Below are 51,831 nucleotides of genomic sequence, written 5' to 3'. Positions count from 1 at the left end.
GCAGCAGGGCCAGGAGGATGACGGAGCCGACGTAGAACACCGCGATGCGGAAGACCACGGAGTTGATGGCTTTGGGCATGATTTTTTCGGGGTTTTCGGTTTCGCCGGCCGCGGTGCCGACGAGTTCGATGGAGGCGTAGGCGAACAGGACGCCTTGCATGAGGATGATCATGGGCAGCAGGCCGTTGGGGAAGATCCCGCCGTTATCGGACAGGAGGCTGAGGCCGACTTGCTGGCCGTCGACGGGGGTTCCGAAGATGACGAAGTAGGTGCCGACGATGAGGAAGATGACCAGGGCGGCGACTTTGATCAGGGCGAACCAGAATTCCATTTCGCCGAAGACTTTGACGGAGACCAGGTTCAGGGCCAGGACGACCAGGAGGGCGGTCAGGGCCCAGGCCCATTGCGGGACGTTGGCCATCCAGGGGATGTAGTTGCCGAAGAAGTGCATGTAGAGGGCGGCGGCGGTGATGTCCATGATGGTGGTGGTGGCCCAGTTGATCCAGTAGAACCAGCCGGAGACGAACGCGGCTTTTTCGCCGAAGAATTCCCTGGCGTAGGAGACGAACGAGCCTGAGGAGGGCCGGTGCAGGACCAGTTCGCCCAGGGCGCGCAGGATCAGGAACGCGAAGAACCCGCAGACGGCGTAGGCGATGACCAGGGACGGGCCGGCCGCGTTGAGGCGGCCGCCGGCACCGAGGAACAGGCCGGTGCCGATCGCACCGCCGATCGCGATCATCTGGATCTGCCGGGGCTTCAAATTCTTGTGGTAGCCCTTGTCCTCGGCATGCAGGGCACTCTCAGAGGCATGCGCATGCCCACCGTCAATCTCGTGTGCTGCAACCTCGTCATTGGGGTTGTTGGGCATGGGGGATCCTTTCGATCTGGGGAGATCTAACTGGGTTGGGGGAAGATTTGTGGATTCTTCGGCAGCGGCAGCGTTAGAAGACCGACCAGCCGGTGCGGTCGGAAAGATCGGCGAGGGCAGCAGTCCCGGCAAGGGAATTGCCCTTGGCGTCCAGCCGGGGACTCCAGACGCAAATGGCGCACTCACCCGGAACAATGACCAGGATCCCGCCGCCCACACCGCTTTTGCCGGGAAGGCCCACCCGGTAGGCGAACTCGCCGGCGGCGTCGTACATCCCGCACGTCAGCATGATGGAGCCCACGCGTTTGGCGTCACTTGGCGACAAAACCGGCCCCAGCCTTCCCTGGCCTTCCCGGGCGAGGAAGAGTCCGGCTTTGGCGAGCTCGACGCAGCTCATCATGATGGAGCATTGGCGGACATAGTTCTCCACCACCGATTCCGCCGTCCGCTTCAGGTTGCCGAAATCCTTCAGGAAGTGCGCCAGGGCCAGGTTCCGGCTGCTGCCGGAAAGCTCGCTGGACGCTGCCGCCTCATCGATGAACGGCCCAACGCTGCCAGCTTCTGCGGTGAGGAACCGCAGAAGCTGCGTGGCGGCGTCGGACGTTTCCTCCATCAGGTGGTCCGTGACCACCAGCGCACCGGCGTTGATGAAGGGGTTGCGGGGGATCCCGTGTTCCACTTCGAGCTGGACCAGCGAGTTGAATGCGGTTCCGGAAGGTTCGCGCAGGACGCGGGTCCACAGCGTTCCCGTGGTGTCGCCCCGGAGCGCCATGGCCAGGGTGAAGACTTTGGAGATGCTCTGGATGGAGAAGGGGACGTCCGCGTCGCCCGAGCTGAAAACCTGGCCCGAGGTGGTGGCGATGGCCATCCCGAACGAGTTATAGGGGACTTTTGCCAGGAAAGGGATGTTCGCCGGGACGGAGCCGGTCTCGTGCCGCGGCCGGTGGCTGAGGACAAGGTCGTCAAGGAGGGGGCCGAGCGGCGGTGCCTCGAGTGCGGTGGTCATTTCCTGCCTTGATGTTCTGTGGAGGTTGCGGTTCTTTCCTGGATATGGAGCAAGGCCACCAGCGAATCGCGGGGGTTGCCGAAGTCCAGGCCGGTCACCCTGGAGGCCTTGCTGATCCGGTAGTAGACCGTGTTCTTGTGCAGCTTCATCCGCTGGGCGCATTCGGCGACATCAAGGGACGATTCGAAGTAGACCCGGAGGGTTTCCGCGAGTTCAACGTCCTCCCGCAGGAGGGCTGAGAGGCTTCGGTGGCGGAAGCCCGAGGACGCGAAATTCTGCACGGCTTCGCGGAAAAGGATCTCTCCCTCGAAGTCGTCCACGGTGGCAACGGACGGTTGCGCAGACCTGGCCACGCAGCTCAGGAGTGCCTCCGCGATGCGGGTGACGGAATGGATGGACAACAGGTCGGAGACGACGGGTCCTACTGCCGCGAACGGAGTGATCCCGAGGTGTTTGCGCGCATCCCGCACGATGGACTCGGCGAGGGCCCGGAGCCCCGGTTCCGCTGCTGCGGAGGACTGCAGGCCGGGGACGATCACGGCGGTGTCCCCCTTGAACTGCCCCACGATGGCCGAGGCCTTGTAGGCAGCCGCGTGGATGGACGCCAGGTTGGCAAGCTCGCCGTGCTTGAGGGCAGCGTCATCAGTCTGGGCTTCCGCATCCGATATTCCGATCAGGATCAGGGCGGCCGGGCGTTCTGCGGGGATCTTCTCGCTGTGGGCGCTGGCTGCTGCCTCCGCCGGGCCTGAGAGGATCCGCGCAATCCGGTCTTCGCGCATATGTACCGACTGTTGGTTGCGGTAGCGGATCAGCTCGGCGGAGGTCCGGGCGGCGGAGCCTTTCAGCACATGGTCGACGTCGGGGCCGAAGCCGCCGCCGGTTTCCTGCAGCCAGATGTAGCCCATGATCCGGTCCCCGGCGAAGAGGGTGATGGCCACCCGCTCGCGCAGCCCGTCCTGGGGCCTCGCCGGTACGCGCACCGGGAGCCGTGTTCCGTGCAGTTCCCGGTAGGCGCCGAGGTCTTTGAGCAGCAGCTCGTATTTCCGGGGACCCCGGCGTGCCAGGATGGAGGCTTTCCGAAGCTCATCGATGTCGTTGGAGACGGTGGAATATGCCAGCACCTTGTTGGCGGCATCCTCGATCACCACATGGCTTGAGGTGAGCCTGGCCGTGGTCTGGGCGATGGCAAACAGGTCTTCTTCCAGGAGCGTCAGAACTTCGCTCTGGTAACTGCGCGGCTGGATCCGGTCCTTGGCGATGGAGAGCAGGCGGTCCCAGTCGGCGGCAGGGTTCACGAGGAGCAAGCCGGTGCCTGCGTCACGGAGCAGTTCCTCAGCCTCGGAGAGCTCTTCACGGCTTCCCTTGACGGCGACCACCGGGGGCGGGTTCTGAAGGAGCCGCCGCAACGCGGGCAAAGCCGACCGCCCGCGCACCCCAATCAACAGGACAAAGGCGCCGGCGCCGTCGGGTATCTCGTCCTCGGCGTCCGCGATCAGGAAACGTTCGATCGCGGAACCGTTCGCCGGGCGGAGGATGAGGCTTGCGAACCCCAGGGGGAGATCCGAGAGGATGTCGTCCACCGTAACCGCGGCCATGGGTTCCTTCTGCGTAGATCGGTCCGGACGGCTCTGTCCGGTCAGCCCATGGTATCCAGCCATGGTCCCCCGCAATTTGTGAGGGAACCCCAATTCAGTGGCCCTTTTTCGGTTCGTTGTCCAAGCCGAGACGCTTGCTCTTCCCAACGCGCCATCAGCTCCTGCCGCTTCTTGCCCATCGCGCCATCACTTCCTGAGGCTTTCCGGTCAACGCCCCATCACTCTTGGAAGTTGGCCGGTAGCAGGGGGCTAGGGCGTGTCTCTCAAATACCTGGCGGCTGACTGGAAAACTTGAGCGCGTGTCTCGTTTCCAGGTTTTTACGGATGAACAGTGGGCCCGCGTTGAGCCGTTGCTGCCCAGCTCCGACGGACAACGCGGGCGTCCGTTCCGGAACCACCGTCAGGTCGTGGAGGGCATCGCGTACCGGTATCGGTGCGGGATCGCCTGGCGGGACCTTCCGGAGCAGTTCCGTCCATGGCAGACGGTGTGGAAACGCCACCGCCGTTTTGCCGCGGACGGGATTTGGGACCGGATCCACGCCGTCCTGCTGTCCGAGGCTAACGCCGCCGGTGAGATCGACTGGACGGTGTCGGTGGACTCGACGATCAACCGCGCCCACCAGCACGGGACGAACCTTCCCCGCAGCACAGGGGGACGTCCCGAATTACAAGAAACTCTGGGTCGAACCTGAGGATCACGCCGTCGGACGGTCCCGGGGCGGACTGGGCACCAAGATCCACCACGCGTGCGACGGGAAAGGCCGGCCGCTGGCCTTCATCATTGGACCAGGTCAAGGTTCAGACTCACGAATGTTCCCACACGTCATGGACGCAATAAAGGTTCCACGCCCCGGCATGGGACGGGCAAGGACTCGCCCCGACGCGGTGATGGGTGACAAGGCCTACTCCTCCAAAGCCAACCGCTCACTCTTGCGGGCCCGGAAAATTAAGGCAGTCATACCCGAACCTCGGGATCAGATTGCCAACCGCAAACGCAAAGGCGCCCGCGGCGGCCGGCCGGTGGACTTCGACAGCGAGGCCTACAAAGGCCGCTCCGTCGTCGAGCAGTCCTTCAACATTTTCAAGCAATGGCGCAGCATCGCCACCCGATACGACAAACTCGCCATCACCTACCGCTCCGGGGTCGCCCTCTACTCGGTCCTGATCTGGCTACGCCAATAAGGAGACACGCCCTAACCCCGGTAGCAGGTACAGCAAAGGCCCTGCTTCCCCTTGTTTACAAGGGGAAGCAGGGCCTTCTCATTTGGCGGTGACGGTGGGATTTGAACCCACGTTGGCTTTTACACCAAACAACATTTCGAGTGTTGCACCTTCGGCCGCTCGGACACGTCACCAACCTCAATAGGGTACCGGAGCGAGGCGCCCAACCCCAAAACGGGCGGACGGGGTAGGCCCTTGCCCCTTATTCGTCTCGCTCGATCGCCTTCTCTACTGCTTGAAAAGAGCCTCCAACCTGGGTGAACCATCCATGCTTGAGAATGTTGGCGGTAATGGCTTACGGCGCTAAATGTCGCCCTGCTGGTTCGTGAGTGCTCGTGACCGCCTGTAGTAGGTTGCCCGGGACATTCCGAAGTCGCGGGCGACCTGCGCCGCCGGTTCACCGCCTTCGACCAGGCGGACTGCGTTTCGAATCTGGCTGTCAGTGACGCTGAGGGGTCGGCCGCCAAGGTCCTTTCCAGCTTCTCTGCGTTTGGTGATCGAATCCGTGATGCGTTCGCGTTTGATCTCGTGTTCCATCTGCGCAAGGGCGGCCATGATGGTGAACAGCAGGGACCCCATGGGTGTCGTTGTGTCGACGTCACCTCCGCCGAGATTCAGGACACGAAGGCCAGCACCCCTGCTGCGGAGTTCATCGGCAAAAGTAAGCATGTTTTGAGTGGATCGCCCGAGCCGGTCCAAAGTCGTGATGACGAGGGTGTCACCCTCCATGAGCGCGTCAAGTGCTTGATCGAACTGGGGTCGTGAAGAGCGTCCGCCGGAGACTCCGTGGTCAATGTAGAGGTCATCGCGTCGAACGCCGGCGGCAAGTAGGTCCACCCGCTGCCGGTCGGCGGACTGCTGCCGGGTCGAAACTCGTGCATATCCAATCAGTTTCGTCATGGTTATCTCCGATGTCTTATAACTAATGGTTGGTACGGCAATTTGACCAGCAACTTTCGAGACGTAGTTGTGAGAATGACCGCGGGCGGAGAAAGTCGTCTGGTTGCACTGGAACCAAGGTCTTGACCGCGCGCCTGTTTGTTCGCCGGATGAGAGGTCTCGTTTACCAAGAGTTATGAGACGGGGACGGGCGCCAAAGCCGGCACCTCCGGGCGCACGGCGTTCAATAGGGACCGCATCGAACTAGTCAGCATGCTGATCTTTTATTAGGGTTGGACTTGAACTGTCCGGACGAGACCGGAGGCAGGCCTTATTTCACAATCAGCATGCGGGAGAACGAGCGTCACCGTGCAGGCGGTGGTGCGGGCCGTCCTGAGCCTTTCGCTGCTGGTGGCTTTCACCACATCTGCCGCGGCTGCCCTGTGCCTGCAGATGGACCACCACCGAACCGTGGCCATGGGCGTCTCCCAAGCGGTGCCGATTGCGGCCAAGCACACCAACCCCGCCGGGGCAATCGCGGCCGTGGACGATCCCGCAGGATCACCGTCCCGGCATGCCTGCTGCTGGCAGCAGAAGAGCACACCCGAGGCCATCACCCCGGCCCAGCGGACGTATCCCAAACCTGCCTCTGCCGCCTCTGCGCAGGCGAAACTAGCGCCTCCCCTTAACGGTTACGTGCCGCTTGGTTGGTTGGATCCCGCGCTGGAAAAGAGGGATCATCTCACCCCGTCGTTGACGGCCCTGTCCATCAGCCGGACGTAAACCAGCACTTTGGTGCTGCAGCCTGCCTGACGCGCAGCGGCTTTCTGAACGGTCGTCGAACCGGCCGTTTGGCCCGACGAGGGCCAGAACAACAACGAAGCGAATGACCATTCAGCGGCGAACCATCGGGTTGGCCGTCCCCTGTAGGAGGAGAAACCAATGACCCATCATGTAATGTCCATGCTCGATACCTATCCGAAGGATCTTGGCGGCGTAGACAAGGAAAAGCTCGCCCAGTGCATCCAGGCCTGCTTCGAGTGCGCGCAGACCTGCACCGCGTGCGCCGACGCGTGCCTGAGCGAAGACATGGTCGCTGACCTGACCAAGTGCATCCGCACCAACCTCGACTGCGCCGACATCTGCGTAACAACCGGCAACATCCTGTCCCGGCATACCGGCTATGACGCCAACCTCACCCGCGCCGTTCTGGAGGCCTGTCGTACTGCCTGCAAAACATGTGGTGACGAGTGCGAACGGCACGCCGGAATGCACGATCACTGCCGGGTCTGCGCCGAGGCCTGCCGCCGCTGCGAAACGGCCTGCCAGGAACTTCTGTCCACGCTCGGATAAATCACTCCAGAACACAGCCGACGGCGGGACCGGGACCTTTCATCCCGGTGCCGCAAAATCCCCGTTCAGACCCCCATTCCGATCAATGCACCACGCAGGCGGGGAGGGGGATCTGCGGGTTTGAAAGGAGTTCCCCTTCATGAGCGCAGCAAGTAATTCCGGAAGCCGCCCCGGAACCGGTGGGCACCGGCAACAGCAAGCAGGGCAGCACCAACATGACGATCCGGCCGCCAACGAGAGCAAGGGCTCGGACCACGGCACCAGCGGGCACGGCTCAGCCCGAATGTACGTGAAATTCGGTGTCATCTTGTTGGTCAGCCTGGGGCTGATGTGGGTGTTGTCGATGTCAATGGTCCGCTCGATCGATCACTTCTACTTCAACCTGAGCAACTTTTGGATGGCACTGCTGATGGTCTCGGCGATGGCCATCGTCATGATCATCGGCATGTGGTCGATGTTCAAAAACAAGAAAGCGAACATCGCCCTGCTGGTCGGGTTCGCTGTGCTCTTTGCCGGCGTGTTCGCGCTGGGAAGGACGGAAACGTTCGTGGGCAATGAGCAGTTCCTCAAATCCATGATCCCGCACCACTCCCGCGCAATCCTGGTCTGCCAGGAATCGGACATCACCGACCCGGAAATCATCGAGCTGTGCGATTCGATCGTGAAGTCCCAACAAGAAGAAATCACCCAAATGCAATCCATCCTGAACCGGTACGGATCCAGCTAAGAATCAGTCAACGCGAACGCTGGCGGGCAGATAATTGCACGCCGGACGAGCACTGGCCTTCCAAAGCACAGGTCGCGGGGGCGACGACAGCCAGCACTGCTCGGATTCGCGTCTTGCGCCGTGAGGTTGCCCAACGGGTGACATGCAACGGCTTCCGCTGGCAGGTCTCTGTCTTTCGCCGGCGATCGTGAATAGAAACAAAAACATCAGGAGACCGAAATGAAATCTGCACCCTCACCTGTCCGCCCAGCCTTTGCCTGCCTGACCATCGCGGCGACCGTGCTCGTGGGCGCGCCTGCCGCCTCGGCAGTCCTGCCTGTATCAGGAACTTCTGCACAAATTCAGGTCCAGAAGCAGGGCGACATCCAGCCTGAGGCTACATCACCACTTTCCTACCGCTTCGGCCAAATCCTGGCCGCGCTTGAAGGCAAGGAACTGGAAACCACCTTCCTCGCGGCGATCATTCCACACCACCAAGCGGCGATCGACATGGCCGAAATGGAGCTTGAGCGCGGCGCCGATAACCATATCCGCAGTCATGCCCGGGACATTATCAAAGGGCAGCAGGAGCAGATCGAATTGTTCACCCGCTGGCTTGAACAGTGGTACGGGCTGACTCCGGAACAAGCAGCCGCCCAAGCCTCCCCCGAAGCCCGGGAGGTAATGGCAGCCATGGACCAAGAGATGCAGGCTCAGATGAAGCAGTTGGCCGAAGTCGCGGACGGCGAGGCATTCGATGTCGAATTTGTCAGGCTGATGATCCCGCACCACACCGGGGGCATCATCGAATTCCTTGAACCCCAATCACGTGCCGTCCATGCCAAGTTGCGGGACGAATCCTCCTCCGGGATCGCAACCCAAGAAAAGGAAATCGTCGACTTCCGCCAATGGCTGACAGACAACGCCGGACGCAACTAAAACCTCACTCCGAACCCCTTCCGGGGTGGCAGTATCCGGAAGGGGTTCGGGAGTCGGGTGGCCGTTCAGCTCCGCGCCTCACAGGTAATGTTCAGGCGTCGGCGCCTTTAACCGACCGGATCTGACTCTGCTGCCTGTCGAGGACTTTCTGTCCGTGGCGGGTCAGCCCTCGAGGTTTATAAACAGATAGGACACTTGTCACGAGCAACGCCAGGATGGCGGCGCCGGCGTCGAAGACCAGTTGGACCCTCATCCCGTTCATGTCCGACGGGCCCAGGTCAGCTGCCAAGGCCATGTTGGCCATGGCAGTGACCGGCTGCAGATGCACCAATAACAGCAGTGTGGCCACGGCGGTGATGATGAGCTTGATCAGAACCCAGTAGTGCCGGAACACTCCCCACACGGTGCCGAGGCCCTGGATGATCCCGGAGAGCAGCGAAGCCAGGCTCAAGGGCAAGATGATCGCCCACCCGACCAGATTCATGCCCACATACACCGCGCGGACCAGCTGCGCATCGGCGGACGTTAGACCGGTGACAGCCAGCACCAGGAACGCGGCGACAGCGCCGAGCCAGCCCACAGACGAGATGATGTGGAGCGTCAGGGCCGCCTTGCGTACCGCGGGGGGCATGACTTTCATGGCGTGTGGTTCATGACCATACCGCCGCCGGTGAGGTGCATGACAGCAAAGGCCACCACGATCACAGCCGCAGCGACCAGGAATCCCTTCACCCACAGCGGTGTCTTATGCCGGGTCTCCTTACTGTCGGCGGAGCGGCCGTCGGGGGTGGAGCCGGAGTTCGTCATCATGATCCTTCACGTGGTTTTGTAAACAGTATGTATCGCAATCGGCACTATGTCTATCCTGCGTCAGGTTGTAGCATTCGGGTATGCCCAAGCTCTGGAACGAGACGATCGAAACCCACCGGGATACTGTGCGGGGTGCGGTTCTTGACGCCACCGCTGGCCTTTTGGCGGGCCAGGGCGCCTCGGGGGTGACGATGTCGGGGATCGCCCAGGCTGCAGGCATCGGCCGGGCAACGCTGTACAAGTACTTCCCGGATGTTGAGTCCATCATCTTGGCTTGGCACGAGCGCCAGATCCAGGCCCATCTGAACGAGCTGGTCGACGTCAAAGGACAGAACGCCGGAGCCCGGCAGCAGCTTGAAGCCGTTTTGCACGCCTATGCTTTCCTGTCACGCTCGGGCCACGACGAAACAGACGCGGCGCGTCTGCACCAGGGAGCCCACGCGGGGCGGGCTCACCAGCACCTCACGGATTTCATCGCAGAGATCATTGCCGAGGGCGCGGACGCGAAAATTTTCCGCGTCGATGTTGCCCCGGACGTTCTGGCTGCCTTCTGCCTTCATGCCCTTGGCGCTGCGGCCGGACTGGCGTCACATGAGGCCGTGACCCGGCTGGTCGGAGTCACTTTGGACGCCCTGCAGGCGCCGGGTACCCCGGCGTCTGCAGGGCGGGCTCCAGTCAGCCCAGAGAGGTAAGCAGTTCGTTGCAGGCTTGCTCGCAGCGCCGGCACGCTTCGGCGCAGATCCGGCAGTGCTCGTGCATTCCGGCGTGCTGTTCGCATTCATCTCCGCAGGCCTTGCAGGCGGTGGCGCAGGCCTGGAGTACGGCGCGGGTGATGTTGGCGTCGTAGCCGGTGTGGCGGGAGAGGATGTTGCCCGTCGTGGTGCAGATGTCGGCGCAGTCCAGGTCGGTGCGGATGCATTTGGTCAGCTCGGCCACCATGTCCTCGCTCAAACATGCATCAGCGCAGGCAGTGCAGGCTTGGGCGCAGTCGAAACAGGCCGCGATGCATTCGGCCAGCTTGTGCGTGTCGATGCCACCAAGGTCCTTGGGGTAGGCATCAAGCAGTTTGTGTGTGGTCCCGTGGGTCATTGTGCACTCTCTCTTTCCAAGGTTTGAGTAGCTGAAAAATGTTCCGGGCACCGCCTGGATTGTGTTTGTGGCGCCCGGGCCTGTGTTCCCGTCCGCCTCCTTCCTCCTTGCGCCAGTATGGCTGTCCTCGTGCTGGTAAGTAACGGCCCTTTTAGTCCGGGAGCCGGCTTTGCCGGTTTACCTTCCTGGCCCGTTCCCTTGCTCTGTAGGAGGTCAGTGCTGCGCGGGGACGTCCGGCAGCTTTGAACAGGTCAGCCGCCCACTCGAACTCGGCCGCGGCCGCGAGGTAAAGACCCTCGTCAAAAAGCCGCCGCCCGATCTGATGGCGGACCTGAGCTTCCCTGAACGTCGTGCGGGCAGCACGAAGGGCCCGTTCCTGCACCTGGGCGGCGTCCCGCCAGCGATACAGCCGCTGATAGGCATAGGCGAGAACGAGCAGGGCACGGAACGGGTCCGTGGAGGCGGCCAGCAGCTGTTGGGCTTCGTTGACTGCTTCGTCACCCCGTCCCAGAAGGGATAAAACCCAGACGCGCTCCAGGTCCGTGCAGTCGCCCAACCGGGCTTCCATTGCCTCCCGGTCCACGACTACGTCCCGCAGCGTGGCGGGGTCCACGAACCAGATCCTCTCCTGATGCTCCATCAGCGAGCCACCTACACTGCCACGATCAGGCAACGAACCCGGCGGTGCTCATCAGGCACCGGGAGGGGTACGGAAGAGATTGCCGCCGTCGGTGGATACGACGAGCCCTTCGGTGGTGGCGGCCCAGATTGTTGGTTTCCCGTCTGGCTTTTTCACAGCGGTGATCGCCTGGACCTGTCCTTTGATTGAGCCCGTTTGGGTCCAGGTGCTTCCCGCGTCTGTTGAATGGTGGACGGCACCGTCGGGTTCGACGCCGAAGACTTCGGTGCCGCTGGCGTACGCAACGAATTGAATGATGGGGGCTGCGGTGTTCAGCGCCCAGGTTTTTCCGCCGTCGGTGGAGCGCTGGAGCCCCTCGCGGGTGGTGGCCAGAACGGTGTCGGTTTCGGGGTTGCCGGCGAGAACGGCCGGCACGAACCCGGCGGTGGCCGTCGTCCAGGTTTTCCCGTCAGGGCTGGTCTGAAGCGTTCCGTCGTAGGCGACGATCCCGGACTTGGCGGTGGCGAGGGCATGGAAGTCTGATTCGCCTTGGCGGGACAGTTGCTCCCACGTTTTTCCGCCGTCCGCGGAGCGGATCAAGCCCATGGGGTTGGGCAGGTCCGAGCCGGGGCCGGGGTGCCCGGAGGCATAGAACACGCCCTGGTCAGCGGCTGCCGTGAAGCCCATCAGGTCGTTGGTGTCACCGATCTGGGTGGCGGGCGACTTGGGCTGCTTGGTGACGTCAAAGAGGCCTTCATGGGTGGCCAGCAGGACCTGATCCGTTTGGGGGTTCACGCTCAGGCCGTGGACGTGGGAGCTGGGAAGACCGGCGGCCGCAGTGGACGGTGCGGTCGCAGCCGGTGAGCCGGAGGAACAGGCGGACAGGGTCAGCAAGAGGGCGGCCGCGGAGAATCCGGCGGCGGAACGTCCTCGGGTCATAAAGCGCAGGGGCACGGGAACTCCAAAGGTGGTCCGGGAAATGTGTGAGGGCGCCGGCCCCTGGGGGGCGGGGCCGGCGCCTTTCTGGTGTGCTGGCTACAGGGTGGCCAGCAGGTCTTTCATTTCCTGGATTTCGGCTTCCTGGGAGCTGACGATGTCCTTGCTGAGCTGGACCGCGTCGGCGTTCTTACCGTCGGTGGTTTCGGTCTTGGCCATCATGACGGCGCCTTCATGGTGGGCGATCATCTGGGTCAGGAACAGCTTGGCGGCCTCGGTGCCCTGCGCGCCCTCGAGCTTTGCCATGTCGTCCTCGCCCATCATGCCCTCCATGCTGTGTGCCGAGGGCATTTCGGTGGGCTGACCCCAGCTTTGAAGCCAGCCGGTCATCTTCTCGATCTCCGGGCCTTGGGCTGCCTTGATCTTGGTGGCCAGGTCGGTCACCGCGGCGGGGATGCCTTCCTTCTTGAGCATGATGTCGCTCATGGCCACGGCCTGGGTGTGGTGCGGGATCATCATCTGCGCGAACATGGTGTCCGCATCGTTGAAGTCCGCCGAGGCTGCGGCCGACGTTGCCGGGGCTGAGGTCGATGGCATCGCCGAGCCGCCGTGGTTCATGCCGGGCATGCTGGTCGCCGAACTTCCGGTATCAGAGCCGGCGGAGCAGCCGGCCAGGGCGATTGCTGCGGCGATCGCGGCAGCGGAAATGGTCAGGGTCTTTTTCATGAAAATCAGGGTCCTCAAAAGTATCAGCGGCGCGCAGGCGCGCCTTTTGGACTGCATGTGGTGACTGCCCCCGAAAGGGCCTGTCGTGATGCGTGCCGACATGGCTGGACGGTGCGCCGGGCAGGGCACGGCGCCGTCGGTGCTGGTTTACGTCCGGCTGATAGAGAGGTCACCGGGGGAGGGGCTGGCCGGTGAATAGGAATAGTTGATGCTGGCCGCGGCCGCCGCACCGAAGTCCGGTAAGGCGTAGGGCACCATGCCGGGGTCAGGGGCGGCCAGTGTTGTGTTTCCCGGGGCCAGCACGCACGCATTGCCCCCGGCAGACATTTCCGGGCAGGAACCTGCAGGGCCGCAGGACGACGAGGAGCCAGTTGTTGCCTGGGAAACTGTCGTTCCGTCCGGCGACGCGCCCATTCCGTGGGAGTGGCTGGCGGGAAGGCTTTCCAGGTACACGGTGGACTGGGCCGTTGCTGCCGGCATGGTGTGCGCGGCGCTCACGTGGTGGGCGCCGGTCATGATGTGCATGCCGAAGATGCCGGCGATGATGGCCAGGGCAGCCGTCAGGAAGCCTGCACGAAGGAGGAACGCGGTGAAGCCTTCACGCGATGGTGCGCTCACAACGGGTCCTCCCTTCCGTGCAGGTTGTTCAGGTTCTTAAGCCTACCGGCAGGAGTCTTTCCTGCCGGTCACGACCTCTTTGTTCAACGCACCTGGGAGGGATTGAGTTTCACCCTCCGCAGCAGCTGGGCGTTCAGGGCCACCACAATGGTGGACACGGACATCAGCACTGCCCCTGCTGCCGGGGACAACACGACCCCGGCGAAGGCCAGGACACCGGCTGCCAGCGGCACGGACAGGACGTTGTATCCGGTGGCCCAGATCAGGTTCTGCCACATCTTCCGGTAACTGGCCCGGGACAGATCAACCATCGACAGCACAGCCCGGGGATCATTGCCCGCCAGCACCACTCCTGCGGATTCCATCGCGACGTCCGTGCCGGCGCCGATCGCGATGCCGACCTCGGCCCGGGCCAAGGCCGGGGAGTCGTTCACCCCGTCACCGACCATGGCGACCTTCAGGCCGCGGGCCTGGAGCTCGGCGACCTTTTTGTCCTTGTCAGCGGGCAGGACTTCGGCGAACACCTCATCGATGTGCAGGTCCTCGGCCACTGCCTGGGCGACCTGGCGGGCGTCGCCGGTGACCATGGCGACCTTCACGCCGCGGTTCTGCAACGCTGCGACGGCCTGCCGTGACTCGGGACGGATGCTGTCCTCCAGGCTGACCGCCCCGAGAACGTGGTGTCCGTCGATAACGTGCAGCACCGCCGCTCCGCGGCCCATCCAGGTGCTGGTGGATCCGGCCAGATCTTCCGGTTCGGTGGCACCGACTTCGCGCAGCAGCGCCGGCCCGCCGACGTGGACAGTCCGGCCATTGACGGTAGCGCGGACACCGCGCCCGGTCAGGGAGCTGAAGCCAGTGGCCTGCGGGATGCTCAGGTTCCGTTCCCTGGCCGCCCGGACGATGGCCCGTGCCACGGGGTGCTCGCTGTCGGCCTCCACGGCCGCGGCAAGGGCCAGCAGCGCGTCGGCGTCTTCACCGGGGACGGTCGCGATGTCTTTGAGGTCCGGCTCGCCCGTGGTGAGGGTGCCGGTCTTGTCGAACAGGACAACGCCGATGGTGCGCATGCGCTCCAGCGCCATCCGGTTCTTGATCAGCACCCCGGCCCGGGCTGCCTGCTCGGTGGAGATGGCGATGACCAGCGGAATGGCTAGGCCCAGTGCGTGCGGGCAGGCGATCACCAGGACGGTGACGGTGCGGGTGACAGCTTCCGGGACGCTCCCGAGCAGCGTCCAGATGATGAAGGTGATGACCCCTGCACCGGCGGCGAAGTAGAACAGGAAAGCCGCGGCCCGGTCGGCCAAAGCCTGGGCCCGGGAGGAGGACGCCTGCGCTTCGGCGACAAGGCGTTGGATGCCCGCCAGGGCAGTGTTATCCCCGACGGCCGTAACCTGGACCCGGACGCTGTTATCCGTCGCCACCGTTCCCGCCACGACAGCGTCTCCGGGTCCCCTGGGGACCGTTTTGGATTCACCGGTGATCATCGACTCGTCGAACTCGGCCTGCCCGTCCACGACCGTTCCGTCGGCGGGCATCCGCGCGCCGGAGCGGACCAGAACGATGTCGCCTTCCCGGAGTTCAGAGACCGGGACGGTTTCGGTGCCGGCATCAGTGACGCGTTCGGCCTCGTCCGGCAGCAGCGCGGCCAGGGCATCAAGTGCGCCCTGCGCGGATCCCAGGGCGCGCATTTCGATCCAGTGGCCCAGCAGCATGATGGCCACCAGCAGGGCCAGCTCCCACCAGAAGTCCAGATCAAAACCACCGATCCCCAAACTGGTGACCCAGGACGCGGCGAAAGCGACCGTGATGGCCATGGCAATCAGCAGCATCATGCCCGGCCTGCGGGTCTTCAGTTCCTGCCATCCGCCCTTCAGGAACGGCAGCCCGCCATAGAAAAAGATCACCGTGCCCAGGACGGGCGGAATCCAGGCAGACCCGGGGAACATCGGGGCCATGTAGCCCAGGATGTGCCCGACCATCGGGCTGAAATAAACGACCGGGACGGACAGGGCAAGGGTCAGCCAGAACCTGTTCTTGAACATCGCCGTGCTGTGCCCGGCGTGCTGGCCATGGGTGTGGACCGCGTGGTCATCCTGCCCGCCATGGACCTCGTGGTGGCCGTGGCTGTGCTCGGTAACCGCGACGGCGGTGGCCGATGCAGGCGAAGGGCTGTCGGATTCGGTGAGGGGCGCATGCCCGGCGTGGTGGCCTGCGGGGCCGCCGCCGTGGTGCTGGGTGTGATCTTCCATAGTTCCTCCTTCAAGAGGAGACTCCACCTCCTCCGGGCACGTTCGCCGCCGGGGAAGGTAAGAGAGGTCAGTTGCTGATAAGTGTGTAGCCAGCGGAGGTAACAGCCTCACGCACAGCGGAGTCGTCGGCTTTGCCGCCGACAATCAACCGGGAACGGCCGCCCGGAACGAGGTCAACAGAGGCGGACTCCACACCCTCAAGGGTGGAGACGGCCTTCTCAACGGTCTGCACGCAATGCCCGCAGGTCAGACCCTCTACGGCGAATGCGCCAGCACTTACGCCGGTGGTCTTGGAGGATGCGGAAGAGGCTTCGGTTGAGCAGCAGCTACAACCTCCAGCGGCTGAAGCCAGGGGCAGTTCGGTACGGTTTTCGGTTCCACACATGTCAGTTTCCATTCCTTGAAGATGAAGGATCGATGGGCGCTGGGGTTGAACGGCTGTGAAAGACGGTGCGGGCACCGACCGGGACATACCACTTCACTGACAACACCCTCAATATACCCCCAGGGGGTATACTCCGCAAGGGGCCAAAACAGTGCCTTGAAGTCCTGCCGTTATGCAAATGTGACAAATGGGGCTGATGTGACGTAGGGTCTGAAGCCGTGCCGGTTTCTCCGAATACGGCACTCCTGAGCAGACTTGCCTAACTCTGCCGCTGCCCGGGATCCGTTCGCAAAATTCGTCCGGCAGAGACGGGGAACCCAATATTGGCCTGCTTCCGGCAGGCCTTGGGGTGAAGCCGTGCCCGGTGCATTCGTGCACCACCACGGCCGGGTGTCTCCCATCCGAATCCGACAGCTAACCTCGCAGGCAGTGGGAGAGGCCCTTTCATGCCCAACAGCAAAGCTCACGGCCGCCGCCGCGCGGTCCCCGTCCACACCAGCCCCCTCGCAGTCCTGACAAAGTCCGTTGCCGGCAACGCCGGCGGTGTAAGCCGCCAGGCCGCGGTCATCGCAGCAGCCTCCGGGCTCGTCCTGACCAGCGGCATGGCCGCCCAGGCAGCAGACGCCCCTACCCAGCGTGAGGCCGAGCCGGCATCAAACCTGGAAGTCACCAGCCAGGTACAAACCCCGCTCAGCGCGGATGCCACAGTGCAGATCTCCTTCGAGCGTCCCGTCGTGGAAACCACGCCGGCCCCCGTCGTGGAAGCCCCCAAGCCTGTTGCCGTCGAGACCGCGAACGCGGCCGTTGCTGCGGCGCCGGCCGCGGCGAAGGCTGCCGCCCCGGCCAAGGCTCAGGTCACCGTCACCGTCACGCCCGCTGCTGCCGCTCCCGTTGCGGCACCGGCAGCCGGTGGCGTCAATGCCATCATGGTTTCCTCCGCTTACGCCCAGATCGGGATGATCCAGGACTGCACCCGGCTGGTCGAAAACGCCCTCAATGCCGCCGGTATCCCCGTCGGCGACCTCGGCCCGATGCAGTTCATGAACTACGGCACCGTCGTCAGCGATCCTCAGCCCGGCGACATGGTGGTCCAGTCCGGCCACGTAGGAATCTACGTCGGCGACGGCCAGGTCCTCAGCTCCGGCCTGAACGGCAAGAATGAAACCGCCGTCCACCCCCTGCCCTGGATGACCTCCAAGGGCGCCGTCACTTTCGTTCGCGCCGGCAAATAAGAACCACTGAAGGCCGGTGATTCAATGCCTTGGGGGCAATGAATCACCGGCCTTCAGCTTGCCTTGGTCCGACCCCTTCTGTTCGCAGCCGACACCCTTCTCCTAAGCCGATTCGGTGTCTCGAAACCTCCGCGCCTCGAAAGCCTAGGGATTCAAGACTGCTCACGTGCAGTGGTGCGACAAAAAGCGGTCACAAAAGGCCCCCATTTGTCGACCAACTCCACATCGATGCTCAATCTGAGCGGGAAAAGTTTGAAGAGTCTTTCGGGGGGACCGGTCAGTAGGGACCGTTTTGTCAGACCCCCGCAAGATGATGTTGGTATGCAAATGGAGCCGGCGGTGGTGCAGGTGGAAGAGGTCACTGGTGCCGTCGCTGCGCGTTCGGAGGCACCCGGTTTTGTCATACCCCCGCAGGATGATCGAGGCATGGAAAGGGATCCGGTGGTGGTGCAGGCCGAGGGAGCTATTGATGCCTCGGTCGCTGCCTTTATGGCTGCGTTGAGGGGCCAGGATGCTGCTGTGTCCGGCCCGGACGCTTCCGGGGGTGCTGTCCCTGGCGGTCCCGATGATGATCCGTTGCAGCGGTTGGCTGATGCGGCAGTGGAAGTTCTGGCGGCGGCGGGGCGGTCGGAGGCGAAGATCGCGGCAGTGAAGGCGCTGGCGGTGGCGGTGCTCGCCGGGGCCACGCGAGCGTTGAACGGCCCGGCGTCCTCTCCGCAGGAGGCCACCGCGCAGGACCGGAGCCTGGTGGCCGAGGTCGGGTGCGCGCTGGCGATCGGTGACCGGGCCGCGGGGGCATTGCTGGCAGAATCCCATGCGTTGACCACCTCGTTGCCCAGGGCGTTGGCGGCGTTGCAGGCCGGGACGATGTCCTGGGCCCATGCCCGGACCATGGTGGAGCAAACCTCCTGCCTGGACCCTGCCGGGGCGGCGGCGTTGGAGGCCCATTTCCTGGACCCGGACGCCCCGGGCGCGGCCCGCGGGTGTCCGATCGGGGAGATGCCCGCGTACCGGTTCAAGGCCCGGGCCCGGGCCTGGCGGGAGCGACACCACCCCGAAAGCCTGGAAAAACGCCACGCCAAATCCGTGGCGGACCGGCGGGTGGAGTACTGGCCCGACAACGACGGGATGGCCTGGGTCGCCGCGCTCCTGCCCGCGGACCACGCCTCGGCAATCTGGAACCGGCTCACCGCCATCGCCCGCGGCAAGCAAGGCCCCAACGAAACCCGCAGCCTGCCCCAACTCAAAGCCGACACCTTCACCGAAGGCCTCCTCACGACCGGCACCACCGCGAGCAACAATGGCGGTGGCACCGGCGTTGGTGCCGGCGGTGAGAGCGGCACTGGCGGCGACAACGGGATCGGCAATTGCGGGGCGGACAGTGTTGGCGATGGCGGTGAATTTGCCGGTAATGGAACCAGTGCAGGACCAGCTCCCGGAACAGGATCACCGATCCGGGCGCAGGTGCTGGTCACCGTGCCGGCCCTCTCCCTCATGGGCCAGACCGATGAGCCAGCAATGCTGGACGGGCACGGGCCGATCCCGCCCTCGATGGCCCGCAGGCTCGTCGCCGACGGTGCCGCCTCGTTCTACCGGGTCCTGGTCGACCCCCGGGACGGGGCGCCGCTGGAGATCGGCCGGACCAGCTACCGGGTCAGCAAAGCAATGCGGCAATGGCTCAGGCTGCGGGACGGCAAATGCCCCTTCCCCGGCTGCAACAACCCATCCCCGGACAACGAGGCGGACCATATTCTCGCCTGGGGCCAGGGCGGCCCCACCGGGGTATCGAACCTGGGACAGCCCTGCCCGAAGCACCACAAACTCCGCCACACCAGCGGCTGGAAACCCACCCCGGCCAGCAAAACCGAACCACCCGGCTGGATCTCACCCACCGGCCGCCACTACAAAAGCGAACACCAGGACTGGGAACCACCCCACTGGCCAGACGCCGCCGTGCCGAAAAGCATCCGCGCCTTCGATGACCTCCTCGACCAATGGGAACCAACCGAAGACCTCTCCGGAGTACCAACACTGCCGGACGACCTTTCCCACATCTGCCCCCCGCCCGACGAACCACCCTTCCCCCATGAACTATTTCAAGACGAGATTCCCGAAGAGACCTTCGCGGACTGGTTCCTGTCCCGAGACAACCCACCCGACGACCCGCTACCGGAAGAACCCCTCCCGGACACCATGCGCAAGGCGAACGTGGGCGTCACGTGAACGATCCTGAGGAGGACCGTGGGGTGTTGCAAGCAGCTGCCCAACTTTCCCCAACGCACGCGGGCCGCTAGATTCATCAGCAAGATGACTAACTCACGCGCGCCAATTCATGCAACGGCCTACTGGACTACCGCCCGGGAACACGGCGAGCTCCGGCCGGAGGAGCTCGACGCCCCCGGCAAGGGTGAGGCCCTGGTCCGCACCTTGTACTCGGGGATCAGCAAAGGCACCGAGATGGTGGTCCACCACGGTTCGGTCCCGCCCCGGGTTGCAGAGGCGATGCGGGCCCCGCACCAGGAGGGGAACTTCCCGGGCCCAGTGAAATTCGGCTACCTGTCGGTGGGCATCGTAGAGGAGGGGCCGGAGGAGTGGATCGGCCAGCGCGTGTTCTGCCTCAACCCGCATCAGGACCGGTACGTGGTGGCGTTGGATGCCCTCACCAGGATCCCGGACAACGTACCGTCACCGCGTGCGGTCCTGACGGGAACAGTGGAAACAGCGGTCAACGCCCTGTGGGAGGCCGGCCCGCGCCTGGGGGACCGCGTGGCCGTTGTGGGTGCAGGCCTGGTGGGCGGGATGGTTGCCGCCCTGCTGAGGACGTTTCCGCTGCAGCGCCTCCAGCTCGTGGACCTGGACCCGGCGCGGAAACGGCTGGCAGACACCGTAGGCGTGGAGTTCACCCACCCGGATGACGCCCTCGCTGACTGCGACATTGTCTTTCATTGTTCTGCTTCCCAAGAAGGCCTGGAGCGCAGCCTCCAGCTGGTGGGTGATGAGGGTGACGTCATCGAAATGTCCTGGTACGCCAACCGCGAGGTCACGCTGCCGCTGGGGGAGGACTTCCACGCCCGCCGCCTCTCCATCAGGGCCAGTCAGGTGGGAGTGGTGGCGCGCGCACGCCGGCACCGCAGGACTAATGCCGACCGCCTGGACCTGGCCGTATCCCTCCTGGCGGATCCGGTGTTTGATGCGTTCCTCACCGGATCGTCTCCGTTCTCCGAACTCCCGGGTGTAGTGCAGGAACTCGCAGGCGGCAGGCTCGACGCTCTGTGCCACGTTATCGAGTACCCCCACGACGAAGACTCACAAAAAGCCGAAGCCGACCCCAAAGACCAAGCCCCCAGAGATCAGAGGTAGCCATGTTCAGCCTGACCGTCCGCCGCCATTTTATGATCGCCCACAGCCTTCCCCGGGAGGCTTTCGGCCCTGCCCAGGCCCTGCATGGGGCCACCTTTGTCGCAGAGGTGACGTTCCGCCGTCGGACGCTCAATGACAACGCCATCGTCCTGGACATCGGTGCCGCGGGCACCCTCATCGAGGAGGTGCTGGCCGGCCTGAATTACCGCAACCTGGACGAGCACCCGGATTTCGAAGGCAAGCTCAGCACAACCGAGGCGCTGGCTGAGTACATTGCGCAGTCCGTTGCGGAAAAGCTGAAGGAAGACGACGACGGCGGCCAGCTCGCCGGCATCGACGTCACCTTGCGGGAGAACCCCGACGCCTGGGCCACCTACTCGCTGGACCTTCCCGCCGCCTGATCCCATGCGCCCCCTTCGGCTGCTTGTGCCCGCCAACATCCGCCACAACTCCGGCGGCAACGTCTACAACGCCCGGCTGGTGGAGGGACTCAGAGCCTTGGGCGCGGCGGTGGACGTCATCCCCGTCCCAGGTTCCTGGCCCGAGTCCACTGCAAAAGAACGACGCCGGCTGGGCAGCCTTGTCGGAGCCTGGGAACCGGAAGCAGGACCCGGGGAACCAGTGGCCATCGTGGACGGGCTCATCGCCGTGGGCGTCCCGGACGAGCTTGAGTTCGCGGCGAAGGCCGGGAAGCAAACGTGGGTGCTGGTCCATATGCCCGTGCCCGAAGAGTCCGGAGACGAGTCCCTGGAACGTGAGGCCCGGGCCCTTCGCGCTGCCTCGGGAGTCATCTGCACGAGCAGTTGGGCGGCTGACGTCCTGAAAAAGCGGCACGGATTGCGGGGACTGCGGGTCGCCCTGCCCGGGACTGACAGGGCGCCGCTGGCGGAAGGCTCCGTTCCGCCCCACATCACTACCGTGGCCGCGCTGCTGCCGAACAAGGACCAGGTGCTGGTGGTCGAAGCCCTCGCCCTTATCCGGGAACTCGAATGGACGGCGGCGCTGGTGGGTTCGGACCAGGCGGACCCGGACTACGCCGGGCGTGTGCGGACAGCTGTAGCCGCACACGGACTGGAGGGCCGTATCCGGATTGCCGGGGAACGTAAGGGGCAGGATCTCGAAGCCGAATGGAACCGCTCGGACCTGAGCGTCCTGGTTTCCAGGGCTGAGGCGTTCGGCATGGTGGTCACGGAAGCGCTGGCACATGGAATCCCAGTGGTGGTGCGTGCAGGGACAGGTGCCGTGCAGGCCCTGGGGTTTGCGGCGCCGGAACAACGCAAAAGCGGAACGCTGCCTGGAACAGCAGTGCATTTTCCGGGAACTGACGGCCCAAAAGGCGACAGCCCGGAAGGCCCCGCCCTCCTCGCGGCCGTGCTGCGGGCCTGGCTGCAGGACACAGGCACCAGCGACGCGTGGCGGGCGGCAGCCGTGGAAACACGGAACAGGCTGCCGGGATGGGATCAGCCGGCCCGGCTTGTACTGGAAGCAGTCTCCAAGAGCGGGCCCCAAGATAGATCGGCGCAGTCCTAAGGCTGGAGAACGGGCCGCCTAAATCCCCGTGCGGTGCCCCACAAAAAAGTCCCGCAACAGCCCGCCGCACTCTGCCTCGCGCACCCCACCGTAAACCTCAACCCAGTGATTGAGCCGGCGCTCGCGCAGTACGTCAAACACAGAACCCGCCGCCCCGGCCTTCTCATCCCACGCCCCAAAAACCACGCGGGGAATCCGCGCCAGGACAATGGCACCGGCGCACATGGCACACGGTTCCAGCGTTACCACCAGCGTGCAGTCGGCCAGCCGCCAGCCGTCCCCGCTGCCGCCGCCGGCCAGGGACAGCTCCCGCAGCCGCGCAGCCGCTTCGCGGATGGCCACCACCTCGGCATGGGCGGTGGGGTCTCCCAGCTCCTCCCGCTGGTTCCGTCCCGAGCCCAGGACGCCGCCGTCGGGCCCTATGACCACGGCGCCGATGGGAACGTCCTCCGTCACCAGGGCACGGCGTGCTTCCGCCAGGGCAAGGCCCATCCACTCGTGGTGATTCTTTTCTGCGGAGACCATGGCTCAATGATAGTTTCGAAGGATACCCAGAGGCCGTGACGTACATCCGCCGGGAGGCATAATGAGCACCGTCAGAGAACGCGTGGAGACGTGGATCAAGCCGTATGCCGCCCTGTGGCTGACCATGATCCTCGGCGGAGCCCTGGTGCTCACCCTGGCATTGCTGGGCGCCGAGGTCTACTCCAACGTGGTGGATGACGAAGGGCTTGCCAGCCTTGATATTCCTGCCCTGGAATATTCGCAGACGCTGCGGAATCCGGAAGTGGATGCCCTCGTCACCGGTTTCACCAACGTGGGCGGCGGAATCGGCATGCCCATCCTGGCCAGTATCCTCACCGCCTGGCTGACTTTCCTGAGCCGGACGTGGCGTCCCATCGTCCTGGTGGGCGGTGCGGCGCTCGTCTCCACGCTGGCCACCACGTACGGCAAGCGCCTCGTAGGCAGGACCCGCCCCGATCATTCAGAGGCAGTGCCGCCTTACGAAACCTCGCCATCATTCCCCAGCGGCCACACCCTGAATACCACCGTGGTGATCGGCGTCCTGGTCTACATCATGTGCCTGCAGTTCCAGATCCTCTGGGCCAGGATCACAGCCATCACGGCCGGCGCCATCTTCATCGTCGCCATGGGGTTGAGCCGCGTCTTCCTCGGGCACCACTGGCTGACGGACGTGATGGCTGGATGGGTCCTGGGACTCGCCTGGGTCTGCATGGTCATCCTTGCCCACCGGCTGTTCCATCTCATCCGCAGGCGCGAGCACGCCGGACCTGCCCCCACCTTCGAGCATCCCGTCATCCGCGAGGACCACAGCGGCGAAACGCAGCAGGGCGCGGGCACGGCAGAGTACGACGGCGGCACGTCAGGAAGGAGCGACGGCGGCTCCTCCCGGAGGGCCCCAGGCAGCTGACGCTTGGGGAAGTGCCGAACAACCGGGTGGTAGTTTTGACCCATGCGCACTCTCGTTGTGGACCACCCCCTGGTCGCCCATAAGCTCACCGTCCTGCGGGACAAGAACACTCCGTCCCCGGTCTTCCGGCAGCTGACGGAGGAGTTGGTGACCCTGCTCGCGTACGAGGCCACCCGTGAGGTCCGCACTGAACCCGTCACCATCGAAACCCCGGTCAGCACCACCGTGGGTACCGCGTTCACCAAGCCCACCCCGCTGGTGGTTCCCATCCTGCGCGCCGGGCTGGGCATGCTCGAGGGCATGACCAAACTCGTTCCCACCGCGGAAGTCGGCTTCCTTGGCATGGCCCGCGACGAGGAAACCCTGGACATCATCACCTACGCCGAGCGCCTTCCCGAGGACCTCACCGACCGGCAGATCTTCGTCCTGGACCCCATGCTGGCCACCGGCGGTACCCTCCGCGAAGCCATCAAGTTCCTCTTCAAACGCGGCGCGTCGGACGTGACCTGCATCTGCCTCCTGGCCGCACCGGAGGGCCTGGCCAAGCTGGAGGAAGAACTCTCCGGCGCGAACGTCACCATCGTCCTGGCTTCCATCGACGAAAAGCTCAACGAGAAGTCGTACATCGTTCCCGGTCTCGGGGACGCGGGCGACCGTCTCTACGGCATCGCCGGGTAGCCCACAACCCTTTTCCATTCCACGTCCCGCCGCTAGCCTGTGCGGATGGACTGGAAACTGGAACTTGTGTTTGTCCCTGTATCGGACGTGGACCGCGCCAAGGATTTCTACGTCAACAAGGTGGGGTTCAACGCGGACTTTGATGAGCGTCCCTCGGACTCCATCCGCTTTGTGCAGCTGACGCCCCGCGGCTCAGCCTGCTCGATCTGCATCGGGGAAGGGCTCAGTGACGCGCCTCCCGGCACCGGATCGAACCTTCAACTGGTGGTCAACGATATCCACGCCGCCCACAAGCATCTGAAAGACAACGGGGTGGACGTCAGCGACGTAGACGTGCAGGCTTGGGGCCACTTCGTGTACTTTGCCGATCCCGACGGCAACAGGTGGGCCGTCCAGTACATCCCGGGGCGCGAAAGCTGACATTCAGCGGGCAGAATATCACCCGGTTTGCTCCAGCGGGCGCCGACGTGGCGGCACTGACGGCGGAACTCGGGGCGATGGAACGCGTCCGGACCGAAGGCATTGTGGCCCTGCACGGCGCCGCCCGGGCCGAAGACCCGACCGTTATTTCTTTCCGGCTCTAAGATCTGCCACTACCTTGGCAATACGCCGGGACCGCGTCTCGGGCGTCTTGGCCTCGCCCAGCGGCTCTACATACCGCCTCTGCGCGCTGTAGCTCAGCGTTGAGTAAAACTCCGCGGCAGCCGGTTCTGCCGCCATCGCTGCCGCGAGGTCCTCGGGGACTTCCACGATGCGGGGTTGCGTGTCCAGCCCCAGGTCCACTTCAACGGTGTCGCCGGCGGATACTCCGACGAAGTCCCGGTTTGCTGCGCTCAGGGAGATCAGGTTCTGCCCGCCCATCACCGCGACGCTGCTCCGGTAGCTCTTGCCGTTGATGGTCACCACTACTGGTGGCCGCTTGCCCGCATCCAAGGCTGCAAGGACTTCTCCGGGAACTTCAATGCCGGTCTTGTTTCCGCTGCCCTGGATGGTGGTGGTGAACTTCATGGATCACAGTATGCCGGGCCGCCTGCTTCTCCAACAGGTGCCGCCGCCGCGGCACGGGTCCGTGTGGCTTAGTACCAGTTGTTGGACAGGTGGAAGTTCAGCGCGCCGCAGGGGGACTGGTAGCGCTCCTGGATGTAGTTCAGGCCCCAGTTGATCTGCGTGCGGTAGTTGGTGAGGTAGTCCGCACCGGCGCTCGCCATCTTTTCAGCGGGCAGCGACTGGACGATGCCATACGCGCCGCTGCTGGGGTTGGTGGCCGTGGTGGTCCAGTCGGACTCCTTGTCCCACAGGGTCACCAGGCACTGCATCTGGTCCGGAGCCCAGCCGTAGCTGGCAAGCTGCCCTGCAGCGTAAGCCTGGGCGCCGGCGGGGTCGTTGACGGCGACGACGGGTGCAGGCTCAGGAGCGGCGGCAGGCGCCGGGGCAGGCTCGGGAGCCGGGGCCGGGGCCGGAGCCGGGGCGGGTGCCGGTTCGGCTGCGGGTGCCGGCGCGGGCTCTGCGGCCTGCGGGGCCACCGCGATCTCTTCTGCAGCCGGGGCAGGCGCAGGGTTGGCCTGGATTTCGCTCTTCTCGATGCTGAGGTTGGACTGGGCTGCGGCCGCCTGGGTTTCCGTGGCGGAGACCCGGAGGCTGGACTCGGTAGCCTGTCCGGCCGCTCCGACTCCTACCAGGAGTGCAGCGGATGCGGCAAAGACAGCGGCGCGCTTGCCAATGAAGGGGACTTTTCCGGCCTTGCGGCCAGTGTGGGATGCAGCCTCGGAATTCGGGCGCGGTTTAGCAAGGAACTTGGACATGATGGATCGCCTCTCACACCTGCGGAGTTAGCTGTCGGGTTCGGATGAGGGCATCCGGCCGCACGGAAAATACACGTGCGTGCTTAACCCCAAGGGCAGTTATTGCCCGGGACTGTGGGTCCCCCGCCTCTGCCGTTGTGCTCAAGCGGAATCCGGGAAGCGGCAGAGCTTGGCGTCATCCGGATATGGGTTCCCGTCGGGAACCTCACCCAATCGACGGTACAGGAGTGCGGCGCTTAAGTCACATTTTGGTAACAGAGATCACGACGGCGGCGCGTCACGTTGCTATGGCAGCTGCGGAAGTGGGAGCTGAAGGGCGAATTGTGTGCGCCCAGGCTGTGACGTCACCGTTACCCTTCCGCCGTGTGCCTCGACGATGGACTCCACGATGGACAATCCCAACCCGCTAGTGCCTTCGGCAGCGGAGGTGCCGGCCTGGTGGGCCGCGCCCTTTCGTGCCGCGTCTGCGCGGGCGAAGCGTGAAAACACATGGTCCACGAACTCCGCAGGTATGCCACCGCCGTCGTCCGTTACCGTTACTACCGCCGCGCCTTCAGGCGACGTGCCCACGCCTGTCACCACCGTGGTTCCGGCAGGAGTGTGCTTGCGTGCGTTGGACAGCAGGTTCATCAGCACCTGCCGCAGCTGTGAAGCGTCACCGTTGACCACTACCGGCTCGCCCGGAAGCTCCAGCCGCCAGTTGTGCCCGGGCGCCATCACCTTTTCATCGCTGACACCCTCAATCACCAGCTGCGTCAGGTCCACTTCAGTGAGCTTGAGCGGCTGGCCCTCATCGAGGCGGGCAAGCAGCAGCAAGTCTTCCACCAGGGCGGTCATCCGCTCCGACTGGCTCTGCACGCGCGCCAGCGATTTTTTGCCGTCGGGGGAGAATTTCTCCGTCATCCGCATCAGCTCGGTGTAGCCGCGGATGGCCGTCAGGGGAGTGCGCAGTTCGTGCGAGGCGTCGGCCACAAACTGCCGCACCTTGGTCTCGCTCTTCTGCCGCGCCTGCAGCGCGTTGGCCACGTTGTCCAGCATCAGGTTGAGCGCGTGGCCCACGCTGCCCACTTCCGTTCCCGGATTGGAGTTCGACGGCGGGACGCGCACCGCAAGCGCCACCTCGCCGGCATCCAGGGGCAGCCGTGAAACGCGGGTGGCCACCTCTGACAATTGCTCGAGCGGTTTCATGGTGCGCCGGATCAGGACGGTCCCCACCAGCCCGATGAGCAGCAGGCCGCCCGAGGAGACGAACACAAAGGTCCACACCAGGGAGGCGAGCGTACTTTGCTTCGCGGCGAGGGGGAGTCCGGTCACCAGCACATCGCCAAAGTTCGTTCTCACGGCTATCAGCCGGTATTCGCCGTTGGAGAGGGCGCGGTCCCCTGGCTGCGCGTCCGTTGCCAGGTCGAGCAGGGCCTGCTTGTCCTCCGCCGAAAGCGCCGACCGGGTGGTGTCCGAGGCTAGAAACCCGGCACTGTTGACCTGCCCGTTGAGGATGCGGGCGTTCAGGGTTCCCACGCTCTGGCCGCGGGCGTCCAAGGGGTCCCTTCCGTTGAAGCCGCCCATGGGTGGGCGGCCAGGATCGTTCGACCGGTCCGCGGCCTGGCTGAGCTGTTCGTCCAGCTGGCGGGTGAGGAATGCGTCCATGGAGGCGTAGCTGGCCACGCCCACCGCGCCGCAGATGGCGATCAGCAGGGTCATGGCGAGGAGGATGAGGCGGCTTCGCAAGTGCCAGGTGCCGGGCTTGAGCCAGCTCCGGGGGTGGGGCGCGGCCGGTTGTGACGCCATGGTGCGCCTACTCCGCGGGCTTGATGACGTATCCGGCGCCGCGCACGGTATGGATCATGGGCGGGTGCACTGCATCCACCTTCTTGCGCAGGTAGGAGATGTAGAGCTCTACGATGTTGGCCTGGCCGCCGAAGTCGTAGTCCCACACCCGGTCCAGGATTTGGGCCTTGCTGATCACCCGCTTGGGGTTCTCCATCAGGTAGCGGAGGAGCTCGAACTGGGTGGCCGTGAGCTGGAGTTCCTCACCGGCCCGGGTCACCTCCCGGGTGTCGACGTTCAGGACCAGGTCGCCCACCACCAGTTCAGCCGTATCCATGGCAGCCACGCCGGAGCGCTGGACCAGCCGGTGCAGCCGCAGGAGGACTTCCTCCATGCTGAACGGTTTGGTGACGTAGTCGTCGCCGCCGGCGGCAAGGCCCACGATCCGGTCCTGCACGGCGTCCTTGGCTGTCAGGAACAGCGCGGGGACCTCGGGTGCGAAGGCGCGGATCCTTCCCAGCAGTTCAACGCCGTCGAATCCGGGGAGCATAACGTCCAGGACCAGGACATCCGGGCGGAAGTCCTTCGCAAGCTTGACGGCCTCGGGTCCATCGGCGGCGATGGCCACGGACCAGCCGGCCATGCGCAGGCCCATGCTCATGAGTTCTGAGAGGCTGGGCTCGTCGTCCACCACCAGGGCGCGGATGGGGGAACCGTCCGGGTGGGAGAGCTGGGGGAGATTGTTTGTCATGGAGTGCGGGGTGGCCATGGAACAACTCTCCGATCACTCGTTTAGCCAGGGCTTTGGGGTTCCTGTGTCCTGGCTGTGAATGCCAGCCTAGCCAGCTCCGAGGCCAAAAGTGAGTGGAGCCGCCTGGCCGGGCAGGAGTCCTTCGATTCTTCGCGGCGGGTGCGTTCACTCAATCGGGGGCAGACCGGGCGAAATTTTCTTTGCGGCGGCGGGGTGTCGCTGGACAGATGTGCCCCGAGGCAGGGGTCATTTTGGTATTGGACATGCAATTGAAGAAAAAGGGGCAGCTTGAGGGTTTAGCCGAATTAAGTTCCTTCGATGGGCCATCGAACGGCTCGGAGCTGGATAATGAATGACGTTCTGCAAGCACTCCAGAATCGTGATCTGCGCCACAAAGGAGGATTCTGTCTCATAATGCGGACTAATCGGTCCATTGTTACTTGCAAGTTAGCATTGTTACGCTGCACACTCTCATTGTGAACAAGAACTCAACAGCACCTGCAGCCGCAGACTATTGGCCCAGCACATCCGCTGCTGCCGACATGCGCTGTTGTCGAATGTACGCCTGACCTTCCCACCCCTCGAAGTTCTCCAGGCATTCGCCCCCCAGCCCAGCGTCGGGCGTCCCTCCCCAGTTCCATTGCGGGGAACCCCAGCATTCGAGCCGCGATGGCGGCCATTCACATTGAGGTAAGCATCCATGTCAGTTGCATCCGGATACGTCCACATTTCTGTCCGTAACGCCGCCAAGGCAGGCCAGCCCTCCGGCCTCCGCCCCGGATTCGCACCGCGCCCGTCGCTTGCGCCCACAACACCCGGAAGCAGCTTTCCCGCCTCTGGCTATGCACCCCAGGGCTACAACCCCAACTCTTACGGCCAGCTCCGCGCCGTGACCCCGGCCGATTCCGCGCCGGTCACGGCCCCGACTCCCGTTGTCGCCGGGCCCAGCGCCGTCCGCCCTGTCGCCAACGACAACGTAGCCCGCGGCTTCGTCCTCTACATGGGCATCGATGAGGAAACCGCAGCCGCTGCAGGTACCTCCATCGCCAAGCTCGCCCAGGAAATCCGCGCCTACGCCCAGTCCCTGGTCTCCGGTGCAGAAAGCTACGCCGCTGTGGCAGTGGCCCCCGCCGGAACGCCCGGCTCAGCGCTCGACGTCGTCCGTTCTACCTTCGGTGACCCCACCGTCAACACCCGGCAGCGCACCGAAACCCCGCGACCGCAGCAGCCCCAGGAACCGCGCCCGTCCGGCGTCCTGATCGACCTTGCCCGCCGCGAAGTCCACCTCGACGGCGAATCCCTGAACCTGACCTTCAAAGAGTTCGAACTGCTGAACTACCTCGTGGAAAACGGCACCCGCACCGTGGGCCGCGACGAACTGCTCGAAGGCCTGTGGCGCAATGCCGAAGAAGTGCCCAACGAGCGCACCATCGACGTCCACATCCGCCGCCTCCGCTCGAAGCTTGGCCGCCTCGCCAACACCGTGCGCACCGTCCGCGGCCAGGGCTACCGGTTCTACGAGCACCCCGAAGTTGTTGTCTGGGCCGCTCCGGAATACTCGATCTAGGACTCCTGTTCTCACGCCTTAAGGCGGCACGATCCCTCTGCGCCTGCGCTCGTCCCTCGCGCGACAACGGCGCTTTCGGGATGTGCCGCCTTTGGCGTTACCCAGCCTCTCCGAGCATTTGGCCTCCGCGGCTGGTTGATGGCGTGCTGGTCGTGACGTTGTGGGGCGTCCCAGGCTATTGGGGCGCGCTATAGGCTTGGGCCATGAGTGAGCACCATCTTCGACGCCTTGTGATCATGCGCCATTCCAAGGCGGATTGGCCCGGCGGGGTGGCTGACCATGAGCGCCCGCTGGAGGAGCGGGGGCACCGTGAGGCCCCTCTGGCCGGACGGTGGCTGCTCAAGCACAACATCGTTCCCGACTTCATCCTGTGCTCCAGCGCCCTGCGCACCCGCCAGACGTGCACGTGGGTGTGCTCCGAGCTGGGGGACAAGGCACCCACGCCCAAGCTTGAGGACGGCCTGTACGCCGCCTCCGCCCTCCGGATGCTCACCGTGGTCAACCACGTCCCGGACACGGTCACCACACTCATGCTGATCGCTCACCTGCCCGGCGTGCAGGACTTGGCCATGCACCTGGCCTCACGCGACTCCGACCACGACGCCTACATGGACGCCGCCACAAGGTACCCCACCAGCGCCCTCACCGTCCTCGAGACCGGGAAATCGTGGGCTGAGCTTGACGGCCAGGATGCCCGGATCACCAGATTCAAGGTGCCGCGGGCGCACTGACGCCGGTTATTTCTTCGGGGCCGGGCGCCGTGAAGGCTGCCGCGTGGAACCCTGCCGGGCTGCACTCTGGCTCCCCGCACTCTGGCCGCCCGAGCCCTGCCGGGTTGCACTTTGCCTTGGGGGCACCTGCCGGGCGGACGACGTCGGCTGGCGCACCGGCGTGCGTCCGGCGGAGGAGGTACGTGGCTGCGGTGCTCCTGGCGCGCCCTGGCGCCGTACAGGAGCCTGGCCCCGCGCACTGGCGGCAGGCCGCGAGGAAGCGCGTGCAGGAGCAGCACGCCCGATGGACCCCTGCCGGCCCGGCCACACAGCGCCAATGAACAGCGATGCCAGCGCCGTCGCCATCGACAGGGCGGCCAGGAAGAAGTAGTTGTCCGGGTCGTCGGTGGGCAGCGGTGTACCAAAGATCGAGGATTCATCGGTGAAGGCCAGCTCCCACGTGCTCAGAAAAGCGAGCGACCCGGCAACGGCCAGGCTGGTGGACAAGCCGGCGATCGCCAGCATCACGTAGCGCCGCCGCCGGAGGACCTCCATGATGCAAGCTACATAAGCCAGCCCCAGCACGCCCAGAAACGCCACGAATACAGGCTCGGCCAGGGTCATGCCCGTCAGGATCAGGAGCCCCGCAGCCACAATGCCGGTGATGACGGCAAACTTTCCGCTGATCCCCATATGACGCATGTTCACCATCATCCCCGAGGCGGGGCATCCCTCAGCACGTAGCCGCGCATAATGGCCATGATCGCTGCAACGCTTTGATTACGGGTCCGCTCCGGGTTGTACGTCTGCCGGTCCAGGCCCACCACAAAGCAGGCGCCGAAGATCGCGGTTTCCAGGCTGCCGCGGGACACCGAGGGATCCACCGGGTAAACCCTGGCAACCTTTTCCACTGCCTCGCCAATAACTTCCAGGAGCTCGGCGCGGAGGAGGGTAAACGTTCCCTGCCATTCGCTGGGTGTCCGCCAGTTCTCGCTGACCCACAGGCGTGCGAAGGAGGGGTATTCGGCCATAAAATCCATGGCTTGCCCGATCATGGCTTCCATGGCCAGCAGGGGATCAGAGGCGGGAGCCGCAGTGCCCGCCTCTGCCTGCGGGCCCAGGAGCCGTCCCTTGAGGATATCGACGCCGTGCCGCAGCAGCTGCGCGATGAGGTCCGATTTGCTGCCGAAGTTGTAATAGACCGTTCCCTTGGAAACGCCGGCGGCCGCGGCAATTTCATCAACGGTGACACCCGCCGCTCCGCGCTCGCCGATCAGCTCCATCGAGGCGTCGAAGAGCTTCTGCCGGGTGGCTGTGGTCCGGGCCGGACGCAGCTTTTTCGCCGGCTCCGGATCCGCTGGTTCGTGGGTGGAAGTCATACGGCGATCTCCGGCTGCAGCGTCTTCAAAGTCCAGAATTTCCCCTTGCGGACGGCAAGTGTGGACATCACCAGGCCCAGTGCCGTGTATCCGAGGAGGCCCAGCGCGGTGGGGAGGATCATCGACAGGTCGGCGCCATAGATCAGATGCCGCATCCCGGTCACCACGTAGCCCATGGGCAGGATCTCGTGCACCACATGCAGGGGCTGGGGAGTGGTCTGCCAGGGGAATGTGCCTCCCGAGGAAACCAGCTGCAGCACCAGCAGGATCAGCACCACCAGCTTGCCGGGGGAACCAAGGAGCGCCACGATTCCCTGGATGATGGCGCTGAAGGCCATGGCCGCCGCCAGCATAAAGAGCCACATCAGGACCGGATGGGCCGCATCCAGGCCCAGTGCGAGGTTAACCACCAGGGTCAGGAGGGTGGCCTGCACCACGGAGACCGCGAGGAAGGGAAGCCAGCCGCCGAGCGCGATCTTCCACGATCCGGCGTTGGACGCCAGGGCCCGCCGGGTGAGGGGCCGCATGGCCTGGACCAGCATAAAGACGCCGATCCACAGGGCAAGGGTGAGGAAAAACGGAGCCAGTCCGGCGCCATAAGACCCGGCCTTCGCCTGCGAAACATTGCTGACCGCCACCGGATCTGCGATCACCCGCGACAAGTTGCTCTTCTGGGCATCATCAGGGTTGGGAACCTGCCCCGCGCCCTTGCCGATTTCGTCCGCAAGGGTCCGTGAACCGTCGGCAGCCGCCCCGGCCCCCTGCTCGAGCTGCGCCGCGCCGTCGTCCACTTTGTGCGCTCCCTGGGCCAGTGCCGCGGCGCCGTCCACTGCTGCCTGCTCGCCGGTAGCCAGGGTTGCCGCGCCGGTGTGGAGCTGGTCGGCGCCGCCGGAGGCCTGCACTATGGCTTCCTTCAAGGCCGGGGTGGCTGCGGCAAGCTGGGCGGCCCCCACGCTGACAGCCTCGGACCCGTCGGCCAGTTGCTGGATCTGGGCGGCGTCGGTCTGGATCTTTGTCTTGGCAGCTGCCACCGGGTTCGAAGCGGCAGCCGCATCAAAGTCGGCCAGGATGCTGTCCGCCTGGGCCTGAGTAAGAACACCGGCTGCGATGAGCCGGTTGTTTGACTCCACTACCCGGGTGCGCAGGCCCTGGTCCGCCGCTTCGAGCTGCGCCGTGACGTCCTGGACCTTGGTGTTCAGCTGGGCGTTGCCGGCAGCCACCTGCGCGGCGCCTGCCGCCAGGGTCTGAGTATCGCTGGGCAATGTTGCCGTCTTGTCCTTGAGGACGGACAGCCCGCTGCTCAGCTGGCCTGCGCCGTCGGTCAGCTGGTTGGCGCCGTCACGAAGCTTCAGCTGCCCGGCGTAAAGCTCGTCGGATCCGCTGGCCAGGCTGGTGGTCCCCTCGTGCAGGGTTGCTGTACCGTCCCGGAGGGCGGCCACTCCGCCGGCAAGCTGGCCGGCACCGTCGGCTGCCCTGACCATCTGGGTGTGGATGGTGCCAAAGCCGGTGAGCAGCTGGTTGGCCGTCTCTTCGCCCACATCTGCCGCTACGGTGCTGTGCACCGAGGTGGTCAGCTTGTCCACGATGGTGCTCAGCAGATAGTTGTTTGCGTCGTTGGTGGTGACGTTGAGCATCGCCTGGCTGGCGGAGTCGAAGCTGCCGGGGGAGACGAGGTGGGCCGAGAAGTCCTCCGGGATCTTCAGGGCGAAGGCGTACTTGCCGCTGCTGACCCCCTCATCGGCCTGCTGCCCGCTGGACACCGGGATCCAGTGGAAGACATTGCCCTCCACCAGGCTGTCGGCGACTTTCGTGCCCGCCTGCAGCTGCGTCCCGTCGCTGGCGGTGGCGCCGGCGTCCTCAACCACCAGGGCCGCGTCGATCTGGTCCAGGTTGCCGTAGGGATCCCAGTTGGCGTACAGGTACACCGCGCCGTACAGCAGGGGGACCATGGTGAGTGCGAGGATGGTCAGCTTGGGCAGCAGCCCGCCGGTCATCCGCTTGAGCTCCGAGCGGGCGAGCCGCAATACAGTCACTTGGCATCCTCGGTCTCTAATTCAATGTCTTGGGCTGCCGCACGGGCCTCAGGCGCTGCCCGGCTTCCGCTGGGTGCTTTCTCGGGCGCCCCCGTTTCATTCCTGAGCGCTTGGGCGGGGGTTTCCGCGTTGCCGATGGTGGCGAAGGAGCCAGACCACGACGGCGGCAGGGCAGCTACGGTTGCAACGACGGCAAGCGGCCTCCCGGCGTCGGCCGCCAGCTGCTCAAGGCGCGGCAGCCAGTTGGCGGCGTCGGCAGTGTGCCGGTCGGGGGAGTCCACCACCAGCAGGTCCGTGTGCGGGTTCGCCAGCGCCAGGGCCGTCAGGAGTTCCAGCCTGCGCAGCGGGTCCAGCTGCTCGATCCACTGGTCCGCGATGTCTTCGAAGCTGTTCACCTTGAGCCACGGACTGCTGAGCAGCGCTCCGCGGTAGCGGCGGGGAATCAAGGCGAGGTCCTCCGTAACGAGGTCGCGGACGCTGAGGTGGCGCTCGGGCTCATTGACGCCGGGAGCATCGACGAGGGCGCTGGCCATCCGGACCTGCCGGATGCCGCGGCTGCCGTCCCAGCTGACGGATCCGGTGGTGGCTTTCATCCGGCCGCTGAGCACCAGTGCCAGCGCGGTGCGGTGGTCCTGCCGTTCTCCGGACACGAGGACCAGTTCACCCCGTCTGGCCTCGAGCGAGGTATCCGGAAGCAGGGGGTCGCGGCGGCCGCGGACATGGAGCTGCTGGGCAGAGAGCAAGAAAGGCCTTTCACGGACGGTTGCTCCCTCCAGTGTATCCAAACTGACCGGTCAGTTCAAATAACTAAAGCCCGTACTTTTCGAGAAGTCGCAGCCAGACTTCGCTGATGGTGGGGTAGGAGGGAACAGCGTGCCACAGCCGGTCCAGCGGCACTTCACCCACTACTGCGATGGTTGCTGCGTGCAGGAGCTCCGCCACATCCGGCCCGGCAAAGGTGGCTCCCAGCAGGACCTGGCGGTCTTCATCAATCACCAGCTGGGCCCAGCCCTCATAGTTCTCCGAATGGAGTGAGGACCCCGCCACCTGGATGGGGAGCTCCACGGAGGAGGCGTTGTAGCCGTCTTTTTGGGCCGTTTCGAGGGTACGTCCCACGGCGGCAAGCTCCGGATCGGTGAACACAACGCCTGGCACGGCGTGCTGGTTGGCGGTCTGGGCAAAACGGCTCCAGTCCCTGGCAACGCCGGTCAGCTCCCCCTTGGCGCGGGCGGCAATGGCGTCCCCGGTGGCACGCGCCTCGTACTTGCCCTGGTGCGTATAAAGGTTCTTGCCGGCAGCGTCACCCACGGCATAAAGCCAAGGCTCTTCGCCGGGGGCTCCGTCAACCAGGCCTGAATTGTCCGTGCTGAGTCTGAGGTGTCCTGCTTCATCGGGCTCAAAGCCCACGCTCTCCAGCCCCAGCCCCTCCAGGGCGGGGTGGCGTCCCGTGGCCAACAGGACCCGGTCCGCTGCCACGCGGGAACCGTCGGCAAGCTGCAGGCTGAAGGAGCCGTCGTCGTTCTCGCTGATGCTGTCCGTGGCGGTGTTGAGCCGGAGCTCCACGCCGTCAGCCCGCAGCCCTGCTGCGACCAGCCTGGCAGCCTCCGGCGGAAAGTTTCGCAGCAGCCCGCTGCGCGCCACAAGGGTCACGCTGGAACCCAGCCTGGCGAAGGCCTGCGCCAGTTCCGTTCCGGCAACGCCGCCGCCGAGCACCACCAGGCGGCGAGGAACTTCCTTGGCGGAGGTAGCCTCGCGGGTTCCCCACACCTGCACGTCCTCCATGCCTTTAATGGGGGGAATGTTGGGCGCGGAACCGGTTGCCAGCACCACCGCATGGCGCGCCTGTAGCTGGTAGGAGTTGCCGTCCAGTCCGGCTACTTCCACGGACTTTGGTGCCGTCAGCCAGGCATGGCCGCGGATGAGTTCGATGCCCGTATCGTCCAGCCACTTCACCTGGCCGTCGTCCTGCCAGTTGGACGCCATATAGTCCCGATACTTCAGGACGGCTGCGGCATCAAGGGTGCGGGTAACTGCTTCCTTGGCGCCCGGCGTCGTCTGGGCCCCGTGGAGGGCTGTACCGGGACGGAGCAGGGCCTTCGACGGCATGCATGCCCAGTAGGAGCATTCGCCGCCCACCAGTTCCGCTTCCACCACCACGGCCGTAAGCCCGCCTTGGACCACCCGGTCCGCCACATTTTCCCCCACGGCGCCAGCGCCGATCACCACAACATCAAATTCGCGCAGTACTGCCTCGGGCATCATGGGGAAAGCCTACGCCGGGCGGGCTGCCGGCAAGGTTACGGCACAACGCAAAAGGTCCGCACCGGCGAACCGGTGCGGACCTTGTTTGTGCGCCCAAAGGGATTCGAACCCCTGACCTTCTGTTCCGTAGACAGACGCTCTATCCAGCTGAGCTATGGGCGCATCTCGTGTTCCTGGAGAAGAACCGCTCTCCCTGAACCTCGAATTACTTTACGCGAGGGGTGGCCGCGATGCCAAATCGGGAAGCGTGTAATCTCCGCAACTAGACCGGTATAGGTGACCTTCGTCACTTAATTGCGCCGATGTGCGGTCAAATTCCTTGATATTGCGCGGAATTGCATTTCTGCAGTCACTAAACGTCAGCATACGTCCAAAAAACTCCAGTGGTCCGGACCATAGCATTTAGCACACACCGATGAACCCGAGGAAGGGAACCGCAATGGGCGATCTGGCGCAGAAGCCGCTGCTTGATAACGCACCCACTACACATGCCGGTCTGCTGGCATGGGTCGAGGAGGTTGCTGAGCTTACGCAGCCGGACCGTATCTACTGGGTGGATGGCTCTGAAGAGGAGAACACCCGGCTCACGGATGAACTGGTGGCCGCGGGAACGCTGACCCGGCTCAACCAGGACCTCTTCCCCAACTCCTTTGCCGCCTTCTCAGATCCCGCGGACGTGGCCCGCGTGGAGGAGCAGACCTTCATCTGCTCAGAAAACAAGCACGACGCCGGCTTTACCAACAACTGGATGGCCCCGGCCCAGATGAAGGAAAAGCTCCGCGGCCTGTTCGCCGGCTCCATGCGCGGCCGCACCATGTACGTCATTCCCTTCGTTATGGGCCACCTTGACGCAGAGGACCCCAAATTCGGCGTCGAGATCACGGACAGCGCCTACGTTGTCGCCTCGATGCGCATCATGGCCCGCATCGGCACCGATGTCCTGAACCGCATTACCGAAACCAACGCCTTCTTCGTTCCCGCCCTGCACTCCCTGGGCGCGCCGCTGGAAGCCGGCCAGGCTGATGTCCCGTGGCCGTGCAACCCGGACAAGTGGATTGTCCACTTCCCCGAGGAGCGGTCCATCTGGTCCTTCGGCTCGGGCTACGGCGGCAACGCGCTGCTGGGCAAAAAGTGCTACGCCCTGCGCATCGCATCCGTCATGGCACGCGATGAGGGCTGGCTGGCCGAGCACATGCTCATCCTCAAGCTCACCTCGCCGGAGCAGAAGACGTACTACGTCTCCGCCGCCTTCCCGTCCGCCTGCGGCAAGACCAACCTTGCCCTGCTCGACCCCACCATCAAGGGCTGGAAGGTCGAAACCCTGGGTGACGACATCACCTGGATGCGGTTCGGCAAGGAAGGCGAGCTCCGGGCCGTCAACCCTGAAGCGGGCCTCTTTGGCGTCGCTCCCGGAACGGGCTGGGGCACCAACCCCAACGCCATGCGTGCCATCGCCAAGGGCAACAGCATCTTCACCAACGTGGCATTGACCGACGACGGCGGTGTCTGGTGGGAGGGCATGACGGAGGAAGTGCCCGCGCACCTGACCGACTGGCAGGGCAACTCCTGGACACCGGATTCGGACAAGCCCGCAGCGCACCCGAACTCGCGTTTCTGCACCCCGATCGACCAGATCGACATGCTGGCCGAGGAGTACCACAGCCCCAACGGCGTTGAACTGTCCGCCATCCTTTTCGGCGGCCGGCGCAAGACCACCATCCCGCTGGTCACCGAGGCCCGCAGCTGGTCCAACGGCATCTTTATGGGCGCCACCCTGTCCTCGGAAACCACTGCTGCCGCAGCAGGTGCCGTGGGTGTGGTCCGCCGCGACCCGATGGCCATGCTGCCCTTCATCGGCTACGACGCAGGCGACTACCTGAACCACTGGGTCAACCTGTCCGCCAAGGCCAACCCCGAGCGGCTGCCCAAGATCTTCCTGGTCAACTGGTTCCGCCGGAACTCCGAGGGCGGCTTCGCGTGGCCCGGGTTCGGCGACAACGCCCGGGTCCTGAAGTGGGCCATCGAGCGCCTCGAGGGCAAGGCTGATGCGGTGGAGACGCCCATCGGTTTCGTCCCAACCGGTGACGCCATCGACCTCGAAGGCCTGGACATGACCCCCGCCCAGGTGGAGGAAGCCGTCAAGGTGGATCCTGCGGAATGGGCTGCGGAACTTGCCTCCATCGAGGAATGGTTCGCGAACTTCGGCGGCTCGCTGCCGGACGCCCTCCAGTCCGAGCTTGTGAACCTGAAGTCCCGGCTGGGCTGAATCTCTTAAGTACAACGGCGTCCTGGAGTACAACGGCGGCCCCGCACCTTTTCGCTGGAAAGGTGCGGGGCCGCCGTCGTACTCTCCGGAGTTTTTGTCCAGATATGCAGGCTTCAGGGGCCTTTACGTCTGCGTATCTGGACAAAAACTCCAGGGGCGGTGGGGACTCAGCTGGCCAGCCAGATGTCCGGGCCGAACACCTCGTAGTGGATCCGCGTTGCCGGGATGCCGGCGCTGATGGCCTCATTGCGGATGTTCTTCATAAACGGCAGCGGGCCGCACAGGTACAGGGATGCATCGGCCGGAAGGTCCACCTCGCGCAGCGACATAAAGCCCGGCTTGGCCCCCGCCTCCGGCTGTTCCAGCCACAGCTGCAGTTCGGCACCGTCCAGGCGTTCGACGTCGTCCGTCATCTGGCTGCGCAGCGCCCAGTTGTCGAGGGTGCTTTCGGCATGGAGCACCAGTACCTGCCGGTCGGAACCGGCCTCGGCCAGTGACCGCAGGATCGAGGCCGTGGGGGTGCAGCCGATGCCGGCGGAGGCGAGCACCACGGGGCCGTCGCCGTCCTTGAGGGTGATCTCGCCGTACGGGTTGGAAATTTCCAGGATGTCTCCCACCTGCACACTCCTGTGGAGCACGGGCGAAACCTCGCCGCCGTCGTCAATTTTTGTCGTGAAGCTGCGGCTGGTTCCGGTTTCCCCGGAGAGGGAGTATTGCCGCACCTGGCGGAGGCCGTCCGGCAGGACCACCTTGACGCTGATGTACTGGCCGGGAAGGGCAGGCGTCACCGGGGTGGCGTCCGCCGGCTCAAGGGTGAAGGTCATGGACCCGGCGCCGGCGGGGGTTTTTGCTGCCACACGCCAAGGCATCCACATTTTGTCGTTGGCCTGGCCTGCGTAGAGCGCCTTCTCAAGCTTGATCAGCGCGTCCGCCATCAGCCAGTAGACCTCGGTCCAGGCTTCGGCGATCTCGGGCGTGATCACCTCCGCCAGGTCGTCGGCGATGGCCGCGAACAGGTGCTCGTAGACCACCTGGTACTGCGGCTCGGTGATGCCCAGGGATGCGTGCCGGTGGGCGATGCGGGACAGGACCGTCTCGGGAAGCGTGCCCGGATTGTTGACGAGGTGTGTGGCGAAGGCCGCAATGCTCCCTGCCAGCGCCTGCTGCTGGTTGCCCGAACGCTGGTTGGACCGGCTGAAAACGCCGTCCAGGAGCTCAGGGTGCTCGGCGAAGAGCCGCTGGTAGAACTTGGGCGTGATGGCGCCGATGCGCGAACCAACAAGCGGCAGCGTGGCCTCGATGACCGGGCGGGATTTGTCCGAGAGCATAGGAACTCCTGAGGTAGCGGCCGGGGCCTTCGTCCGGCCTTAGCGAATACCTGCATTAGAAATGCGTGTATTCATATCCCAATTTCTACACCTCGTAGAAGTTGGAATCAAATCGGCACCGCCGCGGTGCGACATGTGCTTTTATGCGGGGAAATCTGAGGGCAGGCGCGGTACGGCCGCCACCTACAGCCCGGGCCGGAGGCCGATCATTTCGAAGACGGGCTCCATCTGCCGGGAGACCGGAAGATCGGCGATCACGACGCCGTCGAGCTCCCGGTAAAAGGCTTCACGCGCCCGTGACAGGGCTGAGCGGAGCTTGCATTCACTGAGAAGCGGGCAGTTGCCGCCGGGAGCCACGCACTCTGCCGCGTCCGTTCGGGTATCGAGTTGCCGGAGGATTTGTCCCACCGTGGCAATCCGGCCGGCGTGGCTTAGCCGGGAACCGCCGGTCCGGCCGCGTTCAACGTCGATCAGCCCAAGTTTCCGAAGCTTGGCCATTGCCTTGCTGACGTGGTTATACGGCGTCCCCACGGTATCGGCGATGTTTTGGGTGGTGAGCAGCGTGCCGCCGGGAGCAGCGGCCAGTACCATCAGCGCCCGGAGGCTCACGTCGGCAAATGCGTTGATCTTCATAAGCCGGGCCCCGGTCTAGTCCACCCAGATGGTGGGCTCGCTGGCATCGGCCGCAAGCTCGCCGAACTGCCACGTCCGGGTCACGCCGTCGGCCGAGTATGGCAGCACGGCCGCGAAAACCTGGCCGTCACGGTGCTCCGTTGCCACATGGATGGCGTCCGACTCTTCCTCCACCAGGAGGATGTCGCAGACCACCGCGGCGGCCCGGAAATCTTCCCGGTTCTGCCGCAGCAGGGCGGTGAGGTCGCTGATCATGCCGTCGGCGTCGAAGTCGCCGTGGGAACCTTCTTCCACATCCGCCGGCGTGACGGCAACCAGCCGCACCTCACCGTCGTTCTGCACTGTCAGGGCGAAGGGCAGGAAGCCGCCGTTGCGCTGCAGCTGCTCCTGCGCGGCACTGATACCCGTCCCCAGGAGGTTCTCAAGGTCGGTGGCCGTACTTTCCGCGACGGAGTCCCGCGACGACGAATGACCGCCGGTCCCCGATCCGGAGTCCGGTTCCTTGTCCTCGGCCATCAGCAAGGCTAGGCCCGGACGATCGACAGGACGTGGTCGCGGATCCGCTCCATCGTGGGACGGTCGGTGGCCTCGACATTGAGCCGGAGGAAGGGCTCTGTGTTGGACGGGCGCAGGTTGAACCAGTAGGTGCCGTCGTTGGCCGTGAACGTGCTGCCGTCCATCGTGTCGATAGTGAGGTCTTCGCCCGCGAAAGCCACCCGCACGCGCTCCACGGCTGCTGCCTTGTCCTCGACTTCGGAATTGATTTCACCGGACGAAACGTACGGCTCGTACTCGCGGCCCAGCTCGGAGAGCGGACCGTCCTGCTCGCCGAGGGCGGCCAGGACGTGCATCGCGGCCAGCATGCCCGTGTCCGCGTTCCAGAAGTCACGGAAGTAGAAGTGGGCTGAGTGCTCGCCGCCGAACACCGCTCCTTCCTCTGCCATGACTGCCTTGATGAAGGAATGGCCAACGCGCGTGCGGACGGCCCGGCCGCCGTCGTGCTCCACGAGTTCAGCCACGGCGCGGGAAGTGAGGAGGTTGTGGATGATGGTGGGCGTTGTTTCGCCCAGTGCCTTGGCGCGGGCGATTTCGCGGCGGGCCACCATGCCGGTGATGGCCGACGGCGAGACGGGCTCGCCCTTCTCGTCGATGACGAAGCAGCGGTCGGCGTCGCCGTCGAAGGCCAGTCCGATGTCCGCGCCATGCTGGAGGACTGCTGCCTGCAGGTCGCGGAGGTTCTCCGGCTCCAGCGGGTTGGCGGGGTGGTTGGGGAAGGAGCCGTCCAGCTCGAAGTACAGGGGAACAATGTCCAGGGGCAGCTTGGGGAGCAATGCGTCGCCCAGGACCGCCGGGGTGGTCAAGCCGGCCATGCCGTTGCCTGCGTCCACCACTACCTTCAGGGGGCCTGAGCCGGACAGGTCCACGAGCTTGCGGAGGTACTCGGCGTAGTCCTTGAGGACGTCGCGGACGCTAATCTGCCCGCGCTGTTCAACGGCCGGGATGCTGCCGGTGTTCAGGTACTGCTCGGCCAGGGCCTGGATGTCCTTGAGGCCGGTTTCCGAGGAGATGGGCACGGCCCCGGCCTTGGACATCTTGATGCCGTTGTAACCGGCGGGGTTGTGGCTGGCGGTGAACGTGGCCCCGGCACGGTTGAGGTAGCCGCAGGCGAAGTAGAGTTCGTCGGTGGAGATCAGGTCCAGGAGCTCGACGTCGGCGCCGCGGGCCACTGCACCGTTGGCGAAGGCCTTGCTGAACTCGGGGGAGGAGGGGCGCATGTCGCCGCCTACCAGGATGGTCTGGCCCTGGAGCTGCAGGATATCCACGAACGCGGCCCCCACGGCTTCGACGATTTCGGCCGTGATCGACTCGCCCACGATGCCGCGGACGTCGTACGCCTTGAAGGATGCCGAGAGGTCAAAAGTCGTTGTCTGTTCGCTAGTCACGGGCTTTATCTTACGTTGGCCGTGGAGGTGCCTGTGGAGGAGAGGTTGGGGGCGCTTCATGTGACACCGGATCCCGGCGCTCCCTGATTCCGGGTGTCCACATAGCAGCCGCCTCCGGTGCCGGCTGTCAGGGGCGGCTGGGATACTGAATCAATGGTCGATAACCAGTACGCCACAGCAACTTCCGAACCTGCCTTCGATGAGTCCGTGCCGGAGGCTGCACCTTCCGCTTCCACGTCAGCAACCGCCCGGGAAGCACTTGAGGTTCTCCGCGAGCTTGTGGGGCACCCGGAGGCTGCCTTCCATGAGGGACAGTTTGAAGCCATTGAAGCGCTGGTCGACGGCGGGCGGCGGGCCCTGGTGGTCCAGCGCACCGGTTGGGGCAAGTCCGCCGTCTACTTCGTGGCATCCCTGCTGTTGCGCCGCCGCGGCGCCGGGCCCACCCTCATCGTCTCGCCGCTCCTGGCCTTGATGCGTGACCAGGTGGCTGCCGCCGCCCGCGCCGGTGTCCGCGCCGTTGCCATCAACTCCGCGAACCAGCTGGAGTGGGACACCGTCCGTCAACAGCTAGCCGCGGACCAGGTGGACGTGCTGCTGGTCTCCCCGGAACGGCTCACCAACCCGTCCTTCCGGGAAACCCAGCTGCCGGAGCTGATCCGGCGGACGGGTCTGTTGGTCATCGACGAAGCGCACTGCATCTCCGACTGGGGCCACGACTTCCGCCCTGACTACCGCCGCATCGCGGACCTGATAACCCAACTGCCGGACACCGTTCCGGTGCTGGCCACCACCGCCACCGCCAACTCCCGGGTGGTCCATGACATCGAGGAACAGCTCGGGGACGGGGTCCTCACCATCCGTGGTTCGCTGGGACGTGACTCATTGCGGATGGGCGTCCTGTCCCTGCCGGACTCGAAGCAGCGCCTGGGCTGGCTCCTGACCCACCTGGCTGACCTTCCAGGGAGCGGCATCATTTACACCTTGACCGTGTCCGCTGCCGAGGACACTGCACGGCTCCTCGCCGAGGCCGGCCACCACGTGCTGGCCTATACCGGCCGGACGGATCCGGCAGACAGGGAGCGTGCCGAGCAGCTGCTGAAGGACAACGAGGTCAAGGCCCTGGTGGCTACCTCCGCATTGGGGATGGGCTTCGATAAACCGGACCTCGGCTTTGTGGTCCACCTGGGGGCGCCGTCGTCCCCGGTGGCGTACTACCAGCAGGTTGGCCGTGCAGGCCGAGGCGCCGCCAACGCCGACGTCCTGCTGCTCCCCGGCGCGGAGGACCGGGACATCTGGCAGTACTTCGCCACTGCCTCCATGCCGTCCGAGGAGAAGGCCGCCGCGGTGCTGACCGCCTTAGGTGAGGCCGGGACCGCGCTCTCCACGGTTGCCCTGGAGGCGCGCGTGGACCTCCGCCGTACTCCGCTGGAGCTGCTGCTCAAGGTCCTGTCCGTTGACGGCGCGGTAGAGCGGGTGGGCGGCGGCTGGCGGGCCACCGGGCAGCCGTGGATCTACGACGCCGAGCGGTACCAGCGGATTGCCGAGGCGCGCGTGGACGAGCAGGACTCCATGGTGATTTACCAGGACACCGCAGGGTGCCGGATGGAATACATCACTTCCGTCCTCGACGACGAAACCGCCAAGCCCTGCGGCCGCTGCGACAACTGCGCGGGCCGGTGGTTCCCGGCCGAGATCGCAGAAGCTGCCACCGAGGCGGCCAGCCAGACGCTCAGCAGGGCAGGCGGAGTCCTTGAGGCGCGGCTCCAGTGGCCCAGCGGCATGGACCGGCTGGGCGTTCCGGTCAAAGGAAAGCTCAAGCCGGGGGAGGGCCTCGCCGAAGGGCGTGTCCTGGCACGGATGACGGACCTCGGCTGGGGTGGCGCGCTGCGGGAGCTCTTCGCCGCGGGCGCGGAGGACAGGCCCGTGGAGCCGGGCATGCTGCAGGCCTGCGTACAGGTCCTGCGGGAGTGGGGTGCCGGCGACGCCCGCACTCCGGGCTGGAGCGGCGTTGGCCGGCCGGCCGCGATCGTCAGCATTCCCTCGCGAAGCAAACCGCAACTGGTGGAGTCCCTGGCCCGCGGAATCTCGGAGATCGGGCGGATCCCGTACCTCGGCGGGCTGCAGCCCGCCCACGGCGGTCCCACCGGAGGCCGCGGCGGCAACAGCGCCTACCGGCTCGCCGGCGTCTGGGACCGCCTCGTGGTGGGGCCCGAGCTTGAGGCTGGGCTGGGTGAGCTCAACGGCCAGACGGTGATGCTGATTGACGACCTGGCGGACAGCCGGTGGACCCTGACGGTGGCCGGGCGGGCGCTACGGCAGGCGGGGGCGGGGGCTGTCCTTCCGCTCGTGCTGGCCCAGGCGGGCTGAGGCAAGGGCTGCGGTCGGGTGGGACAGGGTGACCGCGCCGGCTGGTAAAGCCGGCTTAGACCCGCTGGGCCTTGCACTGGCTGACTTCCGCCCCGGCATGGCGTGGCAGGAAGAGGCTGTCTGCCGTGCTTGCGAGCATCAGCACCGTCATCGCGAGGAAAGCCCCGCGGAATGGTCCGGCAGTGTCGCCGGGAAAGGTGCCCAGTCCGTCGAACACCCGGATCAGCAGCGCGCCCACGGCAATGCCGGCGCCGGTGGCGAGCTGCACGAGGGTGGCGGACACCGTGTTCGCGGATGTCAGCTGCGCGGGCGCGATGTCCGCGTACTGCACGGAGGCATAGGCGGAGAAGCCGATGGAGCGGAAGGCGCCGCTGCAAACCAGCAGGGCAAAAGTGACTGCCTGGGGAGTTTCGGCCGTCAGCAGTGCGCAGAGCGCGAAGGTAGCCGCGGAAGCCAGCGAAGCAAACACCAGCATCGCACGGAAGCCGAAGCGCCGGATCAGCGGTGTTGTGGCCGGTTTGATGCCGATGTTGCCGATGAACACAGCCGCCACCATCGCTCCGGCGTGCAGCGGGGACCAGCCGAAGCCGGCCTGGAACATCAGCGGCAGCAGGAAAGGAACCGAGCTGATGGTCAACCGGTAGGCGAACCCGCCGGTTGCCATCGCCCGGAAAGTGCGGGTGCTGAACACGCCAAGGTCAAAGAGCGGGTTGCGGGTCCGGCGCATCCACAGGACAGCGCAGGCAAGGAACACCGCACCGCCTCCGGCACTCAGGGCAGCCCATGGTGCGCCGGGGTGGGTGCTCACCAGCTCGAGTCCCACCACCAGGGCACCCACGCCCAGGGTGGTGAGGAACAACCCCAGCCAGTCCAGCCGCCGGCCGGGATCTCCGGACACTGACGGGACCAGCCGGAGGGCGGCAATAAACGCGGCAACACCGAGCGGGAGGTTGATCAGGAAGATCCAGTGCCAGGACAGGTAGGTGGTCAGGGCGCCGCCCACCAGAGGGGCCAGGACGGGTGCCAGGAGCCCGGGCCACACCAGGAATGCCGTGGCGCGGAGCAGGTCTGCCTTGGGCGTGCCGCGAAGGACCAGGAGGGTGCCCACCGGAACCATCATGGCGCCGCCGAACCCCTGGGCCACCCGGCTGAGGGTCAGGGCAGTCAAGTCCGCGCTCAACGAACATGCCAGCGAGGCGACGGTGAAAATCGCGATCGCCAGGCAGAAAACGCGGCGAGCCCCGAACCGTTCCGCCAGCCAGCCGCTGAGCGGAATGCCCATGGCAACGGTCAGCAGGTACGCCGTCATTGTGATGTTCACGTCCGCCGCCGGGACGTGGAAGTCCGCGGCGATGTTGGGGATCGCCGTAGTGAGGACCGTGCCGTCGAGGAACTCCATAAAGAAGGTGGCCGCCACCAGCAGTGCCAGGCGGGGGCTCCATGCGTGGGTGGTGCCGGACGCCTCGCCCACCGTGTTGCTTGCTGCCATCTGCCCATCCTGCCACCGCCGCGGTCCGCGGAACCTCAGCTGTCCGTTCCCCGGACGGGGACGGATGCTGGAAGAAAGATCCGGGCCGCTACCCAGCTCGCTACAGGGCCGCTAACCTGGCCCGCTACCCCGGAGATCCTGCGCCCCGGGTAGGCAAATCCCCGGATACGCAAAAGGCCCCGGTCAGGGACCGGGGCCAAACGCGGAGACGGGGGGATTTGAACCCCCGGTGGAGTTGTGCCCCACACTTCATTAGCAGTGAAGCCCATTCGGCCGCTCTGGCACGTCTCCAATTGCTATTCCTAGCCCACCAAGGATACGCAGATCCGGGCACCCAGTGCAAAACGGGTCACCGGGCCCCCGAAAAGCACTCCGGGGGCCGCCGGAAGGAGGGACGGGAACTAGCGAAGGGCCGCCTGCCGGGGCCGTACCATCCTGATTTCCCGCAGGTTCTCCCACTCCGGGATGACGTCCGCGGCGCCGTCGGGGGCAAAACCGAAGTGCCCGTAAAAACTGATGGCCCGCGCATTGTCCGCCGCCACCCACAGGCTCGCAGCCTCACCATCCAGCGCGGCCTCAAGGAGCCGGCGCCCCAGGCCCTGCCCCTGGTGTGACGCCAACAGGTACAACCCCCACAGTTCCAGGTCGCCGGACGACGGCGGAACGAAGCCGTGCGAAGCAGCGCCCGGCTCCCGCCGGACGCCGGCGAATCCCACTACGGTGCCGGCGTCGGTTGCCACCCAGGCGTCCGCCGGCTCGGCAGCCTCCAGCAGGTGGCGCCAGAGGGGCAGCCGGGAAGCGCGGTTCTGCGACGCAAGGAACTCTCCGGACAACATGCCGCGGTAAGTCTCCTGCCAGCAGCGGACATGCACCTCCGCCAACTGCTCCACATCGCCTGCCGCAGCCCGGCGCACCGCCAGTGCCAAGGCTACGAGGCCCCGCCGGCCAGCGCCTTCCACAGGAAATGGTGGCTGCGGGCCTGCAGTGCAGCGGCCTGCCGGTTGTCCGAGGCTCCGGCGTGCCCGCCCTCCAGCGCTTCGTGGAACCAGACGTTGGGGATGCCCATGGCAAGCATCCGGGCAGCCATTTTGCGCGCCTGCACCGGGCCCACCCTGTCATCCGAGGTGGCGGTCCAGATAAACGCTTCCGGGTACTCCACCCCGTCCTTGAGCAGGTGGTACGGAGAAAAAGTGCGGATGTACTCCCACTGCTCCGGAACATCCGGGTCGCCGTACTCGGCGATCCAGGAGTGGCCCGCGGAAAGCCTGGTGTAGCGGCGCATATCCAGCAGCGGCACGCCGCAGGACACAGCCCCGAACAGTTCCGGGTACTGGGTCAGCATGTTTCCCACCAGAAGCCCGCCGTTGGACCCGCCCACGCAGCCCAAACGCTCCGGGGAGGTGACCCCGCGGGAGATGAGGTGCCGGGCTACGGCGGCGAAGTCCTGGTACGCCTTGTGCCGGTTCTCCTGCAGGGCTGCCCGGTGCCAAGCCGGCCCGTACTCGCCGCCGCCCCGGATGTTCGCCACCACATATACGCCGCCCCGCGAGTGCGTATCGCCGTCGGCGCCGGCGGACAGGGATGTCCGGCGCTCCAGCCACGCCCTGCCCACCGTGCCGCTGTACGCGGGAGTGCGGGAGACCTCGAAGCCGCCGTACCCGGAAAGCTGCGTGGGGTTCTGTCCATCCAGGGCCAGGTCCCGCGAGGCCACCTGGAAGTAGGGAACCCGGGTGCCGTCGTCGGACACGGCGAAATGCTGCTGCACTTCATAGTTTTCGTCGGCAAAAAACGACGGCGACGTCTTCACTACGGCGTGCCGGCTCACCACTCCACTGGTCCCGTCAGCGGCGCGCTCCACAGTGCCCCGCATCAGGGTGCTGGGGGTGGTGAAGCCCGTGGCGACGAGCCAGAAGTCGTCGCCCGCGCCGCCGTCGGCCTCGTCTTCGTCGTCCACGGCGTAGGCGTTGACGTCGTGCAGCGGCGGGCAGGCATCGAGCAGCGAAGACTCCCAGGCCGCCTGCGGGGATGCGCCGGGCCGCGACGGATCAAGCACCCGGATCTCGGAGGACACGTCCTTCAGGAGATTCAGGAGCAGGAAATTCCGGGTCCAGCTCCAGGACTGCAGGGACGTGTTGGCATCGGGCGTGAACAGCACCGAAACCTTCCGCGAGCCCGCCAGGTAGTCCTCAAACGGAGCAGCGAGGAGCGAACCGGCCGGGTACGTGGCGCCGTCGAGCACCCAGTCCTGCTGGGGCCGGAACAGCAGCCACTCGCGGTGGGCGCTGACGTTGACGTCGGTGGGAACATCAATCACCACCCAGGAGCCATCCCGCAGCACCGCGTTGGTGCGGTTGTAGAAATCGATGTAGTCAACGGCGAAGGTCCGTTCGAAGCCGGGCGTCGAGTCATGCGCCACCACGGCCATCATGTGGTTCTCGGGCACCTCAAACAGGCGGGGTGCGCCGGGCAGCGATCCGCCGCGCTTCAGGGTGACGGCGGTGCGGGCGTAGGAGGAAGCCGTCCGCGGAAGTCCCTCTGCCGTGGAGGCCACCAGGAGCGTGTCCGCGTCCAGCCACGAGACGTGGCCCTTCGCCGTCGGCAGGTCAAAGCCATTCTGCGCCGGGTCCACGAAGGTCCGCGTTTCGACGTCGAATTCCCGGTACCGGTTGGCGTCGCCGCCGTCGGGGGACAAAGCCAGCAGCGCGTGCCGGTAGGGCTCACCGGCGGCCGGGCGGAGGAAGGTTGCGCCGTGGAAGACCCATTCCTCGCCTTCAGCGGCGGACAGGGCGTCGACGTCCAGCAGGACGTCCCAGTCCGGGGCATCCGTGCAGTAGCTCTCCCACGTGGTGCGGCGCCAGAGGCCCTTCGGGTTCTGCCGGTCCTTCCAGAAGTTGTAGTACCAGTCGCCGCGCTTGCCCGCCATGGCGATCCGGTCCGTAGAGTCCAGCACCTCCAGGATGCTGCCCTCCAGCTGCACGTAATCGGCGTCCTCCAGCAGGTCCTCCGTGCGGGAGTTCTGCTCTTTCACCCAGGCAAGCTGCTCCTCGCCGTAGATGTCCTCAAGCCAGACGTTCTCGTCCGTGGGCTCGGGCGCGATGCCCTGCGGGTCGGTGCCGGAGGTGTTGCCGAAACCGGGGGCGGGCGCTGGATCAGCTGCAGTGGTGGTCATGCGCCCCATCCAAACAACATCGGCAGACGGCTGGCAAGTCAAGCGCCCGGCGCATACTTTGTTTCCAGCCCGTACGCTGGATGCCGTGGAAATAACGCAAAGCATCCGGACCGCCATCATCGGGGCAGGTCCGCGGGGCACCAGCGTCCTGGAACGCCTGCTGGCCCGTTGCGCGGCGCGGAACGCTTCCAGGTCCGGCCCGGTGCGCCTCCACATCGATGTGGTCGATCCCTATCCCGCGGGCCCCGGGCACGTGTGGCAGCCGCAGCAGTCCCGGCTGTTCCTGATGAACACCCAGTCCTTCTATCCCACACTGATCCCCGAGGACCCTGACCTGGCCCCGCCCATCGCCGGCACCACCTTCGAACAGTGGCGGGCCCGGCAGCGGCGCAACCCCGCGCCCTCCCTGACCGAGGAAGAGCTCGCAGAGCTGGCCGTCCTGGAAGCCGCCGATTTCCCCAGCCGCGCCCTTTACGGCCGCTACCTCCGCGGCATTGTGGAGGAACTGATGAGCAACCTGCCCGACGGTGTCAGCATCGACTTCCACGAAACGACCGCGTTGTCGGTGCGCCCCTCGGGGGACGGAACGTTCGACGTCGGCCTGGCCACCGGAACGACGCTGCGCACCGGCTCCGTGGTGCTGGCGCTGGGCCACATCCCGTCCCGGCTGAACCCCGAACAGCGGGAGCTGCAGGCCGCGGCGGAGCAATTGGGACTGCAGTACCTGCCGCCGGCCGTGCCTGCGGACGTGGACTGGTCCCGGATTCCTTCCGGCGAACCCGTGCTGGTCCGGGGCATGGGCCTGAACTTCTTCGATACCATGGTCCAGCTGACCGAGGGCCGCGGCGGAAAATTCCTCAGCAACGGCACGGGGTTCCGCTACGAGCCCTCCGGCCAGGAACCGCACATCATCGCCGCATCCCGCCGCGGAACGCCGTACCGCGCCAAAGCGGCCCTGAACGGCTACTACCCGGAGTCGGTCACCCTGCGGTACTTCACGGAGGCGGCGCTGGAACGCTTCCGCACCGCCGGTATCCGCCCGGCATTCGACCACGATTTCTGGCCGCTCCTGCACCGCGATGCGCTTTGGGCGTACTACTCAACCCTGGTGCGCTCGCAGCCGAACGCCGTACCTGACTCCGCGGCCTTCCTTGCCGCGCTGGACGAAGCCCTCCATCCGCACGCGCACAGCGCAGCGAACTGGGAGGACAGCGTGGAAAGCGTGCTCGCCGTCCACGTGGGCCCGCGGCACCGGCTGGACCTGCCTGGTCTGGCCGGGCCCCTGGCCGGACGCTCGTTTGCTTCGCGCACCGAACTGGACGCCGCCGTCGTGGACTACCTGCTGGACGATGCCCGCCGGTCCGCGCTCGGCGAGGACGACCCCGTCAAGATGGCTATCGGTGCCCTCCACCACGGACGCGCCGTCCTGAAGGCAGCAGTGGCCGACGGCGGCATCACCGACGAATCCTGGGTGGCTGGATTGCGTGGCTGGTTCGAGTCGTTCGTGGAGGGGCTGGCCAGCGGGCCGCCCGCCCTGCGTGCCGAGCAGCTCGCGGCGCTGGCCAAGGCAGGCGTAGTCAGCTTTGTGGGGCCCGACCCCAAGTTCGCGGTGGACCGGAAAAACGGCGTCTTCACGGCGGCTTCGCCCTGGGTCGCCGCTGCCCCGGTAACGGCAAAGACCATGGTGGAAGCGCTGGCGCCCGGCAACAGGGTCTCCGCCAACGATTCGCCGGTCCTGGAGCAGTTGCTGGCGGACGGGCTAGTGCGGCCGCGGCTCATGATGACCGTGGAGGGCGCCCCCGTGCAGTCCACCGGCCTGGATGTTGTGCCGCACCCGTACCGGCCCCTGGCAGCCAACGGATCCGTGACGGAGGGGCTGTACGTGCTGGGGCTGCAGCTCTCCTCGGTCCAGTGGGGCACCGCCATCGCCGCCGAGGCCTTCCAGCCCGGCGGGCCGAACTACCGCAGCGGCCAGCGGACCCTGCGCGACGCTGACGAAATCGCGGGCGCCATCCTGGACTCCTGACCCGTGGAGTTTTTGTCCAGATATGCAGGGTTCGAGGCCTCCCAAGCCTGCATACCTGGACAAAAACTCAGGGCTGCGTGAGGGCGCGGGTCTGTAACACTGCGGCGC

Annotated in this window: 49 protein-coding genes, 3 tRNA genes and 2 riboswitches; of the genes, 19 read left to right on the top strand and 33 right to left on the bottom strand. The window is 65.5% G+C overall.

The window, feature by feature from the left end; genetic code table 11:
* From ARTSIC4J27_RS16995 to ARTSIC4J27_RS16985, 3 genes are all read right to left on the bottom strand, one after another.
* Positions 1-868: amino acid permease (locus ARTSIC4J27_RS16995; RefSeq protein WP_152683907.1), on the bottom strand; the 868-nt coding region annotated here is incomplete at its 3' end.
* Between the two features lie 73 nt (positions 869-941).
* Positions 942-1,874: a glutaminase gene (locus ARTSIC4J27_RS16990; RefSeq protein WP_050056379.1), complete on the bottom strand. Its 933-nt coding sequence runs from the start codon at positions 1,872-1,874 to the stop codon at positions 942-944.
* Positions 1,871-3,469, bottom strand: coding sequence for a PucR family transcriptional regulator (locus tag ARTSIC4J27_RS16985; protein ID WP_050056378.1), 1,599 nt, complete (start codon positions 3,467-3,469; stop codon positions 1,871-1,873). Before ARTSIC4J27_RS16985 ends, ARTSIC4J27_RS16990 begins: the two co-directional genes overlap by 4 nt.
* A 299-nt stretch (positions 3,470-3,768) precedes the next feature.
* On the opposite strand from ARTSIC4J27_RS16985, the gene ARTSIC4J27_RS22265 reads away from it, so the two are divergent.
* Positions 3,769-4,651 (top strand): IS5 family transposase gene (locus tag ARTSIC4J27_RS22265; RefSeq protein WP_152683906.1). Its coding sequence is split into 2 segments (ribosomal slippage): positions 3,769-4,128 and positions 4,130-4,651, totalling 882 coding nucleotides; the frame shifts between segments, so codons are not numbered across the junction.
* An 83-nt stretch (positions 4,652-4,734) separates the two neighbouring features.
* Here ARTSIC4J27_RS22265 and ARTSIC4J27_RS16970 read toward each other — a convergent pair.
* Both ARTSIC4J27_RS16970 and ARTSIC4J27_RS16965 read right to left on the bottom strand, forming a co-directional pair.
* Positions 4,735-4,824: transfer RNA gene (locus ARTSIC4J27_RS16970), tRNA-Ser, on the bottom strand.
* 169 nt (positions 4,825-4,993) lie between these two features.
* Entirely contained in the window at positions 4,994-5,590 is a 597-nt protein-coding gene (locus ARTSIC4J27_RS16965) for a recombinase family protein (protein ID WP_050056376.1), read from the bottom strand.
* A 348-nt stretch (positions 5,591-5,938) separates the two neighbouring features.
* On the opposite strand from ARTSIC4J27_RS16965, the gene ARTSIC4J27_RS16960 reads away from it, so the two are divergent.
* The 4 genes from ARTSIC4J27_RS16960 (at position 5,939) to ARTSIC4J27_RS16945 (ending at position 8,567) form a co-directional block, all read left to right on the top strand.
* On the top strand, positions 5,939-6,352 hold the full coding sequence (locus ARTSIC4J27_RS16960; protein WP_050056375.1) for a hypothetical protein: 414 nt from the start codon (positions 5,939-5,941) through the stop codon (positions 6,350-6,352).
* Positions 6,353-6,511: 159 nt separating this feature from the next.
* Positions 6,512-6,922, top strand: coding sequence for a four-helix bundle copper-binding protein (locus ARTSIC4J27_RS16955; protein WP_083435520.1), 411 nt, complete (start codon positions 6,512-6,514; stop codon positions 6,920-6,922).
* 139 nt (positions 6,923-7,061) lie between these two features.
* The gene (locus ARTSIC4J27_RS16950) at positions 7,062-7,649 is read left to right on the top strand and encodes a DUF305 domain-containing protein (protein ID WP_235436739.1); all 588 of its coding nucleotides are present in this window, start codon (positions 7,062-7,064) and stop codon (positions 7,647-7,649) included.
* Positions 7,650-7,868: 219 nt separating this feature from the next.
* The gene (locus tag ARTSIC4J27_RS16945; protein WP_050056373.1) at positions 7,869-8,567 is read left to right on the top strand and encodes a DUF305 domain-containing protein; all 699 of its coding nucleotides are present in this window, start codon (positions 7,869-7,871) and stop codon (positions 8,565-8,567) included.
* A gap of 91 nt (positions 8,568-8,658) precedes the next feature.
* On the opposite strand, the gene ARTSIC4J27_RS16940 is transcribed toward ARTSIC4J27_RS16945, so the two are convergent.
* Both ARTSIC4J27_RS16940 and ARTSIC4J27_RS22835 read right to left on the bottom strand, forming a co-directional pair.
* Positions 8,659-9,207 (bottom strand): DUF2269 domain-containing protein, encoded by a 549-nt coding sequence (locus ARTSIC4J27_RS16940; protein ID WP_200900849.1) that lies wholly within the window; start codon positions 9,205-9,207, stop codon positions 8,659-8,661.
* Positions 9,204-9,374, bottom strand: coding sequence for a hypothetical protein (locus ARTSIC4J27_RS22835; protein ID WP_161799586.1), 171 nt, complete (start codon positions 9,372-9,374; stop codon positions 9,204-9,206). Before ARTSIC4J27_RS22835 ends, ARTSIC4J27_RS16940 begins: the two co-directional genes overlap by 4 nt.
* An 83-nt stretch (positions 9,375-9,457) precedes the next feature.
* Between ARTSIC4J27_RS22835 and ARTSIC4J27_RS16935 the strand changes: the two genes are divergently transcribed.
* The gene (locus tag ARTSIC4J27_RS16935) at positions 9,458-10,069 is read left to right on the top strand and encodes a TetR/AcrR family transcriptional regulator (RefSeq protein WP_050056372.1); all 612 of its coding nucleotides are present in this window, start codon (positions 9,458-9,460) and stop codon (positions 10,067-10,069) included.
* Here ARTSIC4J27_RS16935 and ARTSIC4J27_RS16930 read toward each other — a convergent pair.
* The 7 genes from ARTSIC4J27_RS16930 to ARTSIC4J27_RS23605 form a co-directional block, all read right to left on the bottom strand.
* Complete coding sequence (locus tag ARTSIC4J27_RS16930) at positions 10,053-10,466, bottom strand: four-helix bundle copper-binding protein (RefSeq protein ID WP_050056371.1); 414 nt, start codon at positions 10,464-10,466, stop codon at positions 10,053-10,055. The genes ARTSIC4J27_RS16935 and ARTSIC4J27_RS16930 overlap by 17 nt on opposite strands.
* 151 nt (positions 10,467-10,617) lie before the next feature.
* Complete coding sequence (locus ARTSIC4J27_RS16925) at positions 10,618-11,106, bottom strand: hypothetical protein (RefSeq protein WP_050056370.1); 489 nt, start codon at positions 11,104-11,106, stop codon at positions 10,618-10,620.
* A gap of 51 nt (positions 11,107-11,157) precedes the next feature.
* On the bottom strand, positions 11,158-12,039 hold the full coding sequence (locus tag ARTSIC4J27_RS16920; RefSeq protein WP_235436738.1) for a F510_1955 family glycosylhydrolase: 882 nt from the start codon (positions 12,037-12,039) through the stop codon (positions 11,158-11,160).
* Between the two features lie 81 nt (positions 12,040-12,120).
* Positions 12,121-12,747, bottom strand: a complete 627-nt coding sequence (locus ARTSIC4J27_RS16915; RefSeq protein ID WP_050056369.1) for a DUF305 domain-containing protein — start codon at positions 12,745-12,747, stop codon at positions 12,121-12,123.
* A 147-nt stretch (positions 12,748-12,894) separates the two neighbouring features.
* Positions 12,895-13,365, bottom strand: a complete 471-nt coding sequence (locus ARTSIC4J27_RS16910; RefSeq protein ID WP_050056368.1) for a hypothetical protein — start codon at positions 13,363-13,365, stop codon at positions 12,895-12,897.
* Between the two features lie 83 nt (positions 13,366-13,448).
* Entirely contained in the window at positions 13,449-15,614 is a 2,166-nt protein-coding gene (locus ARTSIC4J27_RS16905; RefSeq protein ID WP_050056367.1) for a copper-translocating P-type ATPase, read from the bottom strand.
* 67 nt (positions 15,615-15,681) lie between these two features.
* Complete coding sequence (locus ARTSIC4J27_RS23605; RefSeq protein WP_407681137.1) at positions 15,682-15,999, bottom strand: heavy-metal-associated domain-containing protein; 318 nt, start codon at positions 15,997-15,999, stop codon at positions 15,682-15,684.
* Positions 16,000-16,276: 277 nt separating this feature from the next.
* A riboswitch (cyclic di-AMP (ydaO/yuaA leader) is annotated at positions 16,277-16,442 on the top strand.
* Positions 16,443-16,445: 3 nt separating this feature from the next.
* On the opposite strand from ARTSIC4J27_RS23605, the gene ARTSIC4J27_RS16895 reads away from it, so the two are divergent.
* From ARTSIC4J27_RS16895 to ARTSIC4J27_RS16875, 5 genes are all read left to right on the top strand, one after another.
* Positions 16,446-17,231, top strand: coding sequence for an NlpC/P60 family protein (locus ARTSIC4J27_RS16895; protein WP_050056366.1), 786 nt, complete (start codon positions 16,446-16,448; stop codon positions 17,229-17,231).
* 426 nt (positions 17,232-17,657) lie between these two features.
* The gene (locus ARTSIC4J27_RS16890) at positions 17,658-19,454 is read left to right on the top strand and encodes an HNH endonuclease signature motif containing protein (protein WP_050056385.1); all 1,797 of its coding nucleotides are present in this window, start codon (positions 17,658-17,660) and stop codon (positions 19,452-19,454) included.
* Positions 19,455-19,538: 84 nt separating this feature from the next.
* The gene (locus tag ARTSIC4J27_RS16885) at positions 19,539-20,591 is read left to right on the top strand and encodes a zinc-dependent alcohol dehydrogenase (RefSeq protein ID WP_050056365.1); all 1,053 of its coding nucleotides are present in this window, start codon (positions 19,539-19,541) and stop codon (positions 20,589-20,591) included.
* 2 nt (positions 20,592-20,593) lie between these two features.
* On the top strand, positions 20,594-20,992 hold the full coding sequence (locus tag ARTSIC4J27_RS16880) for a 6-pyruvoyl trahydropterin synthase family protein (protein ID WP_050056364.1): 399 nt from the start codon (positions 20,594-20,596) through the stop codon (positions 20,990-20,992).
* A gap of 4 nt (positions 20,993-20,996) precedes the next feature.
* Positions 20,997-22,121, top strand: a complete 1,125-nt coding sequence (locus ARTSIC4J27_RS16875) for a glycosyltransferase family 4 protein (protein ID WP_050056363.1) — start codon at positions 20,997-20,999, stop codon at positions 22,119-22,121.
* Positions 22,122-22,139: 18 nt separating this feature from the next.
* Here ARTSIC4J27_RS16875 and ARTSIC4J27_RS16870 read toward each other — a convergent pair whose 3' ends face one another.
* Positions 22,140-22,646: a nucleoside deaminase gene (locus ARTSIC4J27_RS16870; protein ID WP_050056362.1), complete on the bottom strand. Its 507-nt coding sequence runs from the start codon at positions 22,644-22,646 to the stop codon at positions 22,140-22,142.
* Positions 22,647-22,707: 61 nt separating this feature from the next.
* On the opposite strand from ARTSIC4J27_RS16870, the gene ARTSIC4J27_RS16865 reads away from it, so the two are divergent.
* Genes ARTSIC4J27_RS16865 through ARTSIC4J27_RS16855 form a run of 3 tightly spaced genes read left to right on the top strand, consistent with a single transcriptional unit; the run spans position 22,708 to position 24,651 of the window.
* On the top strand, positions 22,708-23,553 hold the full coding sequence (locus tag ARTSIC4J27_RS16865; RefSeq protein WP_083435518.1) for a phosphatase PAP2 family protein: 846 nt from the start codon (positions 22,708-22,710) through the stop codon (positions 23,551-23,553).
* A 42-nt stretch (positions 23,554-23,595) separates the two neighbouring features.
* Entirely contained in the window at positions 23,596-24,231 is a 636-nt protein-coding gene (upp, locus tag ARTSIC4J27_RS16860) for a uracil phosphoribosyltransferase (protein ID WP_013599856.1), read from the top strand.
* A gap of 45 nt (positions 24,232-24,276) precedes the next feature.
* Positions 24,277-24,651 carry a glyoxalase superfamily protein gene (locus ARTSIC4J27_RS16855; RefSeq protein ID WP_050056361.1) on the top strand — a complete coding sequence of 125 codons (375 nt, stop codon included), beginning with the start codon at positions 24,277-24,279 and terminating at the stop codon, positions 24,649-24,651.
* Between the two features lie 144 nt (positions 24,652-24,795).
* Here the strand turns inward: ARTSIC4J27_RS16855 and ARTSIC4J27_RS16850 are convergent, their stop codons facing one another.
* From ARTSIC4J27_RS16850 to ARTSIC4J27_RS16835, 4 genes are all read right to left on the bottom strand, one after another.
* Complete coding sequence (locus ARTSIC4J27_RS16850) at positions 24,796-25,239, bottom strand: YdeI/OmpD-associated family protein (protein WP_050056360.1); 444 nt, start codon at positions 25,237-25,239, stop codon at positions 24,796-24,798.
* 68 nt (positions 25,240-25,307) lie between these two features.
* Positions 25,308-26,033 carry an aggregation-promoting factor C-terminal-like domain-containing protein gene (locus tag ARTSIC4J27_RS22825; protein ID WP_050056359.1) on the bottom strand — a complete coding sequence of 242 codons (726 nt, stop codon included), beginning with the start codon at positions 26,031-26,033 and terminating at the stop codon, positions 25,308-25,310.
* A 5-nt stretch (positions 26,034-26,038) separates the two neighbouring features.
* Positions 26,039-26,191: riboswitch (cyclic di-AMP (ydaO/yuaA leader) on the bottom strand.
* Positions 26,192-26,318: 127 nt separating this feature from the next.
* Positions 26,319-27,821, bottom strand: coding sequence for a sensor histidine kinase (locus ARTSIC4J27_RS16840; protein WP_050056358.1), 1,503 nt, complete (start codon positions 27,819-27,821; stop codon positions 26,319-26,321).
* 7 nt (positions 27,822-27,828) lie between these two features.
* On the bottom strand, positions 27,829-28,569 hold the full coding sequence (locus ARTSIC4J27_RS16835; RefSeq protein ID WP_050056357.1) for a response regulator transcription factor: 741 nt from the start codon (positions 28,567-28,569) through the stop codon (positions 27,829-27,831).
* A 682-nt stretch (positions 28,570-29,251) separates the two neighbouring features.
* On the opposite strand from ARTSIC4J27_RS16835, the gene ARTSIC4J27_RS16830 reads away from it, so the two are divergent.
* Both ARTSIC4J27_RS16830 and ARTSIC4J27_RS16825 read left to right on the top strand, forming a co-directional pair.
* Entirely contained in the window at positions 29,252-30,118 is an 867-nt protein-coding gene (locus tag ARTSIC4J27_RS16830) for a winged helix-turn-helix domain-containing protein (RefSeq protein ID WP_050056356.1), read from the top strand.
* 203 nt (positions 30,119-30,321) lie between these two features.
* On the top strand, positions 30,322-30,849 hold the full coding sequence (locus ARTSIC4J27_RS16825) for a SixA phosphatase family protein (protein WP_050056355.1): 528 nt from the start codon (positions 30,322-30,324) through the stop codon (positions 30,847-30,849).
* 6 nt (positions 30,850-30,855) lie between these two features.
* Here the strand turns inward: ARTSIC4J27_RS16825 and ARTSIC4J27_RS16820 are convergent, their stop codons facing one another.
* The 6 genes from ARTSIC4J27_RS16820 to ARTSIC4J27_RS16795 form a co-directional block, all read right to left on the bottom strand.
* Positions 30,856-31,521: a hypothetical protein gene (locus tag ARTSIC4J27_RS16820; RefSeq protein WP_083435516.1), complete on the bottom strand. Its 666-nt coding sequence runs from the start codon at positions 31,519-31,521 to the stop codon at positions 30,856-30,858.
* 17 nt (positions 31,522-31,538) lie between these two features.
* On the bottom strand, positions 31,539-32,207 hold the full coding sequence (locus ARTSIC4J27_RS16815) for a TetR/AcrR family transcriptional regulator (RefSeq protein ID WP_050056354.1): 669 nt from the start codon (positions 32,205-32,207) through the stop codon (positions 31,539-31,541).
* Complete coding sequence (locus ARTSIC4J27_RS16810) at positions 32,204-34,240, bottom strand: YhgE/Pip family protein (protein WP_050056353.1); 2,037 nt, start codon at positions 34,238-34,240, stop codon at positions 32,204-32,206. The genes ARTSIC4J27_RS16815 and ARTSIC4J27_RS16810 overlap by 4 nt, the downstream gene beginning before the upstream one ends.
* A complete protein-coding gene (locus ARTSIC4J27_RS16805; RefSeq protein WP_050056352.1) occupies positions 34,237-34,983 on the bottom strand; it encodes a sugar ABC transporter ATP-binding protein in 747 nt (248 codons plus the stop codon). The genes ARTSIC4J27_RS16810 and ARTSIC4J27_RS16805 overlap by 4 nt, the downstream gene beginning before the upstream one ends.
* Before the next feature lie 64 nt (positions 34,984-35,047).
* Positions 35,048-36,502 (bottom strand): dihydrolipoyl dehydrogenase family protein, encoded by a 1,455-nt coding sequence (locus ARTSIC4J27_RS16800; RefSeq protein WP_050056351.1) that lies wholly within the window; start codon positions 36,500-36,502, stop codon positions 35,048-35,050.
* Positions 36,503-36,590: 88 nt separating this feature from the next.
* A tRNA-Arg gene (locus ARTSIC4J27_RS16795) sits at positions 36,591-36,664 on the bottom strand.
* 277 nt (positions 36,665-36,941) lie between these two features.
* On the opposite strand from ARTSIC4J27_RS16795, the gene ARTSIC4J27_RS16790 reads away from it, so the two are divergent.
* Entirely contained in the window at positions 36,942-38,768 is a 1,827-nt protein-coding gene (locus tag ARTSIC4J27_RS16790) for a phosphoenolpyruvate carboxykinase (GTP) (protein ID WP_050056350.1), read from the top strand.
* A gap of 167 nt (positions 38,769-38,935) precedes the next feature.
* On the opposite strand, the gene ARTSIC4J27_RS16785 is transcribed toward ARTSIC4J27_RS16790, so the two are convergent.
* From ARTSIC4J27_RS16785 to ARTSIC4J27_RS16770, 4 genes are all read right to left on the bottom strand, one after another.
* Positions 38,936-40,096: a globin domain-containing protein gene (locus ARTSIC4J27_RS16785; protein ID WP_050056349.1), complete on the bottom strand. Its 1,161-nt coding sequence runs from the start codon at positions 40,094-40,096 to the stop codon at positions 38,936-38,938.
* A 183-nt stretch (positions 40,097-40,279) separates the two neighbouring features.
* Positions 40,280-40,729 (bottom strand): RrF2 family transcriptional regulator, encoded by a 450-nt coding sequence (locus tag ARTSIC4J27_RS16780; RefSeq protein WP_050056348.1) that lies wholly within the window; start codon positions 40,727-40,729, stop codon positions 40,280-40,282.
* A 15-nt stretch (positions 40,730-40,744) separates the two neighbouring features.
* Positions 40,745-41,245, bottom strand: coding sequence for a hypothetical protein (locus ARTSIC4J27_RS16775; RefSeq protein ID WP_050056383.1), 501 nt, complete (start codon positions 41,243-41,245; stop codon positions 40,745-40,747).
* An 8-nt stretch (positions 41,246-41,253) separates the two neighbouring features.
* Entirely contained in the window at positions 41,254-42,672 is a 1,419-nt protein-coding gene (locus tag ARTSIC4J27_RS16770; RefSeq protein WP_050056347.1) for a phosphomannomutase/phosphoglucomutase, read from the bottom strand.
* Between the two features lie 153 nt (positions 42,673-42,825).
* On the opposite strand from ARTSIC4J27_RS16770, the gene ARTSIC4J27_RS16765 reads away from it, so the two are divergent.
* The gene (locus ARTSIC4J27_RS16765) at positions 42,826-45,039 is read left to right on the top strand and encodes a RecQ family ATP-dependent DNA helicase (RefSeq protein ID WP_050056346.1); all 2,214 of its coding nucleotides are present in this window, start codon (positions 42,826-42,828) and stop codon (positions 45,037-45,039) included.
* Positions 45,040-45,094: 55 nt separating this feature from the next.
* Here ARTSIC4J27_RS16765 and ARTSIC4J27_RS16760 read toward each other — a convergent pair whose 3' ends face one another.
* From ARTSIC4J27_RS16760 to ARTSIC4J27_RS16745, 4 genes are all read right to left on the bottom strand, one after another.
* Complete coding sequence (locus ARTSIC4J27_RS16760; protein ID WP_050056345.1) at positions 45,095-46,528, bottom strand: MFS transporter; 1,434 nt, start codon at positions 46,526-46,528, stop codon at positions 45,095-45,097.
* A gap of 203 nt (positions 46,529-46,731) precedes the next feature.
* Positions 46,732-46,819: transfer RNA gene (locus ARTSIC4J27_RS16755), tRNA-Ser, on the bottom strand.
* Positions 46,820-46,929: 110 nt separating this feature from the next.
* On the bottom strand, positions 46,930-47,487 hold the full coding sequence (locus ARTSIC4J27_RS16750; RefSeq protein WP_235436736.1) for a GNAT family N-acetyltransferase: 558 nt from the start codon (positions 47,485-47,487) through the stop codon (positions 46,930-46,932).
* Positions 47,457-49,697 (bottom strand): prolyl oligopeptidase family serine peptidase, encoded by a 2,241-nt coding sequence (locus ARTSIC4J27_RS16745; protein ID WP_050056343.1) that lies wholly within the window; start codon positions 49,695-49,697, stop codon positions 47,457-47,459. The genes ARTSIC4J27_RS16750 and ARTSIC4J27_RS16745 overlap by 31 nt, the downstream gene beginning before the upstream one ends.
* Before the next feature lie 85 nt (positions 49,698-49,782).
* Between ARTSIC4J27_RS16745 and ARTSIC4J27_RS16740 the strand changes: the two genes are divergently transcribed.
* On the top strand, positions 49,783-51,723 hold the full coding sequence (locus ARTSIC4J27_RS16740) for an FAD/NAD(P)-binding protein (protein WP_050056342.1): 1,941 nt from the start codon (positions 49,783-49,785) through the stop codon (positions 51,721-51,723).
* Positions 51,724-51,831: the final 108 nt, after the last annotated feature.

It is taken from the genome of Pseudarthrobacter siccitolerans (assembly GCF_001046895.1).
Lineage (GTDB): Bacteria > Actinomycetota > Actinomycetes > Actinomycetales > Micrococcaceae > Arthrobacter > Arthrobacter siccitolerans.
The sequence above is the reverse complement of the archived record's forward strand: the minus strand, read 5'-3'. Positions and strand labels throughout refer to the sequence as shown.

Coding starts and splice junctions, on each gene's coding strand:
- ARTSIC4J27_RS16990 (WP_050056379.1), bottom strand. CDS start 1,874: ATGACCACCGCACTCGAGGCACCGCCGCTCGGCCCCCTCCTTGACGAC.
- ARTSIC4J27_RS16985 (WP_050056378.1), bottom strand. CDS start 3,469: ATGGCCGCGGTTACGGTGGACGACATCCTCTCGGATCTCCCCCTGGGG.
- ARTSIC4J27_RS16965 (WP_050056376.1), bottom strand. CDS start 5,590: ATGACGAAACTGATTGGATATGCACGAGTTTCGACCCGGCAGCAGTCC.
- ARTSIC4J27_RS16955 (WP_083435520.1), top strand. CDS start 6,512: ATGACCCATCATGTAATGTCCATGCTCGATACCTATCCGAAGGATCTT.
- ARTSIC4J27_RS16950 (WP_235436739.1), top strand. CDS start 7,062: ATGAGCGCAGCAAGTAATTCCGGAAGCCGCCCCGGAACCGGTGGGCAC.
- ARTSIC4J27_RS16945 (WP_050056373.1), top strand. CDS start 7,869: ATGAAATCTGCACCCTCACCTGTCCGCCCAGCCTTTGCCTGCCTGACC.
- ARTSIC4J27_RS16940 (WP_200900849.1), bottom strand. CDS start 9,207: ATGAAAGTCATGCCCCCCGCGGTACGCAAGGCGGCCCTGACGCTCCAC.
- ARTSIC4J27_RS22835 (WP_161799586.1), bottom strand. CDS start 9,374: ATGACGAACTCCGGCTCCACCCCCGACGGCCGCTCCGCCGACAGTAAG.
- ARTSIC4J27_RS16935 (WP_050056372.1), top strand. CDS start 9,458: ATGCCCAAGCTCTGGAACGAGACGATCGAAACCCACCGGGATACTGTG.
- ARTSIC4J27_RS16930 (WP_050056371.1), bottom strand. CDS start 10,466: ATGACCCACGGGACCACACACAAACTGCTTGATGCCTACCCCAAGGAC.
- ARTSIC4J27_RS16925 (WP_050056370.1), bottom strand. CDS start 11,106: ATGGAGCATCAGGAGAGGATCTGGTTCGTGGACCCCGCCACGCTGCGG.
- ARTSIC4J27_RS16915 (WP_050056369.1), bottom strand. CDS start 12,747: ATGAAAAAGACCCTGACCATTTCCGCTGCCGCGATCGCCGCAGCAATC.
- ARTSIC4J27_RS16905 (WP_050056367.1), bottom strand. CDS start 15,614: ATGGAAGATCACACCCAGCACCACGGCGGCGGCCCCGCAGGCCACCAC.
- ARTSIC4J27_RS23605 (WP_407681137.1), bottom strand. CDS start 15,999: ATGTGTGGAACCGAAAACCGTACCGAACTGCCCCTGGCTTCAGCCGCT.
- ARTSIC4J27_RS16895 (WP_050056366.1), top strand. CDS start 16,446: ATGCCCAACAGCAAAGCTCACGGCCGCCGCCGCGCGGTCCCCGTCCAC.
- ARTSIC4J27_RS16890 (WP_050056385.1), top strand. CDS start 17,658: ATGGAAAGGGATCCGGTGGTGGTGCAGGCCGAGGGAGCTATTGATGCC.
- ARTSIC4J27_RS16885 (WP_050056365.1), top strand. CDS start 19,539: ATGACTAACTCACGCGCGCCAATTCATGCAACGGCCTACTGGACTACC.
- ARTSIC4J27_RS16880 (WP_050056364.1), top strand. CDS start 20,594: ATGTTCAGCCTGACCGTCCGCCGCCATTTTATGATCGCCCACAGCCTT.
- ARTSIC4J27_RS16875 (WP_050056363.1), top strand. CDS start 20,997: ATGCGCCCCCTTCGGCTGCTTGTGCCCGCCAACATCCGCCACAACTCC.
- ARTSIC4J27_RS16870 (WP_050056362.1), bottom strand. CDS start 22,646: ATGGTCTCCGCAGAAAAGAATCACCACGAGTGGATGGGCCTTGCCCTG.
- ARTSIC4J27_RS16865 (WP_083435518.1), top strand. CDS start 22,708: ATGAGCACCGTCAGAGAACGCGTGGAGACGTGGATCAAGCCGTATGCC.
- upp (WP_013599856.1), top strand. CDS start 23,596: ATGCGCACTCTCGTTGTGGACCACCCCCTGGTCGCCCATAAGCTCACC.
- ARTSIC4J27_RS16855 (WP_050056361.1), top strand. CDS start 24,277: ATGGACTGGAAACTGGAACTTGTGTTTGTCCCTGTATCGGACGTGGAC.
- ARTSIC4J27_RS16850 (WP_050056360.1), bottom strand. CDS start 25,239: ATGAAGTTCACCACCACCATCCAGGGCAGCGGAAACAAGACCGGCATT.
- ARTSIC4J27_RS22825 (WP_050056359.1), bottom strand. CDS start 26,033: ATGTCCAAGTTCCTTGCTAAACCGCGCCCGAATTCCGAGGCTGCATCC.
- ARTSIC4J27_RS16840 (WP_050056358.1), bottom strand. CDS start 27,821: ATGGCGTCACAACCGGCCGCGCCCCACCCCCGGAGCTGGCTCAAGCCC.
- ARTSIC4J27_RS16835 (WP_050056357.1), bottom strand. CDS start 28,569: ATGGCCACCCCGCACTCCATGACAAACAATCTCCCCCAGCTCTCCCAC.
- ARTSIC4J27_RS16830 (WP_050056356.1), top strand. CDS start 29,252: ATGTCAGTTGCATCCGGATACGTCCACATTTCTGTCCGTAACGCCGCC.
- ARTSIC4J27_RS16825 (WP_050056355.1), top strand. CDS start 30,322: ATGAGTGAGCACCATCTTCGACGCCTTGTGATCATGCGCCATTCCAAG.
- ARTSIC4J27_RS16820 (WP_083435516.1), bottom strand. CDS start 31,521: ATGGGGATCAGCGGAAAGTTTGCCGTCATCACCGGCATTGTGGCTGCG.
- ARTSIC4J27_RS16815 (WP_050056354.1), bottom strand. CDS start 32,207: ATGACTTCCACCCACGAACCAGCGGATCCGGAGCCGGCGAAAAAGCTG.
- ARTSIC4J27_RS16800 (WP_050056351.1), bottom strand. CDS start 36,502: ATGATGCCCGAGGCAGTACTGCGCGAATTTGATGTTGTGGTGATCGGC.
- ARTSIC4J27_RS16790 (WP_050056350.1), top strand. CDS start 36,942: ATGGGCGATCTGGCGCAGAAGCCGCTGCTTGATAACGCACCCACTACA.
- ARTSIC4J27_RS16785 (WP_050056349.1), bottom strand. CDS start 40,096: ATGCTCTCGGACAAATCCCGCCCGGTCATCGAGGCCACGCTGCCGCTT.
- ARTSIC4J27_RS16780 (WP_050056348.1), bottom strand. CDS start 40,729: ATGAAGATCAACGCATTTGCCGACGTGAGCCTCCGGGCGCTGATGGTA.
- ARTSIC4J27_RS16775 (WP_050056383.1), bottom strand. CDS start 41,245: ATGGCCGAGGACAAGGAACCGGACTCCGGATCGGGGACCGGCGGTCAT.
- ARTSIC4J27_RS16765 (WP_050056346.1), top strand. CDS start 42,826: ATGGTCGATAACCAGTACGCCACAGCAACTTCCGAACCTGCCTTCGAT.
- ARTSIC4J27_RS16760 (WP_050056345.1), bottom strand. CDS start 46,528: ATGGCAGCAAGCAACACGGTGGGCGAGGCGTCCGGCACCACCCACGCA.
- ARTSIC4J27_RS16745 (WP_050056343.1), bottom strand. CDS start 49,697: ATGACCACCACTGCAGCTGATCCAGCGCCCGCCCCCGGTTTCGGCAAC.